Annotated in this window: 48 protein-coding genes, 2 pseudogenes and 1 riboswitch (2 of these 51 running past the window's edge); of the genes and pseudogenes, 26 read left to right on the plus strand and 24 right to left on the minus strand. The window is 72.3% G+C overall.

Features of this window, described 5'->3' with window-relative positions; translation table 11 throughout:
• Positions 1–87: the beginning of an HAD-IA family hydrolase gene (locus tag OHA89_RS25385; protein ID WP_266609850.1), read on the minus strand. The gene continues 597 nt to the left of window position 1, outside the view; only the first 87 of its 684 coding nucleotides appear in the window; the start codon lies at positions 85–87; its stop codon lies off the left edge, out of view.
• A 145-nt stretch (positions 88–232) separates the two neighbouring features.
• A complete protein-coding gene (locus OHA89_RS25390) occupies positions 233–1,039 on the minus strand; it encodes a peptidoglycan-binding protein (protein ID WP_266609852.1) in 807 nt (268 codons plus the stop codon).
• Positions 1,040–1,255: 216 nt separating this feature from the next.
• On the opposite strand from OHA89_RS25390, the gene OHA89_RS25395 reads away from it, so the two are divergent.
• Complete coding sequence (locus OHA89_RS25395) at positions 1,256–3,328, plus strand: MFS transporter (protein ID WP_266609854.1); 2,073 nt, start codon at positions 1,256–1,258, stop codon at positions 3,326–3,328.
• Between the two features lie 24 nt (positions 3,329–3,352).
• Here the strand turns inward: OHA89_RS25395 and OHA89_RS25400 are convergent, their stop codons facing one another.
• Positions 3,353–3,859: a GNAT family N-acetyltransferase gene (locus OHA89_RS25400; protein ID WP_406367185.1), complete on the minus strand. Its 507-nt coding sequence runs from the start codon at positions 3,857–3,859 to the stop codon at positions 3,353–3,355.
• A gap of 106 nt (positions 3,860–3,965) precedes the next feature.
• On the opposite strand from OHA89_RS25400, the gene OHA89_RS25405 reads away from it, so the two are divergent.
• Positions 3,966–4,361: a nuclear transport factor 2 family protein gene (locus tag OHA89_RS25405; RefSeq protein ID WP_266609858.1), complete on the plus strand. Its 396-nt coding sequence runs from the start codon at positions 3,966–3,968 to the stop codon at positions 4,359–4,361.
• Between the two features lie 67 nt (positions 4,362–4,428).
• On the opposite strand, the gene OHA89_RS25410 is transcribed toward OHA89_RS25405, so the two are convergent.
• Complete coding sequence (locus tag OHA89_RS25410) at positions 4,429–4,776, minus strand: antibiotic biosynthesis monooxygenase (RefSeq protein WP_215140951.1); 348 nt, start codon at positions 4,774–4,776, stop codon at positions 4,429–4,431.
• Positions 4,777–4,895: 119 nt separating this feature from the next.
• On the opposite strand from OHA89_RS25410, the gene OHA89_RS25415 reads away from it, so the two are divergent.
• Positions 4,896–6,935, plus strand: a complete 2,040-nt coding sequence (locus OHA89_RS25415) for a bifunctional glycosyltransferase 87/phosphatase PAP2 family protein (RefSeq protein WP_266609862.1) — start codon at positions 4,896–4,898, stop codon at positions 6,933–6,935.
• Here the strand turns inward: OHA89_RS25415 and OHA89_RS25420 are convergent.
• Positions 6,904–8,337, minus strand: coding sequence for an FAD-binding oxidoreductase (locus OHA89_RS25420; RefSeq protein WP_266609864.1), 1,434 nt, complete (start codon positions 8,335–8,337; stop codon positions 6,904–6,906). The two genes, OHA89_RS25415 and OHA89_RS25420, sit on opposite strands and share 32 nt — an antisense overlap.
• Before the next feature lie 123 nt (positions 8,338–8,460).
• Between OHA89_RS25420 and OHA89_RS25425 the strand changes: the two genes are divergently transcribed.
• Positions 8,461–9,210 (plus strand): hypothetical protein, encoded by a 750-nt coding sequence (locus OHA89_RS25425; RefSeq protein WP_266609866.1) that lies wholly within the window; start codon positions 8,461–8,463, stop codon positions 9,208–9,210.
• 211 nt (positions 9,211–9,421) lie between these two features.
• Here the strand turns inward: OHA89_RS25425 and OHA89_RS25430 are convergent, their stop codons facing one another.
• Positions 9,422–10,666: a cytochrome P450 gene (locus tag OHA89_RS25430; protein WP_257556530.1), complete on the minus strand. Its 1,245-nt coding sequence runs from the start codon at positions 10,664–10,666 to the stop codon at positions 9,422–9,424.
• Positions 10,667–10,908: 242 nt separating this feature from the next.
• Between OHA89_RS25430 and OHA89_RS25435 the strand changes: the two genes are divergently transcribed.
• The gene (locus tag OHA89_RS25435) at positions 10,909–12,078 is read left to right on the plus strand and encodes a steroid 3-ketoacyl-CoA thiolase (protein ID WP_257556531.1); all 1,170 of its coding nucleotides are present in this window, start codon (positions 10,909–10,911) and stop codon (positions 12,076–12,078) included.
• 118 nt (positions 12,079–12,196) lie between these two features.
• Here the strand turns inward: OHA89_RS25435 and OHA89_RS25440 are convergent, their stop codons facing one another.
• The 7 genes from OHA89_RS25440 to OHA89_RS25470 all read right to left on the minus strand — a co-directional run bounded on the left by OHA89_RS25440 (position 12,197) and on the right by OHA89_RS25470 (position 20,128).
• A complete protein-coding gene (locus OHA89_RS25440; protein ID WP_257552628.1) occupies positions 12,197–12,601 on the minus strand; it encodes a transglycosylase SLT domain-containing protein in 405 nt (134 codons plus the stop codon).
• Between the two features lie 272 nt (positions 12,602–12,873).
• The gene (locus OHA89_RS25445; protein WP_406367186.1) at positions 12,874–13,761 is read right to left on the minus strand and encodes an ECF transporter S component; all 888 of its coding nucleotides are present in this window, start codon (positions 13,759–13,761) and stop codon (positions 12,874–12,876) included.
• Complete coding sequence (locus OHA89_RS25450) at positions 13,758–15,551, minus strand: ABC transporter ATP-binding protein (protein ID WP_406367187.1); 1,794 nt, start codon at positions 15,549–15,551, stop codon at positions 13,758–13,760. Before OHA89_RS25450 ends, OHA89_RS25445 begins: the two co-directional genes overlap by 4 nt.
• Positions 15,548–16,813 (minus strand): energy-coupling factor transporter transmembrane component T, encoded by a 1,266-nt coding sequence (locus OHA89_RS25455; protein WP_266609879.1) that lies wholly within the window; start codon positions 16,811–16,813, stop codon positions 15,548–15,550. The genes OHA89_RS25450 and OHA89_RS25455 overlap by 4 nt, the downstream gene beginning before the upstream one ends.
• Positions 16,810–17,472: an SCO2322 family protein gene (locus OHA89_RS25460; protein ID WP_406367189.1), complete on the minus strand. Its 663-nt coding sequence runs from the start codon at positions 17,470–17,472 to the stop codon at positions 16,810–16,812. The genes OHA89_RS25455 and OHA89_RS25460 overlap by 4 nt, the downstream gene beginning before the upstream one ends.
• The gene (locus tag OHA89_RS25465) at positions 17,472–18,725 is read right to left on the minus strand and encodes a prenyltransferase/squalene oxidase repeat-containing protein (protein WP_406367191.1); all 1,254 of its coding nucleotides are present in this window, start codon (positions 18,723–18,725) and stop codon (positions 17,472–17,474) included. Before OHA89_RS25465 ends, OHA89_RS25460 begins: the two co-directional genes overlap by 1 nt.
• A 129-nt stretch (positions 18,726–18,854) precedes the next feature.
• Positions 18,855–18,937: riboswitch (cobalamin riboswitch) on the minus strand.
• 72 nt (positions 18,938–19,009) lie between these two features.
• Positions 19,010–20,128 (minus strand): MBL fold metallo-hydrolase, encoded by a 1,119-nt coding sequence (locus OHA89_RS25470; RefSeq protein WP_266609885.1) that lies wholly within the window; start codon positions 20,126–20,128, stop codon positions 19,010–19,012.
• Between the two features lie 191 nt (positions 20,129–20,319).
• Between OHA89_RS25470 and OHA89_RS25475 the strand changes: the two genes are divergently transcribed.
• A complete protein-coding gene (locus OHA89_RS25475; protein ID WP_266609887.1) occupies positions 20,320–21,783 on the plus strand; it encodes an aldehyde dehydrogenase in 1,464 nt (487 codons plus the stop codon).
• Complete coding sequence (locus OHA89_RS25480) at positions 21,783–22,016, plus strand: ferredoxin (RefSeq protein WP_266609888.1); 234 nt, start codon at positions 21,783–21,785, stop codon at positions 22,014–22,016. Before OHA89_RS25475 ends, OHA89_RS25480 begins: the two co-directional genes overlap by 1 nt.
• Positions 22,017–23,110: 1,094 nt before the next feature.
• On the opposite strand, the gene OHA89_RS25485 is transcribed toward OHA89_RS25480, so the two are convergent.
• On the minus strand, positions 23,111–23,746 hold the full coding sequence (locus OHA89_RS25485) for a TetR family transcriptional regulator (RefSeq protein ID WP_406367193.1): 636 nt from the start codon (positions 23,744–23,746) through the stop codon (positions 23,111–23,113).
• Between the two features lie 225 nt (positions 23,747–23,971).
• Between OHA89_RS25485 and OHA89_RS25490 the strand changes: the two genes are divergently transcribed.
• Genes OHA89_RS25490 through OHA89_RS25500 form a run of 3 tightly spaced genes read left to right on the plus strand, consistent with a single transcriptional unit; the run spans position 23,972 to position 27,169 of the window.
• Positions 23,972–25,285 carry a glycosyltransferase family 4 protein gene (locus OHA89_RS25490; RefSeq protein WP_406367194.1) on the plus strand — a complete coding sequence of 438 codons (1,314 nt, stop codon included), beginning with the start codon at positions 23,972–23,974 and terminating at the stop codon, positions 25,283–25,285.
• Positions 25,286–25,343: 58 nt separating this feature from the next.
• Positions 25,344–26,087, plus strand: coding sequence for a class I SAM-dependent methyltransferase (locus OHA89_RS25495; RefSeq protein ID WP_215140741.1), 744 nt, complete (start codon positions 25,344–25,346; stop codon positions 26,085–26,087).
• Entirely contained in the window at positions 26,084–27,169 is a 1,086-nt protein-coding gene (locus OHA89_RS25500; RefSeq protein WP_266609892.1) for a prenyltransferase, read from the plus strand. The genes OHA89_RS25495 and OHA89_RS25500 overlap by 4 nt, the downstream gene beginning before the upstream one ends.
• 7 nt (positions 27,170–27,176) lie before the next feature.
• On the opposite strand, the gene OHA89_RS25505 is transcribed toward OHA89_RS25500, so the two are convergent.
• The gene (locus tag OHA89_RS25505) at positions 27,177–27,485 is read right to left on the minus strand and encodes a hypothetical protein (RefSeq protein WP_266612417.1); all 309 of its coding nucleotides are present in this window, start codon (positions 27,483–27,485) and stop codon (positions 27,177–27,179) included.
• Positions 27,486–27,663: 178 nt separating this feature from the next.
• Here OHA89_RS25505 and OHA89_RS25510 point away from each other — a divergent pair, with 178 nt between their 5' ends.
• Positions 27,664–28,242 carry a hypothetical protein gene (locus OHA89_RS25510; protein WP_266612418.1) on the plus strand — a complete coding sequence of 193 codons (579 nt, stop codon included), beginning with the start codon at positions 27,664–27,666 and terminating at the stop codon, positions 28,240–28,242.
• Positions 28,243–28,294: 52 nt separating this feature from the next.
• On the plus strand, positions 28,295–28,696 hold the full coding sequence (locus OHA89_RS25515) for a hypothetical protein (protein ID WP_215140739.1): 402 nt from the start codon (positions 28,295–28,297) through the stop codon (positions 28,694–28,696).
• A 76-nt stretch (positions 28,697–28,772) separates the two neighbouring features.
• Here OHA89_RS25515 and OHA89_RS25520 read toward each other — a convergent pair whose 3' ends face one another.
• The 3 genes from OHA89_RS25520 to OHA89_RS25530 all read right to left on the minus strand — a co-directional run bounded on the left by OHA89_RS25520 (position 28,773) and on the right by OHA89_RS25530 (position 33,632).
• A complete protein-coding gene (locus tag OHA89_RS25520) occupies positions 28,773–31,508 on the minus strand; it encodes a PKD domain-containing protein (protein ID WP_406367195.1) in 2,736 nt (911 codons plus the stop codon).
• 175 nt (positions 31,509–31,683) lie between these two features.
• The gene (locus OHA89_RS25525) at positions 31,684–32,694 is read right to left on the minus strand and encodes an LLM class F420-dependent oxidoreductase (RefSeq protein WP_266609897.1); all 1,011 of its coding nucleotides are present in this window, start codon (positions 32,692–32,694) and stop codon (positions 31,684–31,686) included.
• A gap of 119 nt (positions 32,695–32,813) precedes the next feature.
• Entirely contained in the window at positions 32,814–33,632 is an 819-nt protein-coding gene (locus tag OHA89_RS25530) for a hypothetical protein (RefSeq protein WP_215140736.1), read from the minus strand.
• A gap of 680 nt (positions 33,633–34,312) precedes the next feature.
• Here OHA89_RS25530 and OHA89_RS25535 point away from each other — a divergent pair.
• Entirely contained in the window at positions 34,313–35,131 is an 819-nt protein-coding gene (locus tag OHA89_RS25535) for a transposase (RefSeq protein ID WP_266609900.1), read from the plus strand.
• Between the two features lie 33 nt (positions 35,132–35,164).
• Here the strand turns inward: OHA89_RS25535 and OHA89_RS25540 are convergent, their stop codons facing one another.
• The 3 genes from OHA89_RS25540 to OHA89_RS25550 form a co-directional block, all read right to left on the minus strand.
• Entirely contained in the window at positions 35,165–36,097 is a 933-nt protein-coding gene (locus OHA89_RS25540) for an N-acetylmuramoyl-L-alanine amidase (protein ID WP_406367196.1), read from the minus strand.
• Positions 36,098–36,208: 111 nt separating this feature from the next.
• Positions 36,209–36,850 carry a class I SAM-dependent methyltransferase gene (locus tag OHA89_RS25545; protein ID WP_266609903.1) on the minus strand — a complete coding sequence of 214 codons (642 nt, stop codon included), beginning with the start codon at positions 36,848–36,850 and terminating at the stop codon, positions 36,209–36,211.
• A 108-nt stretch (positions 36,851–36,958) separates the two neighbouring features.
• Positions 36,959–38,392, minus strand: a complete 1,434-nt coding sequence (locus OHA89_RS25550; protein ID WP_266609905.1) for an FG-GAP-like repeat-containing protein — start codon at positions 38,390–38,392, stop codon at positions 36,959–36,961.
• A 203-nt stretch (positions 38,393–38,595) separates the two neighbouring features.
• Here OHA89_RS25550 and OHA89_RS25555 point away from each other — a divergent pair, with 203 nt between their 5' ends.
• The 6 genes from OHA89_RS25555 (at position 38,596) to OHA89_RS25580 (ending at position 47,433) form a co-directional block, all read left to right on the plus strand.
• A complete protein-coding gene (locus OHA89_RS25555) occupies positions 38,596–41,346 on the plus strand; it encodes a P-loop NTPase fold protein (RefSeq protein WP_406367197.1) in 2,751 nt (916 codons plus the stop codon).
• A gap of 105 nt (positions 41,347–41,451) precedes the next feature.
• Positions 41,452–42,300, plus strand: a complete 849-nt coding sequence (locus OHA89_RS25560) for a helix-turn-helix transcriptional regulator (protein ID WP_406367198.1) — start codon at positions 41,452–41,454, stop codon at positions 42,298–42,300.
• Positions 42,260–42,526, plus strand: coding sequence for a DUF397 domain-containing protein (locus OHA89_RS25565; RefSeq protein ID WP_266609911.1), 267 nt, complete (start codon positions 42,260–42,262; stop codon positions 42,524–42,526). Before OHA89_RS25560 ends, OHA89_RS25565 begins: the two co-directional genes overlap by 41 nt.
• A complete protein-coding gene (locus OHA89_RS25570) occupies positions 42,523–44,031 on the plus strand; it encodes a serine/threonine-protein kinase (protein WP_406367200.1) in 1,509 nt (502 codons plus the stop codon). Before OHA89_RS25565 ends, OHA89_RS25570 begins: the two co-directional genes overlap by 4 nt.
• 69 nt (positions 44,032–44,100) lie before the next feature.
• Complete coding sequence (locus tag OHA89_RS25575) at positions 44,101–46,233, plus strand: acyl-CoA dehydrogenase (RefSeq protein ID WP_266609915.1); 2,133 nt, start codon at positions 44,101–44,103, stop codon at positions 46,231–46,233.
• 12 nt (positions 46,234–46,245) lie between these two features.
• Positions 46,246–47,433 carry a lipid-transfer protein gene (locus tag OHA89_RS25580; protein WP_266609917.1) on the plus strand — a complete coding sequence of 396 codons (1,188 nt, stop codon included), beginning with the start codon at positions 46,246–46,248 and terminating at the stop codon, positions 47,431–47,433.
• A gap of 262 nt (positions 47,434–47,695) precedes the next feature.
• Here OHA89_RS25580 and OHA89_RS25585 read toward each other — a convergent pair whose 3' ends face one another.
• Entirely contained in the window at positions 47,696–48,055 is a 360-nt protein-coding gene (locus OHA89_RS25585) for a DNA-binding response regulator (protein WP_266612419.1), read from the minus strand.
• 204 nt (positions 48,056–48,259) lie between these two features.
• On the opposite strand from OHA89_RS25585, the gene OHA89_RS25590 reads away from it, so the two are divergent.
• Genes OHA89_RS25590 through OHA89_RS25600 form a run of 3 tightly spaced genes read left to right on the plus strand, consistent with a single transcriptional unit; the run spans position 48,260 to position 51,185 of the window.
• Complete coding sequence (locus tag OHA89_RS25590) at positions 48,260–49,114, plus strand: MaoC/PaaZ C-terminal domain-containing protein (protein ID WP_266609919.1); 855 nt, start codon at positions 48,260–48,262, stop codon at positions 49,112–49,114.
• Positions 49,115–49,142: 28 nt separating this feature from the next.
• Entirely contained in the window at positions 49,143–50,219 is a 1,077-nt protein-coding gene (locus OHA89_RS25595) for a Zn-dependent alcohol dehydrogenase (protein WP_215140724.1), read from the plus strand.
• Between the two features lie 24 nt (positions 50,220–50,243).
• Positions 50,244–51,185 (plus strand): 3-oxoacyl-ACP reductase, encoded by a 942-nt coding sequence (locus tag OHA89_RS25600; RefSeq protein WP_257556559.1) that lies wholly within the window; start codon positions 50,244–50,246, stop codon positions 51,183–51,185.
• Here the strand turns inward: OHA89_RS25600 and OHA89_RS25605 are convergent.
• Entirely contained in the window at positions 51,172–52,257 is a 1,086-nt protein-coding gene (locus OHA89_RS25605; RefSeq protein WP_257556560.1) for a hypothetical protein, read from the minus strand. The two genes, OHA89_RS25600 and OHA89_RS25605, sit on opposite strands and share 14 nt — an antisense overlap.
• A 190-nt stretch (positions 52,258–52,447) precedes the next feature.
• Here OHA89_RS25605 and OHA89_RS25610 point away from each other — a divergent pair.
• The 4 genes and pseudogenes from OHA89_RS25610 to OHA89_RS25625 form a co-directional block, all read left to right on the plus strand.
• A pseudogene (locus OHA89_RS25610) lies at positions 52,448–52,804 on the plus strand (ABC transporter substrate-binding protein); the annotation flags it as partial.
• 99 nt (positions 52,805–52,903) lie between these two features.
• Positions 52,904–53,761 carry a Nif3-like dinuclear metal center hexameric protein gene (locus OHA89_RS25615; RefSeq protein WP_215140721.1) on the plus strand — a complete coding sequence of 286 codons (858 nt, stop codon included), beginning with the start codon at positions 52,904–52,906 and terminating at the stop codon, positions 53,759–53,761.
• Positions 53,758–54,501 carry a zinc ribbon domain-containing protein gene (locus tag OHA89_RS25620; protein ID WP_266612421.1) on the plus strand — a complete coding sequence of 248 codons (744 nt, stop codon included), beginning with the start codon at positions 53,758–53,760 and terminating at the stop codon, positions 54,499–54,501. The genes OHA89_RS25615 and OHA89_RS25620 overlap by 4 nt, the downstream gene beginning before the upstream one ends.
• Positions 54,501–55,912 (plus strand): annotated as a pseudogene (locus OHA89_RS25625) (bifunctional RNase H/acid phosphatase). Before OHA89_RS25620 ends, OHA89_RS25625 begins: the two are co-directional and overlap by 1 nt.
• Before the next feature lie 103 nt (positions 55,913–56,015).
• On the opposite strand, the gene OHA89_RS25630 reads toward OHA89_RS25625, so the two are convergent.
• Positions 56,016–56,098 carry the 3' end of a hypothetical protein gene (locus OHA89_RS25630; RefSeq protein ID WP_257556562.1) on the minus strand. 121 nt of this gene lie beyond the right edge of the window, so only the last 83 of its 204 coding nucleotides appear in the window; the start codon falls outside the window, past its right edge — the gene reads right to left on this strand; the stop codon is at positions 56,016–56,018.

The following is a 56,098-nucleotide window of genomic DNA, read 5'->3' on the forward strand; positions in this document are numbered from 1 at the left end:
GTCGGAGTTGACGATGGTGCCGTCCATGTCCAGGAGCAGGGCCTTGGCAGTGAGGACGACAGGTGCGGTGGTGGTGCTGGCCGACATATGCGGGGCTCCAGACGAGGCGGGAAAAGAGAACAAGTGGTTCCGTCCACCGGTCAGGGAGTGAGGACGGAACCACTTTGTTCCTCCACGATACAAAATGGTTTCGCTCCGCGCCACCGCAGGTGGTGTGACCCCCGTCCCGTCCCTACCCCTCCAGCGCCTTGCGGGTGAGCGGGCCGTAGACGCCCCACTCCTCGTCGATGCCGTTGTCGTACTGGAAGGTCGACACGGCGTTCTCCACCCGCCAGTCGAACTTGCCGTTGATCTTGTACGTGAACAGGCCCCTTGCCGCCAGCAGCCGCTGAAGCTTCTCCACCTCCGCGCCCGAGTCCCCGTACCGCAGGGTCGGTGCCGCTGCGGGCGGCGTAGGGCTGGGGGCGCGGCTCGTGCTCGGTGACGCGCTCGGGGAAGGGGGTGCCGACGAGCGGGACGCGCTCGGGGAGGGAGACGGCGACTTGGACGCGCTCGGCGACGCGGACGGCGAAGCCGAGGGAGAGGGGCTGGACGTCGCGGTGGTGGCCGGGGTGTGGGACGGGCCGGCCGGGGCCAGGCTCGTCACGGGCGCCGATGCCTTCGCGTCCATCAGGGCGGTGTCGTTCCCGGCGGAATCCGGGAGCACCCACAGCGCCGCCGCCGTCCCTCCGAGGGCCACCACCGTGGCGCCGGCGATCAGGAGCGGGAGCAGCCGGCGGAAAGCCGGGCCGGTCCGCTTCTCGGCGCCCTCTTCCGGGATCGCCCGGAGTTGCGCCGTCTCGGCCGGGTGCGCCGCATGCCCGCCCTGCCAGTCCTGGCCGCCCTCGGGCCAGGGCTGGTGGGCCGGGGTCACGGGTATCCCGTACGCCGGGGTGTCGTGCTGCGGTGGCGGCGTCACCACGCGCGGTACCGGCGGCGGCGGAGCGTCGTCGTCCGGCTCGCCCGGGTCGGGCAGCGATACGTACGGGCGGACGCGCAAGGGGTCGAAACCCGCACCCGGCACACACCGGCAGCGGGCACCGACGGCGCCGCAATCTGGACAGTGCTCACCGTTCACTGGAATCCCTCCCTGGACACTGCCAGGCATTATGCAGACCCGCCGGGCAGCTCCCAACCCTCGGCCATTCCCGCCGAGAGGCCATAACCGGACACACCACGCAGGATGGAGATGATGATCTGGCCTGAGGAGGAAGCGATGGCTCAGGATGCGACGAAGGATGCCGTGGACCCCGTTCCCGGCCCGCAGAACTCCGGACCCGCCGCCGAACGCGCTTCCCGCGAGGTTCTCGTCCCCATCGGCGCCCTGCTCCTGGGCCTGCTGATCGCCGCTCTCGACCAGACCATCGTCTCCACCGCCCTGCCGACCATCGTCAGCGATCTCGGCGGCATGGCGCACCTGTCCTGGGTCGTCACCGCCTACATGCTCGCCTCCACCGCCGCCACGCCCCTGTGGGGCAAACTCGGCGACCAGTACGGACGCAAGAAGCTCTTCCAGTACGCCATCGTCCTCTTCCTCATCGGCTCCGCCCTGTGCGGCCTCGCCCAGGACATGCCGCAGCTCATCGGCTTCCGCGCCCTCCAGGGCCTCGGTGGCGGCGGGCTGATCGTGCTGTCGATGGCGATCGTCGGCGACATCGTCCCGCCGCGCGAACGCGGCAAGTACCAGGGCCTCTTCGGCGGTGTCTTCGGTGCGACCAGCGTGCTGGGTCCGCTGCTGGGCGGCCTGTTCGTCGACCACCTGTCCTGGCGCTGGGTGTTCTACATCAACCTCCCCATCGGTCTCGTCGCACTCGCCGTCATCGCCGCCGCGCTGCACATCCCGGTGCGCTCCTCGAAGCACACGATCGACTACCTCGGCACCCTCCTCATCGCCTCCGTCGCCACCTGCCTCGTCCTGGTCGCCTCCCTCGGTGGCACCACCTGGGACTGGGGGTCGGCCCAGATCATCGGGCTCGCCGTCCTCGGCGCGGTGCTGCTCGTCGCCTTCCTCCTCGTGGAGCGCAAGGCCGCGGAACCCGTCCTGCCGCTGAAGCTGTTCCGCATCCGCACCTTCACCCTCTGCTCGGTGATCAGCTTCGTCGTCGGCTTCGCCATGTTCGGCGCGATGGTCTACCTGCCGACCTTCCTCCAGGTCGTCCAGGGCGTCTCGCCGACGATGTCCGGAGTCCACATGCTGCCGATGGTGCTCGGCATGCTGATCTCCTCCACCGCCTCCGGCCAGATCGTCAGCCGCACCGGCCGGTGGAAGGTCTTCCCCATCGCCGGAACCGGCGTCACCGCAGTCGGCCTGCTCCTCCTGCACCAGATGCACCGCACCAGCTCCACCTGGGAGATGAGCGTCTACTTCTTCGTCTTCGGCGTGGGACTCGGCCTGGTCATGCAGGTACTCGTACTGGTGGTGCAGAACTCCGTCAGCTACGCGGATCTCGGAGTGGCCACCTCCGGCGCGACCTTCTTCCGTTCCATCGGCGCCTCCTTCGGCGTCGCGATCTTCGGCACGATCTTCACCAACGGTCTCAACGAGAAGCTGGGCACCGCCCTCACCGGCGTCCCGCTGCCGCCCGGCGCGAGCGCCGCCCAGCTGGAGGCCGACCCGCGGGCCATCGGCGCACTCCCCGCCGAGCTGCGACCCCGCGTGCTCGACGCCTACGCCACCTCCATCACCGACGTCTTCCTCTACGCCGTGCCCGTCGTCCTCATCGCGTTCGTGGTCGCCTGGTTCCTCAAGGAGGACAAGCTCCGCGGCTCGGTCACCGCGCCCGACGTGACCGAGACCCTCGCCTCCAACCCAGTCGAGCGGTCCTCCCGCGACGAGGTCGCCCGCGCACTGTCGGTGCTCGGCACCAGGGAGGGCCGCCGGCACGTCTACGAGAAGATCACCGAGAAGGCCGGCTACGACCTGCTGCCCGCCGCGAGCTGGCTGCTGCTGCGGATCAACAAGTACGGGTCGGCGGAGCCGTCCGTGCTGGCCGAGCGCACCATCGTGCCCTTGAAGGCCATCACGGACGCCGCCCGCCAGGTCGAGGAGCGCCACCTCGCCGTACGGGACGGGCTGGCGCTGATCCTGACCGACAAGGGGCGCGAGGCGGCGGCCAAGCTCTCCGCCGCGCGCGAGGAGTCCCTCGCCGAGCTCCTCGGCGACTGGTGGGGCCCGGACCGCCCGACCGACCTGATCAAGCTGGTCCAGGAGATCAACGCGGAGCTCTGCGGTTCCGACGCCGAGGAGCCCTACGACGCCGCGCCGCGGCGGGACCACGCCGCGCCCTGAACCTCGCGCAGCCCGGATCAGCCCTCAGACCAGGTGCTTCTCGAACCAGTGCTCCGCATACTGCCCGTCGTTGTATGCCGGTATCTCCGCGTACCCGTGCCGCGCGTACAACGCGCGGGCCTCCACGAGATCCGACCTCGTGTCCAGCCGGACCCGCTCGGCGCCCAGCGCTCGGGCCTCCGCCTCCAGGACTTCGAGCAGCGCCGCCCCGCCGCCGGTACCGCGGGCGCGCCGGTCCACGTACACCCTCGTGAGCTCGGCGGTGACGGGGTCGATCAGGCGTATCCCGCCGCACGCCAGGGGCTCGCCGTCGCGCCGGCCGACGACGAACTGGCCCGTCGGTGGGACGAGGCCGTCGTCGGGGAAGTCCAGGAGCCCCTGATCGATCTCGGCCTCCGTGACGGTCCGTTCCCAGTAACGCCCCGCGACCTCGGCGTAGTACGCGCGGCGCAGGACCGTGGCGTCAGGCGTGGTGAACGGCTCGGGGGTCACGGTCCAGGAGTCCGTGCGGTGTTCGCTGTGAGTGGTCATGGCGTCATTGTGGAGTCCGCCGCGGATCTCTGGCGTGGAATATCCACAGGTACGGGCTGATGATAGGAAAACGACAAACCGCTCGTCCCTGGAGGGTGTGAACACCATGTCCGAGCATCCCGACTGTGCCCTGATCCGCCGCGGCTACGAGGCATTCGGCAAGGGCGACATGGAGACGCTGAGCACGCTGATGACGGCCGACGTCATCCACCACGTGCCCGGCAGCAACCCGCTGTCCGGGCACCACAAGGGGCGGGAGAACGTCATGGACTTCTACCGCCGGCTCGGCGAGGAGACCAAGGGCACCTTCCAGGTCCACCTGGAATCGGTCCTCGCCGACGGCCGCGGCCACGTCATGAGCTTCCACACGGCACGCGGTGACCGCGGTGACCGGGGCATCGAAATCCACCAAGGCCTCTTCTTCACCATCATCGGCAACAAGATCACCGACATCGACCAGTGCACGGCCGACATCGACGAGGAAGACACCTTCTGGGGCTGAGCGCACATGCAAGCGGCGGCCAGGGGCCCCGTGCCCCGGACCGCCCCCTCACGGCCTCACGCCTGCCTCACGGCTTCTTCGGCGCCGCCTGCTGCACGACCTCGAACGACCACACCGACGAGCCCGACGCCGCCGGCTTCGGGCGCTCGCCACCCGCGCCGCCGGCCCCGCCACCAGCCCCGCCGCCCTGGTGAGCGGCCTTCATCGGCCCCTCCATCCACGCCTGGAAGTCCTCCTCGGACCGCCACCGCGTGTACACCAGGTACTGGTCGGTGCCCTCCACCGGCCGCAACAGCTCGAACCACTCGAACCCGTCCGAGCCCTCCACCGCCCCCGCCCGCGAGGCGAAACGCTGCTCCAGCACCTCCCGCTGCTCAGCCGGCACGGTCAGCGCGTTGATCTTCACGATGCTCATGCGGGCCATCCTAGGTATCCAGCGCGGGATATCGTCGTCCAGGTAATGGAACGGGGCACGAAACGCGGCAGCCAGGCAAAGTCAGGGTTGCGGTCAACAGGGCGGGAGGCCGGCGAGGCGTGGCTAACGCGGCAGAGCACAGCGGTGCGAACGGACATGCCGGAGTCATAGGCGGTAGCGGCAGGCTCGGGGCGGCACGCCTCCTCCTGTGGGCGCTGGCAGGCGCACTCGCCGTCAGACAGGCAGCCGTCGTGCTGAGCGTCCCACCGGGCCAGTGGCTGAGCGGCTTCCACCTCCCCGGCAGCCTTCCCGGCTCGCTCTACGACGCCGGCCAGTTCACCGGTACGCCGTTCGCCGGGCTGGTCCTCAAACCCCTCGTCGGCCTCGCCGCGCCGTCGCTGGAGGTCGCCTGGATCTCCCTGACGCTGCTGTTCGTCGCCGCCATCGGACTCGTCGCCGCGCGCGGCCTGCCCGACCCCGTGCCGCGCCGCACCGCGCTGCTGGCCGCGCCCGTGCTGACCGCTCTGATGATGGTCTCGCTGCCCGTCCGCGAGGCCTCTTCACCCGGCCAGACCGCCGTCCTGCCGGTGCTGCTGGTGCTCCTCGCCGTCTTCCGCGTCCCCGGCGGGCGCCAGGCCGGCTTCCTCATCGGCCTCGCCGCGGCCCTCCAGCCCGCCCTGCTGCTCTTCGTCCCGCTCCTGTGGCTCACCGGCCGCCGCCCCACCGCCGGGGCCGCCGCCGTCTCCTTCGCCGGAGCCACCGCGCTGTCCTGGGCGGCCATGCCCCGCGACTCCTGGACGTACTGGATCCACCACCTGGCCGGCACCGGCCTCGGCGGGGCTCCCGACAGCCTCGCCAACCAGTCCGTGCACGGCGCCCTGCTGCGCCTCGGCCTGACCGGACCCGTCGAGATCCTGCTCTACGTGGCCCTCGCGGCCGGCATCGCCTTCATCGGCCTGCGCCGCGCCGTCCGCTACGCCCGCGACGGGCAGCTGCTGCTCGCCGTCGCCATCACCGGCTGCGTGGCCGTCGCCGTGTCCCCGACCGGGTGGCGCCACCAGCTGCTGTGGGTGCTGCTCGCCGTCGCGGGCAAGGTCGGCAGGCGCGCCGCCGACCGGCCCGTGTGGCCCGTCGCCGTCGTCCTCGCCATGACCCTGCCCAGCGCCGTGCTGCTGCCGAACCTGGCCGCGCTGGCCCCCGTACGCGACAACGTGCTGCTCCTCGCCGCACTGGCCGCCGCCTGCGCCGTACCGTTCCTGCCGCGCTCGTCGCCGTACTGGCGCGAACCCGTTCCGACGGCCTACGGGGAGCCCGCGGCCGCCCGGTGGCAGCGGGTGCCGCTGCTGCCGTTCTGGCGGCGCGTGCTGTCCCGCCCCAACCTGCTGCTGGAACTCCTGCTGATACGGGTCGGGTACTCGCTCTACTCGCACATCAGGGCCGCGGCCCCCACCAGCCGCGACCTCGCCGAGGGCAACGGGAACCAGATCCTCGGGATCGAGCGGGCGCTGGGCATCGACATCGAGCACGCCGTGAACCACGCCGTCGTCGACACGCCCTGGCTGGAGGCGTTCTTCAACTTCTACTACACCTCCTTCCACTTCGTGGTCCCGCTGACGATCCTGGCCGTCCTGTACTGGCGCCGCCCGGGCGACTACCGCTGGGCGCGCGCCTCCCTGGGGCTGGCGACCGTACTGGCGCTCATAGGCTTCTGGCTGTACCCGCTCGCGCCGCCGCGCCTGATGCCCGGCCTCGGCTACATCGACACCGTCCACGGCCCGCAGGACCTGGCCAACCCGTCGTACGGGGCCATGACCGCGATCTCCAACCAGTACGCGGCGATGCCCTCGCTGCACTTCGGCTGGTCACTGTGGTGCGGGATCGTGATCGTCGTGCTCGCGCCGAAGGGCTGGCAGAAGCTGCTCGGCGCGCTGCACCCGCTGATCACGGTGTGCGCGATCGTCGCCACCGCCAACCACTGGGTACTCGACGCGGTGGGCGGCGCGGTCGTCGTGAGCGCCGGATTCGGGCTCGTGTACGTGCTCTCCGGGCCGCGGCGGCTGCGGGCGCACCTGCCCGCGCAGCGCACGACGAACGGCGAGGAGCAGGAGCAGGGACAGGAGCAGGAGCTCAGGACTCCGGCCGGGGCTCGGACTTCTTAGCCGGCGTCGCTGACGGCTTAGCGGACGGCGTCGCGGGCGGGATGTTCGGGTTGAGATGGAAGAGGTTCCCGGGGTCGTAGCGGCGCTTCAGCTCCCGCAGGCGCCGGTACTTCTCCGTCCCGTAGGCCTGCTCGACCCGCTCCTCGCCCTCCTCCATCAGGAAGTTCGAGTAGACCCCGGTCTGGTGGGGCGCGAGCGCCGACCACAGGCCTCGCGCCCACGTCCGCTCCGCGTCGAAGCCCTCGAAGCCCTCCGTCGTCCCGTTGATGTTGAAGGTGTGCCCGGCGCCGCGCCCGCCGAAGGCCGTCTCGTCCTCCCCGACGCGCGCGATCGCCCCGCCGAGCTGGAAGATCGGGAACGCCGTGAACGGCGAGACGATCCGGGCCGCATGCTCGGCCGTACGGTCGATGACCTCGTCCGTGAGCCGGTCGACGTCGCAGGACTTGAAGTAGTACCAGCGGCCGTGCGGGAAGGACGGGTCGAACATCGCCTGGTGCTCGGTGAACGGCTTGGGCGCACACAGGTCGAGCACCGGCGCCGACCCCGAGCCCTCGCGCAGCGGCCGCAACACCTCCTGCCCCTCCTCTACCGGGCCCGCGTAGCAGCAGACCACCATCACGACCGGCTTCCCCTGCAGCTCGGGCGGTATGTACGGGGCCGTCGGCGCCTTGCGGTGGACGACCGCGGTGGTCAGCTCGTCCGGTACGTCGGTGATCCACTCGCGGTAGAAGCGCAGCAGCCGCGCCGATTCGGCCATCGGCCAGATCACCGGACCGGCCAGCACGATCGGCCCGAGCGGGTTGAGCCGGAACGTGAACTCCGTGACGATCCCGAAGTTCCCGCCCCCGCCGCGCACGCCCCAGAAGAGGTCCGGGTTCTCGTCCTCGCTCGCCTTCACGAAGGATCCGTCCGCGGTGACCAGGTCCACCGCGAGCAGCTGGTCGATGGTGAGCCCGTACTTCCGCATCAGCCAGCCGATCCCGCCGCCGAGCGTGAGCCCCGCCAGCCCGGTGTGCGTGACGATCCCGGCCGGTACGGCCAGCCCGAACGCCTGCGTCTCGTGGTCCAGCTCGCCCAGCAGCACCCCGGCCTGAGCCCTGACCGTCCGGGCATCCGGGTCCACCCGGATGCCGCGCAGGGGCGAGAGGTCGACGACGATCCCGCCGTCGCACACGGACTGCCCGGGGAAGCTGTGCCCGCCGCCCCGTACGGCGACCGGCAGCCCGGCCGCCGGCCCGGCCGCGAACCGCACGGCGTCGATGACGTCCGCGACGCCCGTGCAGTGGGCGATGAGGGCGGGTGACCGGTCGATGGAGCCGTTCCACACCCGCCGGTCCTCGTCGTACGTCGGGTCCCCGGGCTGCACCAGCCGCCCCCGGAAGGACTGACTGAGCGTAGCCATGCCTTCAGTCTGGCACCGGGCCATGAGGGATGCACTCGAGCCGGATCCCGGTGGGCCGGTGCCGCCTTCGCCGTGTTCGTCGAGTACGTCGCCTACGGACCGCTTGGCTCCAGAATGTGCGGCATGAGCGACAACGACGGGGTGGAACTGCTGCATCGCCGGTTGGACCGGATCGAGGCCCTGCTCGAACCCCCCGCCGAACGGGGCGAGGAGAGACCGGCTTGGCGGCAGCCCACCGACGGCGAGGAGCGCTGGGCGGTCACCGTGGCGATCCTGGTCGCCGTGTGCCTCCAGCTCGCCCTGCCGGACCGGCTGACCCTCGATCCGCACTGGCTGCTGCCGGCGCTGGAGCTCAGCCTGCTGCTGGCGCTGGCCGCCCTCAACCCGCACCGCCGTTTCGACCGGACCTCGTACCTGTTGCGCGGCCTCAGCCTGGCTCTGGCGGCCTCGGTCAGCCTGGCCAACGCGTGGTCGGCCGTGAAGCTCGTACGCGAACTGCTCCTCGGCATCGGGCCGGAAGGCGCGCTCGGGCTGCTCAGTACGGCCGGTGCCGTCTGGGTGACCAATGTGATCGCCTTCGCGCTCTGGTACTGGGAGTGGGACCGGGGCGGCCCGGTGGCCAGGGCCCAGGGCACCAAGGACTACCCCGACTTCCTCTTCCCGCAGATGGGGCAGGCGGGGATCTCCGCGCCCGAATGGAAGCCCTATTTCGGGGACTACCTGTACGTGGCGTTCACCAACGCCACCGCCTTCAGCCCGACCGACACCATGCCGCTGACGACGTGGGCCAAGCTGCTGATGATGATCCAGACTTCGGTGTCGCTGATCACCGTGCTGCTCGTGGTCGCGCGGGCCGTGGGGATCCTGCAGTGACGATGTCGCGCGGCGGGCGGGGCATGCCCGAGCAGGCCGAAGGGGCGCCGGGGCAGCTGTGCCCCGGCGCCCCTTCGGCTGGATCGCCGCTGTCAGTCAGGATCACCCCGTTCGGGCGGGGCCGCCACTCGAACGGGTGCGCGTGTGCTGCCAGCGGACGGCAGGGGCCGGGGCGTGGGAGGAAGGGGCCCCTGCCGTCCTGGGTCGCGGGTCAGCCGTGGCTGACCCGGAGCTCCTTGATGCCGTTGAGCCAGGCCGCGCGCAGGCGGCGCGGGTTCTCGCCCGTCAGGCGGAGGTCGGGCAGGGTGTCGGCCAGGGCGTTGAAGATCAGGTCGATCTCCATGACGGCCAGGGACTTGCCGAGGCAGAAGTGCGGGCCGCCGCCGCCGAAGCCCAGGTGGGGGTTGGGGTCGCGGGTGATGTCGAAGGCGTCCGGGTTCTCGAAGACCTCGGGGTCGTGGTTGGCGGAGGAGTAGAACATCCCCACCCGGTCGCCCGCCTTGATCTTCTGGCCGCCCAGTTCGGTGTCCTGGGTGGCGGTGCGCTGGAAGGACACCACCGGGGTGGCCCAGCGCACGATCTCCTCCGCCGCGGTGGACGGCCGGGTCGCCTTGTACAGCTCCCACTGGTCGGGGTGGGTGAGGAAGGCGTGCATGCCGTGGCTGATGGCGTTGCGCGTGGTCTCGTTGCCCGCGACCGCCAGGAGGAGGACGAACATGCCGAACTCGTCCGAGCCGAGGTTGCCCTGGCCCTCCGCCGCGACGAGTTGGGTGACGATGTCCTTGGCCGGGCACTCCTTGCGTTCGGCGGACAGGTTCATGGCGTAGCCGATGAGCTCCATCGCCGCCTCGGCGCCGACCTCCTCGGTGATCGCGTACTCCGGGTCGTCGTAGGCGATCATCTTGTTCGACCAGTCGAAGATCTTGGCGCGGTCCTTCTGCGGTACGCCGATCAGCTCCGCGATGGCCTGGAGCGGGAGCTCACAGGCCACCTGCGTGACGAAGTCGAAGCTGCCGTCGCCCGCCCCGGCCACCGCCTCCTCGACGATCTGCCGGGCCCGGTCGCGCAGGGCCTCCTCCAGTCCGCGGATCGCCCGCGGGGTGAATCCGCGCTGCACGATCTGGCGTACGCGCGTGTGCTCCGGCGGATCCATGTTCAGCATGATCAGGCGCTGGGCATCTATCTGGTCGCGCTGGATGTGCTCGTTGAACCGGATGATCGCCGTATTGGTGGTGGAGGAGAAGAGTTCCGGGTGCGTGGAGACGTACTTGACGTCCGCGTGCCGCGTCACCGCCCAGTAGCCCTCGTCGTCGAAGCCGGTGATCCCCCGCTGCTGCGGGCACCACCACACGGGTGCGGTCTGCCGCAGCTGGGCGAACTCGGGGTGCGGGACCCGGCTTTGGAGCAGGTCGGGGTCGGTGGCGTCGAAGCCTTCGGGCAGCGCGGGGCATGACATCGGGCGACTCCAAAGTCTGACGGCCCATCAGAAGTTGGCTTGAAGGTAGTAACGAGTTCTAGAAGTGACAAGGGTCCCGGCGCCAACTGTTGCGTGTGGAATCCGTGCAGGGCGCGTGCAAGACCCTTGCGTGCCGGGGCTTGAGGTCATAAGACTGCGGGGAGAACTAGAACGCGTACTAGTTCGGGGCGGGGCGCCGGGACGGCCCGCCGCGCTGTCGCAGTGCAGGAGAGGACGAGCTCATGGCCGCGGAACCCGTCATCGTCGAAGCCGTACGCACCCCCATCGGCAAGCGCGGGGGCGCGCTCGCCAACCTCCATCCCGCCTACCTGCTCGGCGAGACCTATCGGGAACTCCTCGCCCGTACCGGAATCCAGCCCGACTGCGTCGAGCAGATCGTCGGCGGCACCGTCACCCACGCCGGCGAGCAGTCGATGAACCCCGCCCGCAACGCCTGGCTCGCCATGGGGCTCCCGTACGAGACCGCCGCGACCACGGTGGACTGTCAGTGCGGCAGCTCCCAGCAGGCCAACCACATGGTCGCCAACATGATCTCCGGCGGGGTCATGGACATCGGCATCGCCTGCGGGGTCGAGGCCATGAGCCGCGTGCCGCTGGGCTCCGGATCCAAGCACGGCCCGGGCAAGCCCTTCCCGGACGAGTGGAACGTCGACCTCCCGAACCAGTTCGAGGCCGCCGAGCGGATCGCCCGCCACCGGGGTCTGACCCGCGAGGACGTCGACAAGCTGGGGCTGCTCTCGCAGGAGAGGGCCGCGGCCGCCTGGGCCGAGGAGCGGTTCAAGCGCGAGACCTTCGCCGTGCAGGTGCCGACGACGGAGGAGGAGCAGGCCGCCGGGCAGGGCATGTGGCGCCTGGTCGACCGGGACGAAGGCCTGCGCGACACGTCGATGGAGGCACTGGCCCGGCTCAAGCCGGTCATGCCGACCGCCGTGCACACCGCCGGGAACTCCTCGCAGATCTCCGACGGGGCCGCTGCCGTGATGTGGGCCTCGCGCAAGATGGCCCGCGCCCTCAAGCTGCGGCCGCGCGCCCGGATCGTCGCGCAGACGCTGGTCGGCGCCGACCCGCACTACCACCTGGACGGGCCGATCGACGCGACGCGGGCCGTGCTGGGCAAGGCCGGCATGTCCCTCAAGGACATCGACCTCGTCGAGATCAACGAGGCCTTCGCCTCCGTCGTCCTCAGCTGGGCCCAGGTCTTCGAGCAGGACCTGGAGAAGGTCAACGTCAACGGCGGGGGCATCGCGCTCGGCCACCCCGTCGGCGCCACCGGCGCCCGGCTGATCACCACCGCGCTGCACGAGCTGGAGCGCCGTGACAAGGAGTTCGCGCTGATCACCATGTGCGCGGGCGGCGCGCTGGCGACCGGCACGATCATCCAGCGCCTGTAGGCGCTGCACACAGACCCCGTGGGATGGGATGCAGAAGGCCCCGGTGGCCGGACCTGGGGAGGCCGGCCACCGGGGCTTTCGTATGTCTGCTGTGTGGGTCTGCTCTGCCGCTGGTGGCTTAGTACCAGTGGTTGGCGGACCAGAAGTTCCAGGCGTCGACGGGGCTGCCGTAGCGCTCGTTCATGTAGTCCAGGCCCCACTTGATCTGGGTGGCCGGGTTGGTCTTCCAGTCCGAGCCCGCCGAGGCCATCTTCGAGGCCGGCAGGGCCTGGACCAGGCCGTACGCACCGGAAGAGGAGTTCGTGGCGGTGTAGTCCCAGCCGCTCTCGTGCGAGATGATCTTGTCGAAGGCGGCGAACTGGGCCGGGTCCTTGATCATCTGCTGGGCGATCGCCTTGGCACTCGACGGGGCGGCCTGCGCGGGAACCGCGGCCAGCATGGAACCGGCGACGCCCAGGGCGAGGACGGTACCCGCGAGGGTCTTCTTAGAAGCGGCGATGCGGCGGATGACAGCGTTGGACACGGATTGACCTTCCGAAGGGAACAAGGACGGTCGCGGCACGCCGAAGCATGCGTGAGCCACTCACGCGGAGGAGAGGGATTCGTCGGCGGCGGGTGAACAACCCCTGCCGCCCTGCGACTCATCCAGTTCTACAGACCCCCCGGGGCCCTCGCAACGACCCCTCCTACTAGTGGTCCTCGGAGCCGGGCAGGGACGGCGGCCCTGGCGCGGCGTATGGGGCGTTTGAGGCCTACTATCCCGGTTCGTGTGTGACCTGGGTCCTATGGGGCGGGTCACCGCCGAGGGGTCGGAATCTCACTCTTTGTGGATACTTCGTCCCTTTTGTGGGTGTGGTCCGGGCCACTTCCCGCCCCCGAATCGAAGGTGACGGGGGCATCGAACGCTGCTTTGCGCGTCGCGCGGCGGAGCGCCTTGAGCAGCGTGGCGCCGAGCGTGAGCGTCAGTACGACGGTCAGCGCGGCCCGGCCCAGGTCCCAGCCCACCGACGTCGCCAGGCAGTACGCGACGAAGCGCGCCAGGTTCGCCGAGACCGGCTCGCCCGGGTGGAAGGAGATGCCCTGCCCCATGCCCTGCAGGATCACCCAGCCCTGGAGGTTCATGATCGTGCCGTACGCGAACGAGCCCGCGAAGCCGTACGCCGCCAGCATCAGCAGCTCCGCCCGGCCCCGGATCCTCTCCGGACCGGGCAGCAGCCCGGCACCCAGCGAGAACCAGCCCATGGCCAGCATCTGGAACGGCATCCACGGGCCGACCCCGCCTGTCAGCAGGGCGGACGCGAACATCGTCACCGAGCCGAGGACGAAGCCGAAGCCGGGACCGAGGACGCGGCCGCTGAGCACCATCAGGAAGAACATGGGCTCCAGGCCGGCCGTGCCCGCGCCCAGCGGTCTCAGCGCCGCCCCGACGGCGGCCAGCACCCCGAGCATCGCCACCGCCTTGGCGTCCATGCCGTTGTCCGCGATGGTCGCGACGACGACGGCGACGAGGAGGGGGAGCAGCGCGGCGAAGAGCCAGGGGGCGTCCTGGGAGTGGGCGAGGCCCGACTGACGGTCGGCGAGGAGCGGCCAGCCGAAGGCCGCGATCCCGATGAGGGTGACGAGCACCAGGGCCGCGGCGGCGCGGGGGCCGATGCGGACGGGGCGGGGCGCCGCGCGGCTCATCGCAGGGCCTCGGCGACCTGGCTCACCGTGAGCCAGTGGCCCGGGGCCAGGATCTTCGCCACCTGCGGCGCGAAGGCGGGGGAGGAGACGACGACCTCGGCGGTCGGGCCGTCCGCGACGATCTCCCCGCCGGCCAGGATCACCACGCGGTGGGCCAGCTCGGCGGCCAGCTCCACGTCGTGGGTGGCCAGGACGATGGCGTGGCCCTCGGCCGCGAGCGCCCGCAGGATCTCGATCAGCCGGACCTTGGCGGCGTAGTCCAGGCCGCGGGTGGGCTCGTCGAGGAGCAGCAGGGCCGGGCGGCCGGTGAGGACCAGCGCCAGGGCCAGGGCCAGGCGCTGGCCCTCGGAGAGGTCCCGGGGGTGGGTGTCGTCGGGGACGTCCGGGAGCAGGGCGGAGACCAGATCCCGGCAGGTGCCGGGGGGTGCGGAGGCGTCGGAGTCGGCGGCGGCGCACTCGGCGGCCACCGTGTCGGCGTAGAGGAGGTCGCGGGGTTCCTGGGGGACGAGGCCGACGCGGCGGACCATCTGGGCGGGGGCGGTCTTGTGCGGGGTGGCGCCGGCGACCGTGACGGAGCCGGTGGCGGGGGCGACCGTGCCGGTGAGGGCGGCGAGGAGGGTGGATTTGCCGGCGCCGTTGCGGCCCATCAGCGCGATGGTCTCGCCTTTCGCCACCGCGAGGTCGATGCCGCGGAGCACCTCGGTGCGGCCGCGGCGGACTCCGAGGTTCCGGGCCTCAGCCGGTCCCGTGCCCGTGCCTGTGCCCGTGCCGGGGGCGGGGTCGGGGCTCGGCTTGCTCCGGCGGAGCAGGCGCGTGAGCAGCCCGGGGGCTGCGCTGCTGGGGGCTCCGCCCCCAGACCCCCGCGCCTCAAACGCCGGCGGGGCTGAATGTGGCTGGTGCGGTCCGCCGGGCACATCCAGCCCCGCCGGCGTTTGAGGCGCGGGGTCCGGGGCGGAGCCCCGGGAAGCGGCGGTAGCCGAGAGGCGGGAGCGGAGCGGCGCAGCCTGGCGGCGGGCGTCGCGGATGGAGAGGGGGAGGGGGGACCAGCCCGCCAGGCGGCCGAGGGCCACCACCGGGGGGTGGACCGGGGAGACGGACATGATCTCCGCCGGGGTGCCGAGGACCGGCGCCGCGCCCGGGGAGGGCAGGAGCAGCACCTGGTCGGCGTACTGGACCACCCGCTCCAGCCGGTGCTCCGCCATCAGCACGGTCGTGCCGAGGTCGTGGACCAGCCGCTGGAGCACCGCCAGGACCTCCTCCGCCGCCGCCGGGTCGAGGGCCGAGGTGGGCTCGTCCAGGACGAGGACCCTCGGGTGCGGGGTCAGGACCGAGCCGATCGCGACCCGCTGCTGCTGGCCTCCGGACAGCGTGGCGATGGGGCGGTCCCGCAGTTCGTTCAGGCCGAGGAGGTCGAGGGTCTCCTCGACCCGGCGGCGCATCACCGCGGGAGCCAGCCCGAGGGACTCCATGCCGTACGCCAGCTCGTCCTCGACCACGTCCGTCACGAAGTGCGCGAGCGGATCCTGGCCGACCGTACCCACCACGTCCGCGAGCTCCCGCGGCTTGTGCGTACGCGTGTCACGGCCCGCGACCGTGACCCGGCCCCGGAGCGTGCCCCCGGTGAAGTGCGGGACCAGGCCGGAGACGGCCCCGAGCAGGGTCGACTTGCCGGCCCCCGACGGGCCCACGAGCAGCGTCAGCTCACCCTCCGGAATCACCAGGTCGACGCCCTGGAGCGAGGGACCGGCCGCGCCCTCGTAAGTGACCGAGACCTGTTCGAACCGGATCACGGGGACGCCTCCTTGGGCGGTACGGGTGCCACGAAGGCGGGCAGCAGGCCGATCAGGATCGCGGCCGCCGGCCAGAGCGGGAGCGTGGGCGCGACCAGCGGGACCACGCCCGGGTGCAGGGCCTCGGGGGCGACGGTGCCCGCGTGGAGGAGAAACGCGGCGACGGCCGCACCCGATCCGGCGACCAGCCAGGCGCGCGGCCCCCACCGGTCGGGCCGGTAGCGGGTGCGGACCGACCGGCGCCCGCCGAGGCGCAGCCCCGCCAGGGCCAGGACCAGGCCGATGAAGAGGACGGGCAGGCCGTACACCGCCCCCTCGGCGGCGAGCAGCCCGTACGTGCCCGCGCACATGCCGAGCAGGCCGCCGAGGGTGAGGACGTTGGTGGTGTGCCGGACGGCGGGCGGGACCTGCGCGGTACGGCCGTACCCGCGCGCGTCCATCGACGCGGCGGTGGCGACGGAGCGCTCGAGGGCGCCCTCCAGGACCGGCAGGCCGATCTGGAGGATGGCCTTGATGCCACCGGTGGGGCGGCCGCGCAGGCGGCGGGCGGTCCGCAGACGGACCACGTCGGCGACCATGTTCGGCGCGAAGGTCATGGCGACGACGACGGCGACCCCGGCCTCGTACAGGGCGGCCGGGAGGGATTTCAGGAGCCGGGCCGGGTTGGCGAGGGCGTTCGCGGCGCCCACGCAGCCGAGGAGGGCGGCCAGCTTGGCGCCGTCGTAGCAGGCGAAGACCAGCTGCTCGGCGGTCACCTTGCCACCGAAGCGGATGCCCTGGGCCCAGGCGGGGAGGGGAATCTCCGGCAGGGTGAAGAGGGTGTGCGAGCCGGGGATGGGGGAGCCGAGCAGCATGGAGAAGAGGAGGCGCAGGCCGATGACGACGAGGCCGAGCTTGAGGAAGGCCCCGTAGGAACGGGCCCAGGGCGCGCTGGTGCGGCGGGCCGCGACGACGTAACCGGCCACGCCGATGATCAGGCCCAGGAGGAGCGGGTTGGTGGTCCGCGAGGCGGCGGTGGCCAGGCCGAGGGCCCAGAGCCACCACGCTCCCGCGTGCAGGGCCGTGGCCCGGCCGTCCTGCGGGGGCTTCCAGCGGTCGTACGGGGACCCGGGCTCGGGATCCGGCGCCGCGAGCCGGCTCCGCCGGAGCCCGGTCGCGTCGCCGGGTGCGGCTCCGGTGGGGGTGCGCCCGGCCTGCGGCCGGACGGGGGCCCCGGTGGTGGGCCGAGCGCCGTCGGCGGCCGCCACACCGTCGTTCGTCATCGGGCGGGGCGGCGGCGGGACTGCCAGATGGCCGCCGTGGACAGGGCGGCCACCGCCGCGATGCCCGCCAGCAGGCCCGCCGACGGGCCGCCGCCGTCGTCCGACTTCGGCGGGGCGGCCGCCGGGGAGTCCTCGGCCTCCGGGGCGTCCGGCAGCGGCTCGCCGCAGCCCTGCTTCGGGTAGCCCGAGATCGCGCACAGCAGCGCCGCGCTGTTGTAGCGCAGCGGCTTGGCGACCGACGCCAGCGCCTCGGCCGTCGTGGCCTCCGGGGCCACCTGGGCGCAGGCCGTGCGCGGCTCCGGCTGCGGCGGGGCCTCGCCTGCAGCGGCGTCCGCCGGGAGGCCGAAGTCGATGACCAGCGCCACCCGCTTCCTGCCCTCGGCCGCCGGGGTCGCCCCGCAGACCGCCGTGAAGTCCGCCGCCGCCCGCGGCCGGGCCGACTCGGCCGCCGCGTCCCTGCTCACCGAGAAGCGCAGGCCCTGCACGGAGCCGTCCGCCGGGCGGGCCATCGAGGGCCCGACGGTGGCGTACGCCCACTTACCGCCCGCGCCGTCCCAGAACGACCAGTAGCGGTAGCTCGACGCCAGGGCCGGACCGGCGGCCAGCACGGCCAGGACGATGCCGAAGGCCAGGGCGAGGGCGGGCAGGCGGCGGCGCATCAGAGCTGGTTCTTCTTGCGGCGGCCGCTCAGCAGGATGCCGATGCCCACGCCGGCCGCGGCGCCCGCGCCGATGATCCACCACACGCTCTGGCCGCCGGAGGGCTTGTCCTTCTCGCCGTCCACCGTGGTCGCGGAGGTGTCCGCGCCCTGCGGTGCCGGGCCCGTCGCGTTCAGCGCCGCGACGAGGTCGGTGCCGCCGAAGGCCTTCGGGTCGGTGCCGGTCGCGTGGGCGGCCAGGATCAGCGTGCCGAGGCCCGCCGGGCTGCCCTTCGACCACTCCGCCGAGTTGGCCTTGAGCCACTCCAGCGCGCCCGCCGCCGACTGCTTGTGCCCGGCCGCGGCCAGGGCGATCACCGCGTCGGCGGTGTTGCCGGTGTCCGGGGTCGGCTGGTCCGCGCCCGGGGTCACGGCCGTGAGGTGGCCGTCCTTCTTGAGGACCTCGGCCAGGTACCCGGCCGCGCCCTGGGCGGCGGCCACCGGGTCGGCGGCGCCGGCCGCCGGGCAGGCCAGCGCGGCCGCCGGGGTGTCCGTGGTGGACGGCACGACGGCCGTGCCCTTGCCGAGGCCGGCCAGGGTCGCGGCGGCCGTGGCGTCGGCGTTGGCGAGCAGCTTGCCGTCGACCGGCTGGTAGGCGAACGCGCCCCGGTCGGCGGCCGGCTCGGCGGAGCAGCCCAGCTGGAAGGGGAGCAGCCCCTCGTACGCCGACTTGCCCGCCTTCGACTTGACCTCGGCCGGCTTCTCACCGGCCACCGCGAGGGCGCTGATCACCAGGGCGGTGGAGTTGGCCTCGCTGGGGGAGCCGGGCACGTACGCCCAGCCGCCGTCCTCGTTCTGGACGGACTTGAGCCACTCCACGCTCTGCCTGACGGCCGCGTCCTGGCCGCCGAGGGCCTGCAGTGCCTGTACGGCCGCCGCGGTGGCGTTCGTGTCGTACATCGTGTTCGCGTCGCACGTCACGCCGGGGTTCGGGCGGAAGGAGGGGAAGCCGCCGGTCTGGCACTGCTGGCCGAGCAGCCAGATCACGGCCTGCCGGGAGGGCTTGATGCCGACCGTGTGCTGGGCGAGCAGCGCGAAGGACTGCCGCCACACGCCGTCGTACGTCGGGTCGTTCTTGCCGTAGAGCCCGGAGGGGATGACGGGCGGCGCGGAGGGGGAGGCGGGCGGCGCGGTGTCGGCGAGGGCTGCGGGGGCGGCGCCCACGCAGAGCACGGCGGAGGCGGCGAGCGCGGCGGCGCTGCGGCGGACGTTCATGGGGGCGGGTGCCTCTCGTGCTGGGGAGCTGGAGGCAGGCACGCTGAGGCACCGGGCTCCGGCTCCGTATACCTCGACGGTGCCGGCCGCCGGAAGACCCGGCGGCGCGAGCCGCGCACCTCCGGTACGGGGCGTTCCGACTCCCCGCCGCCCGGTGGTGCCGGGGGTGGGTCACGGTTGCGGGTCAGTGCCGGAATCGCACCGGCTTTCCCCCGTACGGAAGTGTGGACGACGGATTCACTCTACCGGCCCGTAGGGTGCCGGCCCCGGTGACCGGAGCGGTCCTATAGCGCCCGGTACGTGACCGGGTCGCTGCCCGGTACCGCCTCCGCGCGGCCCTGTTTCACCAACCGCCGCAGGTGGGCCTCGGCTTCGGAGACGGCGATATTGCGGGAGCCGTACGGGATCTGCTCCCAGGGCCGGTTCCATTCCATCCGCTCCGCCAGCTCCCACGGCGTCAGCGGCACGGCGAGCAGCTCCCGCAGGCCGGTCAGCCGTTCCTCGTGGTGCTCGAGGAGTTCCCGTACGCGGGCGGGGGCGTCGGTGAAGGCGTGCTGGTGGGCCGGGAGCACCTCGGCCGGCTCGAGGCGTCCGATGCGTTCGAGGGAGTCGAGGTAGTCGCCGAGGGGGTCGGTGACGCGGGTGACACCGTTCTCGTCCGGCGCTTCGTACAGTCCGATGTGCGGGGAGATCCCCGGCAGCAGGTGGTCGCCGGAGAAGAGGCGGCCGTTGCCGGGGAGGTTCGCCGGATGGGTCTCCTCCAGGTGCAGGCAGACGTGGCCGGGGGTGTGGCCCGGGGTCCAGATCGCGCGCAGCCGGCGTCCGGCGAGGGGGAGCAGCTCGGCGGGGACGATCTCCCGGTCGGGGACGGCGGCGCGCAGGCCGGGCAGGGTGCGCAGGCGGCCGCTCGCGCGGGCGGCGCGCAGCGGGGCGATGTGTTCCTCGGGGGCTCCGGCGGCCGCGAGCTTCTCGCTCATGTAGTCGAACCAGACGCCGGGCTCGGCGGCCCTGGTCCGTACGACGACCTCGGTGTCGGCGGCGTGCATGGCGATCCAGGCGCCGGAGGCCTCGCGCACCCGGCCGGACAGGCCGTGGTGGTCGGGGTGGTGGTGGGTGATGACGACGCCGTGGACGTCGGCGACGGGGATGCCGAGCGCGGCGAGGCCGGCGACGAGGGTGTCCCAGGAGGCGGGGTCGTCCCAGCCGGTGTCGACGAGGACCGGGCCGCGGTCGGTGTCGAGGACGTGGACGAGGGTGTGCCCGAGAGGGTTGTCGGGGATGGGCACCTTGATCCCCCATACCCCGCCGCCGTGATCGGTGACCGGTGGCGCGTCCGCCGGCGCGTCCAGTGGCGCGTCCGCCGCCGTGCCCGGTGACCTGTCCGGTGACGTGTCCTGCGACATGAGATCCCCTGCCTGCCCGCTCGCCAACAAGAACCTGTTCCAGTAGTAGCCCAAGTCGACCACTTCCGGCTGCTCCTGACTAGCCGTTGGATCTTCCAGACCTCCCGGCGGGCTGTTCGGTCCTGGCCGTGGACTCCTCTAACTAGAACTGGTATCAGTTCTGCAACGCCAAGCCGCAGGAGGCCTCAGCCATGACCGAGCTCGTGGAACACGGACAACTGTTCATCGGCGGGGAGTGGACGGATCCGCTGGGCACCGACACGATCCGGATCGTCTCCCCCCACACCGAGCAGGTCATCGGCTCCGTCCCGCACGCCTCGAAGGCGGACGTGGACCGGGCCGTCGAGGTGGCGCGCAAGGCCTTCGACGAGGGGCCGTGGCCCCGGATGAGCCTGGAGGAGCGCATCGCCGTCGTCTCCCGGATCAAGGACGCCATAGCCGTCCGGCACGAGGAGATCGCCCGCTCGATCAGCTCCCAGAACGGATCCCCGTACTCCTGGAGCGTCCTCGCGCAGGCGCTCGGCCCGATGATGGTCTACGACGCCGCGATCACCGTCGCGCGCGCCTACCCGTACGAGGAGCACCGCCAGGGCGTCCTCGGCCCGATCCTGGTGCGCCGCGAACCGGTCGGGGTCGTCGCGGCCGTCATCCCGTGGAACGTGCCGCAGTTCGTGGCGGCGGCCAAGCTCGCCCCCGCGCTGCTCAGCGGCTCCACCGTCATCCTGAAGCCCTCCCCGGAAGCCCCCCTCGACTCCTACATCCTCGCCGACATCGCGCGCGAGGCCGGGGTGCCGGAGGGGGTGCTGTCGATCCTGCCCGCCGACCGGGAGGTCAGCGAGTACCTGGTCGGCCACCCCGGCATCGACAAGGTCGCCTTCACGGGCTCGGTCGCCGCGGGCAAGCGCGTGATGGAGGTCGCCGCACGCAACCTCACCCGGGTCACCCTGGAACTCGGCGGCAAGTCGGCCGCGGTGATCCTGCCGGACGCCGACCTGGAGACCACGGTAGCCGGGATCGTCCCCGCGGCCTGGATGAACAACGGCCAGGCCTGCGTGGCACAGACCCGGATCCTCGTCCCGCGCAGCCGGTACGAGGAGGTGGCCGAGGCCCTCGCGGCGGCGGCCGGCGCCCTGGTCGTCGGCGACCCGCTGGACCCGGCGACGCAGCTCGGCCCCCTCGTCGCCCAGCGGCAGCAGCAGCGGTCCCTGGACTACATCCGGATCGGCCAGGAGGAGGGCGCGAAGGTCCTGTCGGGCGGCGGCCGCCCGGCGGGCCTGGACCGCGGCTGGTACGTGGAACCCACGCTCTTCGGGGACGTGGACAACTCCATGCGGATCGCGCGCGAGGAGATCTTCGGCCCGGTCGTCTGCCTGATCCCGTACGGGGACGAGGCGGAGGCGGTAAGGGTGGCCAACGACTCGGAGTTCGGCCTGAGCGGCAGCGTCTGGACGGCCGACGTCGAGCACGGCATCGACTTCGCCCGGCAGATCCGCACCGGCACCTTCAACGTGAACACCTTCAGCCTGGACATGCTGGGCCCGTTCGGCGGCTACAAGAACAGCGGCCTGGGCCGGGAGTTCGGCCCGGAGGGCCTGAGCGAGTACCTGGAGCACAAGATGATCCACCTGCCGGCCGGCTATGAGGCGGGTGCCTGATGGGAGACCGCTGGCAGGTCGAGGTGGACCGGGGCGTCTGCATCGGCTCGGGCATGTGCGTCAACCACGCCCCGGACGGCTTCGCGCTCGACTCCGCCCGCCAGTCCCACCCCCGCACCCCCCAGACCGACGCGAACGAACCCCTCCTGGCGGCGGCGGAGGGCTGCCCGGTCGAAGCCATCCTGATCACCCTGGCGGCAACGGGCGAACCGGTCTTTCCGCCGGAGGAGTAGGGGCGGGGTTTGGTGCTCGGGGGCGTAGGGGCGGGCGGGCGGGGGCTTCGGGGATCGGGGTGTCAGCGGGGCGGGATCAGGGAGGGTTTGGGGGTTTCCCGTCAGTCCCACTGTCTCCCCGGGTCGGGCCGGCCTGTAAAGGGCGCTCCCTTCGGTCGCGTCGCTTCGCGATGGCCTTCGGCCACCCTTGACCGACCGTCCCGCCCCGGAAAGACAGGACTGTCGGGAAGCCCCCAAAAGAACGGTCCACCGGTTCCATGGACGGGCAGGAGCCATCAGGGACCGGCTCCCTGGTTCCCAGGGGGCGGGGTTTGCGCCCGGGCCCGTAGGGAGCGGGTGCGGGGTCGGTGGGCGCGTCAGATCGCTACACACTTCTCGCCCATGGCGCCCTGCGGCCGTCTGGGGCTGGACATAAGCCGCCCACGATCACCGCAGGCCTCGCCGTCACGCGACAGCGGGTCGTTTGTCCCTATTTGACAGCGAGTTGAGAGCCAATCGATCTCTTCTCGGAGCGAGAGACCCAAAAGTCCGGCACCAGACTCCGTCAGGGCGTTTTCTCTGCCCCAACCGCCCGCAGACGCCCTCCAAGAGCGTCAACTGACGGTCTGGGGCGGCTTATGTCCAGCCCATGTCGGGCTGATCGCCGCCAGATCACCTCAGGCGGGCAGCGACCAGCGGGCGGCCTATTCCCAGCCCCAGACGGCCCGCAGCCGCCAAGCAATGAGCAAGTGTGTAGCGATCTGACGCGCCCACCGACCCCGCGCCCGCTCCTGATGGGCTCGGGCTCAGACCCTGCCCCTGGCCACCAAGGATTCGGTCCCTGATTGCCCCTGCTCGTTCATGGAACCAGTGGACCGTTCTTTTGGGGGCTTCCCGACAGTCCTGTCTTTCCGGGGCGGGACGGTCGGTCAAGAGTGGAGCGCAGCGACATCGCGAAGCGACGCGACGAAGGAGCGCTCTTGAGGGACCGGCCCGACCCGGGGAGGCAGTGGGACTGACGGGAACCCCCAAACCCTCCCTGATCCCGAGCAACCGGCACCCCGACCCCCGAAGCCCCCGCCCCGCCCACCCATCACCCCCGCACGGGGGCGGGTTCAGGCCTTTTCCGGGGCCTTTTCCGGGGCCGTCAGGTCGATCAGGCGGCAGACCGTTTCGATGTCGATCTTGACCTGGGCGATCGAGGCGCGGCCCGAGAGCCAGGTGATCAGGGCCGAGTGCCAGGTGTGCTCGATGACGCGGACCGCCGAGAGCTGTTCCGCCGTCGGCGGGGCGTCCAGGCCCATCGCGTCCAGGATGATCGCCGTGGTCAGCCGGGACACCGTGTCCACCTCGGGGCTCACGCTGCGGTCCGCGAAGGTCAGCGCCCGCACCATCGCGTCCGCGAGGTGCGGTTCCCGCTGGAGGGCCCGGAAGGCCCGCATCAGCGTCTCCGCGACCCGCGCCGCCGGGTCGTCCCCGGCCGGCGGGCGCTTGCGCAGCGTCGTGTGCATGTGCTGGAGCTGGTCCTGCATGGTGGCGACCAGCAGGTGCACCTTGGACGGGAAGTAGCGGTACAGGGTGCCCAGAGCCACGCCGGCCGCCTCGGCGACCTCGCGCATCTGGACCGCGTCGAAGCCGCCCCGGCTGGCCAGCTGGGCGCTGGCGTGCAGGATCCGGCGGCGGCGCGCCTCCTGGCGCTCCGTCAGGGGAGGCGACGCCGGTGTGGTGACGGCCTTCACTTCCGCTGTCATGTGTCCCGTTGTCCCGTTCCGTGTCGTTGCGCGAGCTGATTCCGGGCCGATCGGGAGTCAGCATGGCAGGCGCCCAGTCGTGGCGCGAATCACCTGCTCCGCCTCTTACGGTGTAGTTTCCGGCCGGTAGATTCAATGGTCTTCAACGGATCAAGTCTGAAACTTGTTCTACATTATCCGAGCGGTTACGCTCCGGCGAAAGTTGCAGGGAGAAGGGGGCCGAGAGTGACCGCTGAGGCCATGGTGACGAGCCCTTTCGCGGGTTCCGCCACCGACGGCGACCGCCCGCTGCGCATCGCACTCCTCACCTATAAGGGGAACCCGTTCTGCGGCGGCCAGGGCGTCTACGTCCGCCACCTCTCGCGCGAGCTCGTACGCCTGGGACACTCCGTCGAGGTCGTCGGAGCGCAGCCCTACCCGGTGCTCGACACGGGCGCCACCCTCACCGAGCTCCCGAGCCTCGACCTCTACCGGCAGCCCGACCCCTTCCGGACCCCCAAGCGCGGCGAGTACCGGGACTGGATCGACGCCCTCGAGGTCGCCACCATGTGGACCGGCGGATTCCCCGAGCCGCTGACCTTCTCCCTGCGGGCCCGGCGCCATCTCGCCGCCCGCGCCGGTGAGTTCGACGTCATCCACGACAACCAGACCCTGGGCTACGGACTCCTCGGCGACCTCGGCGCCCCGCTGGTCACCACGATCCACCACCCCATCACCGTCGACCGGCAGCTCGACCTCGACGCCGCGAAGGACCGCAAGAAGCGGGCCTCCGTACGCCGCTGGTACGCCTTCACCCGCATGCAGGGCCGCGTCGCCCGCCGGCTGCCCTCCGTACTCACCGTCTCCGGCTCCTCCAAGCAGGAGATCGCCCAGCACCTGGGCGTCCAGGACGGCCGCATCCACGTGGTGCACATCGGCGCCGACACCGACCTGTGGTCCCCGGACGCCTCCGTCGCCGAGGTCCCGGGCCGCATCGTCACCACCTCCAGCGCCGACGTGCCGCTCAAGGGGCTCGTCCACCTCGTCGAGGCGCTCGCGAAGCTGCGTACCGAGCAGCCCGACGCCCACCTCGTCGTCGTCGGCAAGCGCGCCGAGAAGGGGCCGGTCGCCCGCGCCATCGAGACGTACGGGCTCCAGGACGCGGTCCGCTTCGTCAAGGGCGTCACCGACGCCGAACTCGTCGACCTCGTCCGCAGCGCCCAGGTCGCCTGCGTGCCCTCCCTCTACGAGGGCTTCTCGCTCCCGGCCGCCGAGGCCATGGCCACCGGCACCCCGCTCGTCGCCACCACCGGCGGGGCGATCCCCGAGGTCGCCGGCCCCGACGGCGAGACCTGCCTCGCGGTGCCCCCCGGCGACGCGGGAGCGCTGGCCGCCGCGCTCGGCCGGATGCTGGGGGACCCGCAGCTGCGCGCCCGCCTCGGCGCCGCCGGACGCGACCGGGTCCTGGCACGCTTCACCTGGGCCAAGGCCGCCGAGGGCACCGCCGCGCACTACCGCGCCGCCATCGCGCAGGCCGCCCGTACCCGCCGCCCGCGGTGACGGCCCACCAGACTCTGCTTCCCCCTCACCACCCCCGCGACCGCGAAGGCAGGACCCCGTGCTGACCGTCGATTTCTCCCGGTTCCCGCTCGCCGCAGGCGACCGCGTACTCGATCTGGGCTGCGGCGCAGGCCGGCACGCCTTCGAGTGCTACCGGAGAGGCGCCCAGGTGGTCGCGGTCGACCGCAACGGCGAGGAGATCCGCGAGGTCGCCAAGTGGTTCGCCGCGATGAAGGAGGCCGGCGAGGCCCCGGCCGGTGCCACCGCCACGGCCATGGAGGGCGACGCGCTCGCGCTGCCCTTCCCCGACGAGTCCTTCGACGTCGTCATCATCTCCGAGGTGATGGAGCACATCCCCGACGACAAGGGCGTGCTCGCCGAGATGGTCCGCGTCCTCAAGCCCGGCGGCCGCATCGCCATCACCGTGCCGCGCTACGGCCCCGAGAAGATCTGCTGGGCGCTCTCCGACGCCTACCACGAGGTCGAGGGCGGCCACATCCGCATCTACAAGGCGGACGAGCTGCTCGGCAAGATGGAGGCCGCCGGCCTCAAGCCGTACGGCACGCACCACGCGCACGGGCTGCACTCCCCGTACTGGTGGCTCAAGTGCGCCTTCGGCGTCGACAACGACAAGGCGCTGCCCGTCAAGGCGTACCACAAGCTCCTGGTCTGGGACATCATGAAGAAGCCCGCGCTCACGCGCCTCGCGGAGCAGGCCCTCAACCCGGTCATAGGCAAGAGCTTCGTGGCGTACGCGACCAAGCCGCACCTCCCGGTCCTCCCCGACGGCGACACGAAGTGAGCTCGCCGGGGCGCACCGAACACCTCGTCCTGGACGGGGTGCTGACCGCGGACCAGGCCGCCGAGACGGTGGCGGGGATCCTCGCCGCACAGCGCGCGGACGGGGCCATCCCGTGGTTCCGCGGCCACCACCTCGACCCGTGGGACCACACCGAGGCCGCGATGGCCCTGGACGCGGCCGGCGAACACGAGGCCGCCGAGCGGGCGTACGCATGGCTGGCCCGGCACCAGAACCAGGACGGCTCCTGGTACGCGGCCTACGCCGACCGGGCGGAGGGCGTGGACACCGCCGAGCCGCAGGACGCGAGCCGGGAGAGCAACTTCACGGCATACATAGCCGTCGGCGTCTGGCACCACTACCTGTCCACCGGCGACGACGCCTTCCTGGACCGGATGTGGCCCGCCGTGTACGCGGCCGTGGAGTGCGTGCTCACCCTCCAGCAGCCCGGCGGCGAGATCGGCTGGAAGCGGGAGGCCGACGGCACGCCCGTCACGGACGCCCTGCTGACCGGCTCCTCCTCCATCCACCAGGCCCTGCGCTGCGCGCTGGCCATCGCCGAGCACCGCGAGGAGCCGCAGCCCGACTGGGAACTCGCGGCGGGCGCGCTGCGGCACGCGATCCGCCGCCACCCCGAGCGGTTCCTCGACAAGAACCACTACTCGATGGACTGGTACTACCCGGTCCTCGGCGGGGCCCTGACCGGGCCCGAGGCCAAGGCGCGCATCGAGGAGCGCTGGGACGAGTTCGTCGTGGCGGACCTGGGAGTGCGCTGCGTCCTGCCGAACCCGTGGGTGACGGGCGGCGAGTCCTGCGAGCTGGCGCTCGCGCTGTGGGCGACGGGGGAGTCGGACCGGGCGCTGGAGATCCTGCGCTCGATCACGCACCTGCGCGCCGACAACGGCATGTACTGGACGGGGTACGTGTTCCAGGACAAGGCGGTGTGGCCGGTCGAGCAGACCACCTGGACCGCCGGGTCCCTGCTGCTCGCCGTCGCGGCGCTGGGCGGCGACGAGGCCACCACCGAGGTGTTCGGCGGGACCTCGCTCCCGGCCGGGCTGGAGCCGGACTGCTGCGGCTCCTAGGGCTTTCCTAGCGGCGGTAGAGCCAGCCGGCGACGGCGTGGCCGACGAGGAGGTACGCCACGGCCGCCAGGCCGTAGCCGAACACGACCTGGACCCACTCGCGGCTGAAGGTGAACAGGTCGTAGGACCAGCCGGCCAGCCAGGTGGCGGTGTCGTGGACGAACTCCACCAGCTCGTTGCCCCGGTTGGCGTCGAGCAGGTACAGCAGGATCCACAGGGCGATCACGAAGGCGAGCACGTCCGCCACCAGTGCGACGGCCCGGCCTGCCTGATTGCTTCCTCGGGCGTGTACTCGGGTGTGCGTGTGTGAGGGCATGTTGCGCGTCTTGCCGCCCGGGCGCGCCGCAAACCCGAACGGGTCGCCCAAGTGGCGCAGCTGCGGGGCCGGGGCGAGGCTGCGGGGGACACCCCACTCCCCGGAGGACACCGTGTCCGTACCCACGACCGTTCGATTCCGCCGCGCTCTGACGGCGGTGGTCCTGTCCACCGCGCTGATGGCCGGCGCCACCGCCTGCGGCAGCGACGGCGGTGGCGGCGCGGGGCAGCGCGAGGAGGTCTCCTCGGCCTCGGTGGCGGAACTGGCGGCCCTGGCGGCCGCCGAGCCGGCCGCCGTCGAAGCCGATGAGCTGGCTGCCCCGACGCCCTCGCCCAGCACGTCCGCCGAGAAGCAGAAGTTCGCCAAGACGCGCTTCGTCGCCAACGCCGGGCTCGCGGCCGGGGCGACGTACCAGTGGATCATCAAGCCGTACCGCGCGGGCAAGTTCAAGAAGGGCGCGAAGGGCCGTACGTTCGCCCTCATCAAGGCAGGTCTCGCGGGTGCCTTCGCGTACAACCGGCTGAAGGCGGCCTCCGAAAACGCCAAGGGCGACCCGCTGCTGTCGAAGGCGATGGTCCCGCTGACGGCGGGCATCGAGTCGCTCAAGGGCCTGGGCAGCAAGCTCCGCAAGGGCCAGGCGGGTGACGCCGACATCAGCTCCTTCGACAACGTCATCAACGGCGTCAAGGAAGCGGGCAAGAGCGCGGGCGCCGAGGTGACCGACAAGGTCCCGAGCGTCTCCCAGCTGGGCGGATAGCGCAGCGCGGCGGCAGCGCGGCCCGGGCCCGGCGGCCTGTTTCAATGGTCGCGTGATCGAGATGGTGGTGGTCGTCCTCGCCGCCGCGGGAGCCGGGTGGCTCCTGCGGCGCAAGCACCTCGCGCGGACGGCCACCGGCCCCGTCCCCGGGATCCCGGGGATGGCGCGCCGGCCCGCCGGCGAGGGGCGCTGGCGGGCGGGGCGGGTGTACGCCGACGAGGGCGCGGCCCGCTGGGTCCCGCAGCGCGGTGAGCCCGTACCGCTGCCCGGCGGGCGCGCCACCGGGGTGCGGGTCCCCTCCGTGAAGGAGGGCATCTCCATCAACCCCGGCTCGCGGATCGTCACCTGCACCTACGAGGGCGGCGGGAGCATCGAGATCGCCGTCATGCCACTGGACCTGCGCGAGCTGCTGGAGGCCGTCGGGCAGACGGACACGGACACCCCCTCGCCCTGACGCGCCGGGAGCCCCGGTCACCGCGGTGTGCGCGGTGACCGGGGCTCCGGTGTGCTGCGGTGTTCCCCGATAGGGGCTAGCCCTGGGTGAAATAGCCGAACAGGTCGGTGATCACGTGGGTGCTGCCGCCGTAGCTGTTCCAGATGCCGACGCGGCCGTCCGCCACCGGCGTGGTCACGTGGTTGGGGACGGTGATGCCGGGGATCGTCTGGAGGCTGCTGGCCTCGGGCCGCGTGCCGCCGTGGCCGTAGACGGTGAGGAAGCCGGGCCCGGTGGTGTCCGTGGCGGTCACGTTCAGGGCCGCGCCGAGCGCGTTCCCCGGGATCCCGGCGACGGTGGTGCTGGCGCCGGGGGCGAGCTTGCCGGTGGTGCGGGTGTCGGCCAGACGCTGCGGGACGACGGGGGTGAAGAGGGCCTTGCCGTCCTTGGCGTAGTAGCCCACCGCGTCCAGGATCAGGTGGGTGGAACCGGTGTTGGTGTAGAGGGTGATGGTGCCGTTCGGGCCGACCGGGACGATGGCCTGGTTGGACTTGTCCTTGCCGGGCTCCACGTTCAGGTTCGAGGTGGTGGGCCGCTTGGCCGGGTCCGGGTAGGCGATGACGTGGCCGTTCTCCGTCGAGCCCGTGCCGGTCAGGTTCAGCGCGACGGCCGTGGCGTCGGCCGGGATGCCGTTGACGCCGGCGACCTTGACGGTGCGGGTCTGCCCGCCGCCCAGCGCGCCGCCGGTGGTGCGGGTGTCGACGACGCGGGTCGGGGCGAGCGGCGAGAAGCGCTGGCCGGTGTTGGGCTGGTAGTAGCCGACGAAGTCGACGATCAGCGCGGCCTTGCCGGAGTTGAGCTGGGCGGAGACCTTGCCGTCGGCGCCGATGGGCACGGTGACGGTGTTGGAGGAGGTGCCGCCCGCCTTGATGTTGACGTTCGAGGTGACGGGGCGGGGCTGGCCGGAGGGCCAGACGCTGAGGTGGGTGTCCTCGGTGGACCCGGTGACCGTCACGTTCAGGACCGCCGCGGAGGCGCCGGCCGTGTGGCTCTGGCCCCAGCTGTACTGGGCGATCGGCAGGGTGATCGGGGTGGCGGTGCCGCCCTGGACGGGCGCGTCGGTGGTGCGGGTGTCCAGTACGCGGGAAGGGGCGAGGGGGACGTAACCGGCCGGGGTGTAGCCGACCTGCACGGTCCGCTCGGCCGTGGAGGTGGCGCCCTTGGCGTCCTGGAGGGTCACCGTCACCTTGTACGTGCCGGGCATCTTGTAGGCGTGGCGGGTGATGATCAGCGGGTCGCTGACCTCCTTGGCACCGTCCCCGTAGTCCACGTCCATCCGCACGATCGGCCACGGCGTGGTGGAGCTCCGCGGGTCGACCTCGATGGCCAGCGGAGCCACGAACACGCTCTGGTCGTCCGCGTTCGGCAGGTACGGCTTGGTGGTGAAGGCCGTGGTCAGCGAGCCGGCGGCGGTCACGTTGGCCGTCTGCTGGCCCTGGGCCTTCTGACCGGCGACGTTGACCGCCGTCACCGTGACGACGCATGCGCACGGCGCGCTGTACACGTGCTCGGCGGTGGTGGCCTTGGTGACCACCGGGGCGGTGCCGTCACCGAAGTCGTACTGGTAGGTGAGCGCGGCGGCCCAGCTGCTGTCCGAAGTGGCCTTCGCCTTCACCGTGGAGCCGACCGGGGCCCAGCCCTGTTCGAGCTCCACCCGGACGTTCCGCAGGTCGTCCTGTGTTTCTTTCTCACCGCGGTCGATGTACCCCCCGTCCTTACCGGTGTTGGGCACGCGAGGGTCGTCTGCGACAGGTCGCCCGTAGAAGTCGACGGGCAGCACGCCCGGTGCCGTCGGGTCGCCGGAGTCGACGATGAGGGATCCGCTCCCCGTCCGTTCCGGGGTCAGGATGTCGTAGGAGCCCTGGCCGGTCGCGGCGTGGAAGGCGGCCTGCTCCTGGTAGGGGGTGCCGGCCCACTTGTAGGCCACTCGGGCGTCGCTGAAGGGGCCGGTGATCAGGTTGGAGTCGGCGCGGGTGCCGGCGGCCGCGCTCTGCGCGACCGTGATGCCGTACCGCGGACCGGGCGCCGGGCACCCGGCGTCGGACTCCGTGTGGATCAGATTGTTGAACAGGGCCGAGGCCGTGGAGGCACCACCGAGGGAGACGGCTGCCTCGCACTCGAGGTAGATCGTGTTGTTGGTGACAACGGTGCCGGGCGCATCGAACGTGGTGACCGCCGCATCGACGTATCCGTGCAGCCGGTTGCGGCTCAGTACGGTGCCCTGGGCCCCCTCGATCCGGACGGAGGTCGCCAGCTGGCTGCGGATGAGGCGTACGTTCGAGCTTCCCGCGCCGATCGTGAGGCTGTCGGGGTCGTTGCCACCGATGTGGAACTGTTCCAGCTCCACATCGGTGGAGCCGGTGATTTTGAGACCGGTCGTGGCGTACATCCCTCGGACCGCTACGTGGGAAGCGCCGGTAACGGTCAGGCCCTTGCCGGCCGCCAGCGAGAACTGGCCCACGTTCGGTGACGTGCCGCCGATGAAGGTGATCGGCTTGCCCGGCTGGCCGGAACGGCTGATGGTGACGGCTTCGTCGTACGGCTTGCCCGACGCGATGCGCACGGTCTGACCCGGCTGCACGACCTTGACCGCGGCCGAGATCGTGCAGAAGGGGTTGGCGTACGTGCCGGGGCCGGTGTCCGAGCATTCGGAGACCGCGGCATTGTTCACGTAGAGGTTGGCCGGGATGTCGGCGGCGGCCGCGGTGGCCGGCAGGCCGAGGAGGGAGACGAGACCCGCGGTCAGCAGGACCGTCGCACGAGTGGGACGCACCAGAAGTGTTCCTTCGAGCAGAGGATGGCGTGGGTCGCCACGGGTGCGGCGCTTCGCGACCTGTATGCGGCCAGTTCCCCCCGGCGGCAGTCGGGCGCACGCGAAACCCGTAGCGGCAACGATCATCATCCACTTTCGGACAGCCGCTGTCATCTCACATGGTCATATCGGAGCCCTAGTTGTTGAGCTCCGCCAGCACCCGCAGGGTGTGCGGGTCCGGGGCCGTCACGAGCAGGTCCGTGACCGGGCCCTTGCGCCACAGCTCCAGCCGCTCGGCGATCCGCTCGCGCGGTCCCACCAGTGAGATCTCGTCGGCGAAGGCGTCCGGGACGGCGAGGACGGCCTCCTCCTTGCGGCCGGCGAGGAACAGCTCCTGGATGCGGCGGGCCTCCTCCCCGTACCCCATCCGTGCCATCAGATCGGCGTGGAAGTTGCGGGCCGCGTGGCCCATGCCGCCGATGTAGAAGCCGAGCATCGCCTTGACCGGAAGCAGTCCCTCGGCGACGTCGTCGCAGACCTTGGCCCGGGTCATCGGGGCGATCATGAACCCGTCGGGGAGGTCGGTCAGCGAGGCCTGGTACACGTCCGTGCGGGTCGGCGACCAGTACAGCGGGAGCCAGCCGTCCGCGATCCGGGTGGTCTGGGCGATGTTCTTCGGCCCCTCGGCGCCCAGCAGGACCGGCAGGTCCGCGCGGAGCGGGTGGGTGATGGGCTTCAGCGGTTTGCCGATGCCGGTGCCGTCGTCCCCGCGGTACGGGTGCTGGTGGAAGCGGCCGTCCAGCGCGACCGGGCCCTCGCGGCGCAGCACCTGCCGGATGACGTCGACGTACTCGCGGGTCGCGGTGAGCGGGCTCGAGGGGAAGGGACGCCCGTACCAGCCCTCGACGACCTGCGGGCCGGACAGGCCCAGGCCCAGCATCATCCGGCCGCCGGAGAGGTGGTCCAGGGTGAGGGCGTGCATGGCGGTGGCGGTGGGGGAGCGCGCGGCCATCTGCGCGATGGCGGTGCCGAGCCGGATCCGCGAGGTGTGCGCGGCGATCCAGGTGAGCGGGGTGAAGGCGTCCGAGCCCCAGGCCTCGGCGGTCCACACCGAGTCGTAGCCGAGGTTCTCGGCCTCGGTGGCGAGGTCGAGGTGGTGCGGGCCGGGGCCGCGGCCCCAGTAGCCGAGTGCGAGTCCGAGGCGCATGAACGGTCCCCTCCGCGATGCCGACAGCTGCGGGCCATTTCTGACGGTGCGTCAGGTGACTGTAGGGCAACGGCCCCCCGCCCGGAAGGGCGGGGGGCCGTGCTCGCAAGGTCCGGGGATCAGCCGCGCTGGATGCCCGAGGTGTCGCTCAGGACGCCGCGGCGGCCGTCCTGGGTCTGGGCGACCAGGGTGGCCGCGTCACGCTGCTCGACCGCCAGGTACCAGGTGCCCGGGGCGAGTTCGGCGATCGGGTTGGGGGAGCCGTCCTCGGCGAAGAGGGGGCGGGCCACCGGAACGGCGAACCAGTACGGGGTGAAGTCGGCCGCGGGAGCCGGGGAGGCCTCCTGCGGAGCCGGGGTCGGCGTCGGGGCCGGGGTGGGGGTGCCGCCGTACGGCGGGACCGGCTGCGGGGTGGAGCCGTAGGGCTGCGGCTGCTGCTGCCCGCCCGGGTAGCCGTACCCGGCACCCGGCTGGGGCTGGCCCGCGTACGGCGGGACGGCGGCGGGCTTCGGGTCCGGCACCAGCTGGCCGGCCAGCGCCGGGACCTTGGCGCTGAACAGGGCCACGCCGGCCAGGGCCAGGGTGGCGAGGAAGGACAGGATGGCGCCGGCGCCGAGGTCGACCGCGCTCGGGCAGGTGATCAGCGCCCACAGCGCGGACCAGGCGGCCGACACGGCGAGCACGGTGCCCCAGGCGGCCAGCGGCAGCCCGAGCACCTTGCGGGTCTCGGGCTGGAAGCGGCCGGCGATCAGCAGGCCGGCGGCGATGAACCCGATCAGGAAGACGCTGGGGAGCACGAGTCGGTAGGAGTCGGTGTCCCACGCGCTCGGCAGGTCGCCACCGGTGGTGGAGTAGAAATCGAGGAACGAGGCGATGAACAGCAGCACCGCTGCTCCGATCACCACGCCGTCGCCTCGAGTGAGGGAGCGGATGTTCACGTCTTAGGTGTCCTTCTCGGTCTCGGTCGTCTCGTGGTGCCGCGGTCGCAGAACGTGCCTGGAGCGGGGCGGGCGGCACCATGGTACGGAGTCTCCCGCGGCCGAGAAGATCGGGGCTGCGGGGGAGCCCCGGGAGAGTACCGGAACTGATCACAGTGCATCTGGTCTTTCCGGATCTGAACCATGTAGGCGGTAACCCACGGGCACAGTAGGGGCGTGAAGGCAGATGCGGGGCGCAAGTACCGTGCGTACCCCACCGCTGAGCAGGACCAAGTGCTCATCAGGTGGGGTCACACGGCGCGTGCTCTGTGGAATGTGGCTCTTGAACAGCGCGTGTACCTGTGGGACCAGCGCCGCTACACCCTGCGGTCGGCTGAGCAGTGCCAGTACCTGACGGCCGCTCGTACGGATCTCAACTGGATCGGTGATCTGCCCGCGCAGGCGGGGCAGCAGATTCTGCGTCAGCTGGACCGGGCGTACGACAACTTCTGGAACCCCCGGCATTCGGCCCGGTTTCCGGCGCGGAAGAAGCGTGGTCACCATCTGTCGGTCCCGTTTCCCGGGCAGGCGGTGGAGGCCCGCAAGCTGAACCGGCATTGGGCTGAGGTGCGTCTGCCGAAACTTGGCTGGCTGCGGTTTCGGCTCTCCCGCAGCCTCGGGGCACGATCCGCAATGCCACCGTGTCCCGGGACGGCAACGGATGGCACATTTCCTTCGGTGTCCACACCGGCCGCAAGCCGGACGGGCCGAACGGAAAGCCCGCGTGCGGGGTGGACTTCGGCGTCTCCGCGTCCGCTTTCGTCTCCACCGAGAGCGCACCCCGGCTCATGACGCCGACGCTGACCGCCAACGAACGCAAGCGGCTCAAGGCGCTGGAGCAGCGCAAGGCCCGCCAAATCACCTACGCGAAGAAACACAACGGAGGTGCGTACAGCCGCCGCCTGCGCACGACGATCGCCCAGATCGCAAAGCTCACCACCCGGCGGGCCAACCGGCGGCGCGACTTCACGCACAAGCTCACCACCGACCTCGCCAAAAACCACGGCCTGATCGGTATCGAGGACCTGCGTGTGAAGAGTATGAGCAAGTCTGCGAAGGGAACCGCAGAGAAGCCGGGGAAGAACGTCCGGGCGAAGGCCGGGCTGAACCGGTCAGTCCTCGACAACGCCCCGGGCGAGCGGAGGCGCCAGCTCGAGTACAAGTGCCGCATGTACGGGTCCGTGCTCGTGGCGGTGCCGCCGTTCCACACCTCTCAGACCTGCGCAGCCTGCGGACTGGTCGATCCCGGATCCCGTAAGGGATGCGGTCGGCTGTTCGCCTGTACCCGGTGCGGGCATGAGGACGATGCCGACCACAATGCCTCGGTCGAGATCGAGGCCCGAGCCCGCCGGACGGGTGGCTCGGACATCAACAGCACGCGCAGCACTCCCAAGGTGCGAGTCCCGGCCAGCGGCCGGAGGCGGATGCGTGAAGCCCCGACGCCCGCCCACGCGAGCTGAAGGGAATCGCCTCCAGCCATGGAGGCGAGATCGTCAACCGCCGAGGAAGCCTACGACTCCGTCCGCGATGCCCTGGGCCGCCTTCTGGCGCCACTCCGGACTCGTCAGCTGCGCCGCGTCCTTGGCGTCACGCATGTTGCCGCATTCGATGAACACCTTGGGCTGAGTTGACAGGTTCAGTCCCCCGAGGTCGTCGCGGACGACCAAGCCGGTCCCGCTGCCGAGGTAGTTGGCGGGGGCCGATCTGGTGGTCCGGGCGAAGTTGCCGGCGATCCGCTCGCCGAGCCGGCGGGAGGGTTCGACGATCGCCGCGGTGTCGGCGGCGCCGCCCTTGACCTTGGCGGGGAGGATGACGTGGTAGCCGCGGCTGCCCGCCGAGACGCCGTCGGCGTGGACGGAGACGACGGCGTCGGCCTTCGCCTCGTTGCCGATGCGGGCGCGCTCGTTGATGCAGGGGCCCCAGGGGCGGTCGGCCTCGTGGGTGAGGACCACCTTCGCGCCCTGCGCCTCCAGGACGGTCCGCAGGCGCAGGGAGACGTCGAGGGTGAACTCGGCTTCCATGTAGCCGGAGTTGGTGGTGGTGCCGGTGGTGTCGCACTCCTTGCGGGCCGTGCCGATGTCCACCTGCTGGTCGATCTCGTCGGTGTGCTGGAAGTTGCCGGTGTTGTGGCCGGGGTCGATGACGACGGTCCGGCCGGTCAGCGGGCCCTTGGCGGCGGCGGCGGGGGCGGCGGGCGCGGAGGGGGAGGCGGCCGGGTTCCCGCCCGTCGAGACGGGCGGCTTCGCGTCGTGCCCCTCCGCCCGCCCGGCCCCGGTCAGGACCTGGGTCAGCACCCAGCCCGCCAGGCAGGCCGGGGCGAGCGCCGCGACCGCGACGACCAGCGTGGAGCGGCGGGTGAACCAGGGCCGGTCGGAGGGGACCGGCGAGGCGGACTCGGGGGGCGGGGGGCTGTCGTGGTAGCGCACGCGGCGATGCTAGACCGGGGTCCCCCGGCCCGTACGGACCATGGGCCATCCGAGGGCGCGGTGCGATTGTCGGGTAAGCGGCATTCGGGTGGACAGGCCCCCGGACAAGCCCTAGATGCCCTGGCCGGTGCGGCGCAGTACGCGCAGGGAGTCGGTCACCGAGACCTCCTCGAAGGCACCGGAGGCCAGCGCGCGCAGGTAGATCCGGTACGGGGCCTGGCCGCCGTCGGCCGGGTCCGGGAACACGTCGTGGATGACGAGCGTCCCGCCCTCGGCCAGGTGCGGGGCCCAGCCCTCGTAGTCGCCGGTGGCGTGCTCGTCGGTGTGGCCGCCGTCGACGAAGACGAAGCCGAGCGGGCCGCCCCAGGTGGCGGCGACCTGCGGGGAGCGGCCGACGATCGCGATCACGTGGTCCTCCAGCCCGGCCTTGTGGAGGGTGCGGCGGAAGGTGGGCAGGGTGTCCATCAGGCCGACCTCCGGGTCCACGACCGTCGGGTCGTGGTACTCCCAGCCGGGCTGCTGCTCCTCGCTGCCGCGGTGGTGGTCGACGGTGATCGCGGCCACCCCGGCCTCGCGGGCGGCGTCGGCCAGCAGGATCGTCGAGCGCCCGCAGTACGTCCCGACCTCCAGCAGCGGCAGCCCGAGCGCCCCGGCCGCGACGGCGGCCTCGTACAGGGCGAGCCCCTCCCGTACGGGCATGAACCCCTTGGCTGCCTCGAAGGCGGCGAGGGTCTCCGGCTTGGGGGTGGCCATGGTTCCTCCGACGGTGAGCGTGTGTGGCGGCCCATGGTGCCCTACCGCCGAGTAGCGGTCCATGCCGGGGCCGCCGGGACCGCGGCAGGGATCCGGCGCCCGGGCGGATCAGTCGGCGAAGCGGGAGCCGAAGCCGAGTCCGGCGGTCGCCGCCAGGCCGGCCTCGCCGGGGAGGACCAGCCGGGAGCCGGGCGCGGCGACCTTCGCGCCGTTGGACGGCAGGTAGGTGACCGAGCCGCTGTTGCCGCCGTCCGCGTCGCCGGATCCGACGATCAGGTCCGCCTTGCCGTCCTTGTTCGCGTCCGTCAGCGTGACCGCGATGCCGAACTGCTCGGCCCGCCGGGCGTCGCCGGGGACCCCGGGAGAGGTGCGGTTCACCGCCTGCACGCCGGCGCCCGTGACGAGGCCGGACGCCGACCCCCGGAACACGTGCACCCCTCCGGCGAGCGAGACCGGGTCGAGGGACTCTCCGTACGATCCGACCGCAAGGTCCTGGTATCCGTCGCCGTCGATGTCACCGAGTGCGAGGGAGACGCCGAATTCGTCGCCCTGCTCGCTCGCGCCGGGCACTCCGGGCGTGTTCTGGTCGATGACGGCCGGGGTCGCGGACGGTCCGGCGGCCGAGCCGTACGCGACGAGGATCTGGCCGCCCTTGCCCGCCGACCTGTTGCCGATGACGACGTCCCCGTACCCGTCGCCGTTGATGTCCCCGACGGCCTGCTCGTCGCCCGCCCCGAGGTCCTTCGCGGCACCGGGGAGGAGACCGGTGGGGCTGCCGGGCACGTAGTGGTTCAGGCCGGATACGGCGCCGGCCAGCACCAGGTCGTCGCGGCCGTCGCCGTCGACGTCCCCGCTCGCGAGGCCTTCGAGGTCGTGGGTGAGGCGGAAGCCGAGCGGGGTCTTCACGGGTGCGGCCTGCCGGCCGGACCTGGCGATGTTCCTGAAGGTGTAAAGCGTGCTGTTCGCGGTCGCGTTGGTGGACGCGGCCACGACGAGCTCGTCCTTGCCGTCCCCGTCGAAGTCGCCGACCGCGAGCTTCCCGCCCCAGGTGCGCCGGTTCTGGATGCCGGGACTGGCGAGCTTGTCGGGGTCCTCGAGCGTGACGCCGTCGGTCAGACCGCCCTTGGATCCCCATACGACGGTGAGCAGGCCGGCGCCCTCGTTCTCGTGGTGCGCCGTCACGGCCAGGTCGCAGAAGCCGTCGCCGTCGAAGTCGCCGGCCGCCGAGACGCCGCCGAAGCCCTCGTAGGCCTCCGCGGTGTCGGGTATGCCGGGCGACTCCTGGCTGAGCAGCTGCCGCTTGGACGCCGTGACCCCGCCGGCGGACCCGTAGAGCACGACCACCTGGCCCGCGGCCTTCACCTCGCCGACCTTCGCGTTCGGCGCGCCCACGACGACGTCGGCGAAGCCGTCGCCGTTGAAGTCGCCCTTCGGGGCGGGCGCGTCCGCGGCCGCCGCAGTCCCCGCCGGCAGGAGCAGGCCGCCACCGGCGACGGCGGCCACGGTGAGGGCGGCGAGGGCGGTGCGGAGGTTCGGTCTCATGCGGGTCCTTCGGCACAGTGGGAAGATCGCCGAGTAGACCGGCCGCGTCGCCCGATGGTTGTACGTGGCACGAGGGCGTTTCGCGTCACACTCGAACCACGCCGTCCTGAATGTGGGCGCTCTGCCGCCGGCTTCGGCTCCCGCGACTCAACTTCCCTGGGAATCACCTCCCTTGGCGCACGACGCGGATCTAGCATCGCCGGATGAGCGGGTATCAGTACCTGTACCGCGGCGAGCTCTGGATGTGGGACACGGGGCGCGAGCAGGCCGTGTACGAACAGGCCGTGAACGACTGCCTGCGGGACTCGCGGGTGGGCCGACGCCTCGGCCGTCGGCCCGGCGTGACCGAGGAGGCGGTGCGGCAGGCCATGTGGCGGGCCGCCAACGTCCACCGCGCCCTGGAGCCGTGCGAGGCGACGCACCTCGAGTTACGAGAGGCGATGCTGCGGCTGTCGGAAGCACGCCACGGGCCGTTCGCGGCGCTGACCGCATGGCGGCCCTTCTCGTTCTGGCGTCTCTGGGCGATGTTCTTCTCCCTGACCTTCCTGGTGGGTGCCCTGACCGGCGACCGCGCCCTCCTCGCGCTCGCCATCGCGGCGGTCTTCGGGCTGCTGGCCGTGGTGCCGGTGCCCGGGGCGTTCTCCGGGGGCCGCACCGCCGAGCCGGAGCTGTGGGCCGGTCCCCTGCTCCGGCCGGTGCTGGTCGCGACCGCCAGGCGGGCGGAGCGCGCATGGGCGCGGGATCTGGTGGAGGCGGGTGTCGGGCCGCTGACGCTGCGGGTGGTCGACGCGCTGCTCGGCGAGGACCCGGACGGCCTGCTGCTGACGGAGAGCCACGCCGGTCTGAGGGCCTCCTACGACCCGGGGTTCCTGGTCCCGGGCCGGGCCGCCGAGCAGCTCCGGCACCGGATGGACCAGTTCGACGGCGGGACGATAGCGGTCTGCGGACCACGGGGCGTGGGCAAGACCACGCTCCTGAGGGACGCGGCGGACACGGCCGAGTTCTCCGTGATGGTGTCCGCGCCGGCGACGTACGCACCGCACGACTTCCTGCTGTCCCTGTTCACCGAGCTGTGCCGGCGCCACCTGGCCGCTGAGGGGCATCCGGCCCCCGACTTCGTCCGGCTCTCCGCCACCCGCCGACTGCTGCGCCGGGTCGGCCCGTACGTACGGCGCCTGCTGCGGCTGCTCGCCGTCGGGATCCCCGCCGCCGCGCTGGTGGTCCTGGGCATGGCCGCGACGGTGCATTCGCTGGCCGAGCGGCCGGCGCCGCTGCTGCGGGGCACGTACGACACGGCCGTGGAGCTGGCCGGGAGCTGGATCCCACGGATCTGGCGGGGAGAGGAGCTCGGCGCGGCCCTGGTGGTGACCTGCGCCGGGCTCCTTGTGTGGCGGCTGCGCCGCGAGGCGTGGGCGGCGACGCTCCTGCGGACGTGCGGTGCGGGTCTGCTGGCGCTGACGGTCCTCGCCCTCAAGGTCGGCCCGTTCGTCTCCCTCGCCCTGGACGCGCAGGTGCAGGGCCACCTTGTCGCCGCTCTCGGCTTCAGTCCCCTCACCGCTTTCCTCGTGCTCCTCCTCCTCGCGAGCTGCGCCGCCGCCCTGGGTGCCTTCGAGCCGACCGTCCACCTCGGCACGCTCCAGCCCTCCCGCCGGGAGGTCGTCTGGGCGGCGGTGTACCCGGCAGTGCAGTCGCTCCTGCTGGCGGGACTGGCAGCGGCCCTGCTCACGTCGGACGAGGTGCGGGCCGCACTGACCGACCCCGGGAACCCCGCCCGGCTGGCGGCCCTGCTGGCCGGTGTGCTGCTCGGCCGGCTGATCCGCTGGCGTCCGGCCCCGACCGAACCGAAACTGGTGCGGGACTGCCGGGACCAGCTGTACCGGCTGCAGACCGTGCAGACCTCCTCCTCCGGCCTCACCTCCGGCGCCACGCAGCTGCTGACGCTCGGCGGCACCCACACGACCGCCCTGTCCACCGTCCCGCCCAAGTTCCCCGAACTGGTCGCCGACTTCCGCGAGCTGCTCGTCGACATCGCGCAGGAACGGCACGACCGCGAACAGCGGGTGGTCATCGCCATCGACGAGGTGGACCGGCTCGGGTCGGACGCGAAGGCGCGGGAGTTCCTCGCCGAGATCAAGGCGATCCTGGGTGTCCCGCACGTGCACTACCTGATCTCGGTGGCCGAGGACGTCGGGGCCGCCTTCGTCCGGCGCGGACTGCCCCACCGCGACGTGACGGACAGCTCGATCGACGACATCGTCCACATCCAGCCCTGCACGCTCGACGAGTCGAGGGAGATCCTGCGCAAGCGGGCACCGGGCATATCCGATCCGTACGTCCTGCTGGCGCACGCGCTCTCCGGCGGACTTCCGCGGGACCTGATCCGCTACGGCCGCCGGATCATCCAGGCGGAGAGCGCCGCGGGATCCGTGGAACTGCACGACATTTCCAGGGAGATGATTCTGGAGGAGCTGTCCGAGACGCTCGCCGGCTTCCGCACCCTGCTGAGCAAGCAGCAGTGGACCCCGCAGACCGGGGTGGTGCTGACCTCCTTCCGCACCCTGACGGGCCGGCTGCGCTCGGTCGGCGCGACCCCCCGGCAGCCGGGCGACCTGGTGTCGGCCCTGGCGGACTTCGCGCTGCGGGCGCCGCAAGAGCCATTGGGCTTGGCGGACTTCGCGCTGCGGGCGCCGCACGAGGCACTGGGCCTCGCGGAGGACGCGCGGCAGCTCATCGACGAGGCCTCGGCCTACGCGTACTTCTCCCTGACCCTGCTGGACATCTTCGCCGAGGAGGGGTACGGCCGCCGCCGGGAGAGGGCGGAGGCCCAGGGCGCCGACGGCGATCCGGAACTGCTGGCCGAGGCCCGCCGGGAGCTCGCGGTGTCCCCGTACAGCACCCGGCCGCTGCTCTCGGCGATCCGTACGGCATGGGGCCTGTCCACCGGAACCGCCTGAAGCGGCCCCCGGAGGTGGTCAGTTACGTGATTCACGTCACCAGTGCGCGGTCGCGTGGTTACGCTCGGCTACGGAGACCGAAACGAGCTTGAGGGGTGGCTGCCCATGGTCGGCGTCCGCGATCTCGACCCCAGCGCTTCGCCGCTGGACTACTACGGCTACGAACTGCGCCGGCTGAGAGAGGCCGCAGGCCTGAAGCAGCAGCAGTTGGGCGACATCATCTACTGCACCGGCTCGCTGATCGGCCAGGTGGAGAACACCAAGCGGGTGCTGACCCGGGACTTCTCGGAACGGGTGGACGCGGCGCTGGGCACGGACGGGACGTTCTCCCGACTGGTGGGGCTGGTCCTGCGGAGCGTGCTGCCGACGTGGTTCCAGGCGTACGCGGAGATGGAGGCGCGGGCCTCCTATATCTCCACCTTCCAGGCGCAGTTGGTCTACGGGCTGTTGCAGACCCCGGACTACGCGCGCGCTGTGCTGGGCGTGCGGAACGAGAAGGGGCTCGACGCGAGGGTGGCCGCCCGGATGGAGCGCCAGCGCGTCCTGGACCGCGAGAACCCGCCATTGATGTGGGTCGTGCTGAGCGAGGCGGTGCTGCATCAGGAGATCGGTGGTCGCGAAGTCATGCGGAACCAACTTGCCCACTTGTTGGACCTGCGGAGGCGGGAGTGGGTGCGGGTGCAGATCCTGCCCTTCGAGGCGGGCGCCCATACCGGACTGATGGGCTCGTTCAACCTCCTGCGCTTCGACGACGACCCGGACATCGTCTACACCGAGGACTTCGTCCAGGGCCATATGACGGCCAATCCGCAGGCTCTCAGGGAAGGTTCGCTCCGATACGATCATTTGCAGGCCGCCGCGCTCTCCCTGGATGAATCGGCGGTGCTGATCGCCCGCGTATTGGAGGAGCGCTATGGACATCAACCAGCACCTGACGGGCGCGAAGTGGCGTAAGTCCTCGTACAGCTCCGACACCGGCGGCGAGTGCGTCGAGTGCGCCCCCCTCGGCGGCGCCGCCTGGCAGAAGTCCTCGTACAGCGGTGACACCGGCGGCGATTGCGTAGAAGTCGCCGCCCAGCCCTGCCTCGTTGCCGTGCGGGACTCCAAGAACCCCGAGGGTCCCGCTTTCACCGTCAGCCCCGCCGCATTCGCCGCCTTCGTCGGGGCCCTGTCTGCATGAAGGCCTTGGAACCGTCCGGCCCGACCTACATGGGGCCCTTCCGGGTGCTCGGTGTGCTCGGGCAGGGCGGGATGGGGCGGGTGCTGCTGGGGGCCGGGCCCGACGGGCGGCTGGTTGCCGTCAAGCAGGTGCTCGCGCACTTCGCCGACGACGAGGGGTTCCGGGCCCGGTTCCGCCGTGAGGTCACCGCCTCGCGCAAGGTTGCCGGGGCCTATACGGCGGCCGTGATCGACGCCGATCCGGACGCCCCGACGCCCTGGCTGGCCTCGGTGTTCGTGGCCGGGCCGTCGCTCGGCGCCGTCGTGAAGGCGGCCGGTGTGCTGCCGGAGGACGTCGTACGCCGCCTCGCGGCGGGGCTGGCGTCGGCCCTGGCGGAGATCCACCGGGCCGGGCTGGTCCACCGGGACCTCAAGCCCGACAACGTGCTGCTCGCCGAGGACGGCGTACGCGTCATCGATCTCGGCATCGCGCGGGAGACGGAGGGCGAGGCCGAGGGGGACGCCGGGCTGACGCGGACCGGGCTGGTCGTCGGCTCGCCCGCGTACATGTCGCCCGAGCAGGCCGAGGGCAAGCCGCTCACACCCGCGAGCGACGTCTTCTCTCTCGGCTCCGTCCTGGCCATGGCGGCGACGGGCCGCAGTCCCTTCGCCGGGCCCTCCACCTTCCAGACGCTCTACGACGTGGTGCACACGGAGCCCGACCTGAGCGGTGTCCCGGCGGGGCTGCGGGAGGTCGTCGCCGGGTGCCTGGCCAAGGACCCGGCGGCCCGGCCGTCCCCGGCGCGGTTGCGGGAGCTGATCGGCCCGGTGGCTCCGGCGGGCCGCCAGTGGCCCGACGCCGTGTACGGGATGCTCGCCGCGCAACGGGCGGAGATCGACGGGCTGCTCGGTGGCCACCCGGCCGGCGACCCGGAGCCGCACGCGCCAGAGCCCGTACCCGTACCCGTACCTGAACCGCAGGACGCGCCGCCGCCCCAGAGCCCGCGGCGCGGGCGGCGCCGGATCACGGCCCTGGCGGCGGCCGGGGTCCTGCTGGTGGCCGGCACCGGAGTGGTGGCGTACGTACGGGACCGGATGAACGCCCCCGTCGCCTATACGGCCGTCCCCACCTGCCGGGAGGCCGCCCGCGCCTTGCCGTTGTCGGCTCCGGTGAACTCGTCCGACGCCCGCTCGGGCTGTACCTGGGAGGGGTCCGGCCTGGCCGAGGCGCCCCGCGCCCTGGTCCGGTGGGACCTCAGCCTCGGAGGGGACGCGGCCGCCGACGCGGCCACGCAGAAGCGGCGTTTCCAGGGGGAGGCGGCCGGTCAGCGCGAGGCGGCCCGCCTCGGGTTCGGCACCGAGGCCTACTGGGGCTCTCCCGGTGCCGACTGGACCTGTGTCCTCGCCGTCCGCGAGGGCAATCTCTCCGTCTGGACGGGCCTGCGGGCGAAGCCGTACACCAAGGCCGCATGCGAGACGAAGGCGAAGGAGGTCGCCCGCGCCGCGCTGAAGGCCGCCACCCGCTGATCCGGCGCCGCAGAAGAACACAGTTATCTGACCTTCCGTCAGATTGGAACGTGTTCTAGTCTGCCGCGCATGGGCATCGGAATCACGCAGGAGCAGCGGGAGTTGGCCGAGGCGGTGCGCGGCTGGGTGGCGCGGGCCGTGCCTCCCGAGGAGGTGCGAAAGCTGCTCGACACCCCACCGCAGACCGGGGCGCGGCCCGCCTACTGGGACGCGATGACCGCACAAGGGCTGCTGGAGCCGCACCTGGAGGGCGGGACCCTGCTCGACCTGGCCGTCGTCGTCGAGGAGGCCGCCCGGGCGGCGCTGCCCGGGGCGTACCTGCCGAGCGCGCTGGCCTCCGTACTGCTGGACCGGGCCGGGGCGCAGCCGCTCGACGGCCGGGTCGGGGCGGTCGCCCTCGGTCCCGGGAGCCTGACCGCCGTCGCCGTCGAGGGCGGCGGGTACCTGCTCGACGGCACCGCGCCCCCGGTGCTCGGCGCCGGTGAGGCCGACCTCGTGCTGCTCGCCGCCGAGGCCGCGCACGGCACCCGCTGGTTCGCCGTGGACGCGGCCGCGCTGGACATCCGTACGCACGAGAGCGCCGACCCGACCCGGCCCACCGCCGAGGTGCACGCGCGCGGGGTCACCGCCGGGCCCGGCCGGGTGCTGGAGCTGGACGCGGCCCTGGTGCGGGACCTGGCCTGCACGCTCTTCGCCGCCGACGCCTGCGGCACCGCCGCCTGGGCGCTGCACACGGCCGCCGAGTACGCCAAGGTGCGCGTTCAGTTCGGCCGGCCCATCGGACAGTTCCAGGGCATCAAGCACCTGTGCGCCGACATGCTGGTCCGGCTGGAGCAGGCCAGGGCGCTGGCCTGGGACGCGGCGCAGGCGATGGACGAGCCGGCGGAGGTGCGTTCGCTGGTCGCCGCCCTCGCCGCCGGGACCGCGCTGGACGCCGCGTACTCCTGCGCCAAGGACTGCATCCAGGTGCTCGGCGGGATCGGCTTCACCTGGGAGCACGACGCCCACGTCTACCTGCGGCGGGCCCTGGTCGCCCGCCAGCTCCTCGGCCCGGGCGACGGGCATCGCGTACGGGCCGTACGGCTCGCGGCGGCGGGAGCCCGGCGGGAGCTGCGGCTGGAGCTCCCGGCGGAGGCCGAGTCGTACCGGGCGAAGGCGCGGACCGCCATCGAGGACGCACGCGGACTCGACCCGGCGGCCGCCCGGCGGATCCTGGCCCCCACCGGCTACGCCGCCCCGTTCCTCCCGCCCCCCTACGGCCTCGGCGCCGGACCCGTCGAGCAGCTCGTCGTCCAGCAGGAGCTGCGCGCGGCCGGGGTCAGGATCGCCGACCTCGGCATCGCCACCTGGGTCGTGCCCTCGCTGCTCGCCTACGGGACGGACGCGCAGCGGGAGGCGTACGCCCTGCCGACGCTGCGCGGGGACGTGACCTGGTGCCAGCTCTTCTCCGAGCCGGGGGCAGGCTCGGACCTGGCCTCGCTGCGGACGAAGGCCGAGCGCGCCGAGGACGGCTCCTGGAGGGTCAACGGACAGAAGGTGTGGACGAGTTCCGCGCACAGCGCGGACTTCGGGATCCTGCTGGCCCGGACGGATCCGGACGCGCCCAAACACAAGGGGCTCGGCTATTTCGTCGTCGACATGAAGAACACCCCCGGCATCGACATCCGGCCGCTGAAGGAGATCACGGGGGAGGCCCTCTTCAACGAGGTGTACTTCGACGACGTGGAGCTCCCGGCGGACGCGCTGGTCGGGGCGGCCGACGGCGGGTGGAAGGTCGCCCGCAACACCCTCGGCAACGAACGGGTCCACATGGCCGACCAGATGACCTTCGACACCGGCCTGGGAACGCTCCTCGCCCGCTCGGCCGAGCTCGACGGGGCGTACCGGGCGCGGATCGGGGCGCTCGCCGCCGAGGCACACGCGCTGGCCTGCATCGGTCTGCGGACCACGCTCCAGCAGGTGTCGGGGCTGGAGCCGGGCGCGGGTGCCTCCGTACGCAAACTCGTCCAGACCCCGCACCAGCAGCGGACCGCCGAGCTCGCGCTCGAACTGCTGGGGCCGGCGGGCGCGGTGCGGGAGGGGGCGGGGGAGCGGGCGGTGCACGGGATGCTCATGTCCCGCTGCCTGACCATCGCGGGGGGCACCACGCAGGTCCAGCTCAATGTCGTCGCCGAGCGGATTCTCGGCCTCCCGAGGGACTAGGAGTTGTCGGACATGAAGTCGTACATCGTGGGCGTCGGCATGACGAAGTTCGAGAAGCCGGAGTCGCGGGACTGGCAGTACTGGGACATGGCCAAGGAGGCCGGGTCAGCGGCGCTCGCGGACGCGGGGGTGGACTACGGGCTGGTGGAGCAGGTGCCGGTGGGGTACTGCTTCCAGGCCTCCACGGCCGGTCAGCGAGCGGCGTACGAGCTGGGGCTGAGCGGGGTCCCGGTCTACAACGTGAACAACAACTGCGCGACGGGCTCGACGGCGCTGATGATGGCGCGGCAGTTCGTGGAGGGCGGACTGAACGACTGCGTGCTCGCGCTCGGCTTCGAGAAGATGAAGCGCGGTGCGCTGGGCGGCGGGGCGGACGGGGGCGACTTCAAGACGTCGCCGGTGGCTCGGCACTACGGGATCATGGCGGCCGGCCACGGCTTCGAGATGTCCCCGCCGACCGCGCAGATCTTCGGGAACGCGGCGCGGGAGCACATGGAGCGGTACGGGACAACGGCCGCGCAGCTGGCGGCGGTCGGCGCGAAGAACCACCGGCACTCGGCGAACAATCCGAACGCGCAGTTCCAGGACGTGTACTCGGTGGAGGAGATCCTGGCGGCGAAGGAGATCCACACGCCGCTGACGAAGCTGCAGTGCTCGCCGACCTCGGACGGGGCGGCGGCGGCCCTCGTCGTCTCCGAGCGGTTCGTGGTGCGGCACGGGCTGCACGACAAGGCCGTGGAGATCGTGGCGCAGGCGATGACGACGGACACGGACGAGTCCTTCTCGTCGGGCTCGTGCATCGACGTGGTCGGCAAGCCGATGTCGGCCGCGGCGGGACGGCAGGTCTTCTCGGCCTCGGGCCTGGGCATCGAGGACGTGGACGTGATCGAGCTGCACGACTGCTTCTCGATCAACGAGCTGCTGACGTACGAGGCGCTGGGCATGTGCGAGGACGGCGCCGCGGGCAAGCTGGTGGAGAGCGGGGCGACCACGTACGGGGGCCGCTGGGTGGTCAACCCGTCCGGGGGGCTCATCTCGAAGGGGCACCCGCTGGGCGCGACGGGGCTGGCGCAGGCGGCGGAGCTGGTCTGGCAGCTGCGCGCCGAGGCGGGCCCGCGCCAGGTCCCCGGAGCCCGGGTCGGCCTGGCCCACAACATAGGCCTGGGCGGCGCGGCGGTGGTGACGCTGCTCCGAAAGTAGCGGGCGGATGCCGCTGCTGGGGGCTCCGCCCCCAGACCCCCGCGCCTCAAACTCCCCCAGCTACCGCTGGGAGGTGCCCCCAGGCGGGGCTGGATTTTGGCTGAGCTGGGCTCCAAGGTGCCGCCCGGCGGGCTGGATTGCCGCGCAGCGGCAATTTCAGCCCCGCCGGCGTTTGAGTGGGGGTCCCCCCGGACGGAGTCTGGGGGAGGGTCCGGGCAGAGCCCGGGAGGCCCCGCGCAGCGGCCAGGCACGGCACCGGCGGCTACGGGGTGCCCAGTGCCGGGTCGACCACCGTTTCACCCATCGAGGCGCGCCGGATCGCGTCCGCCAGTTCCTCGATCGGGCCGTCGCGCAGGACCAGCCCTGCCGCGCCCGCGGCCAGGACCGCGGCCGCCAGGCCCGGGTGGGCGGAACCCGTCAGGACCAGCACCCGGCACTCCGGATCCTCCGCCAGCAGCGCCGAGACGGAACCGGCGTCCTCCACCAGTGCCACCGCCGGGCGGGCCATGGAATCCCGTACGACCTCCAGATCCGGCTGGAGCTCGAGCCGGAGCGCCAGGGCCGGGTTCGGCGGGTGCAGCAGGACGCGCAGGGATCGGGCAGGTCGGTGCGCAACGGGCATTTCGTCCACCGGAGAAGCCTATCTGACGCGAAGTCAGCAGTCTTCCCAACTGCTGGGGCGTGCGTTATACATTCCTCACCGGCCGGGGCTAGAACGCGTTCTAGAACCGGTCCCGCATACGACCTCGGTGCGGCCGACGGTGCGGACGGCCGCACCGAGGTCTTCCAAGGCAGTGACCTTTCAGAAACAGGGAGCAGCATCCTCATGCCGATCGATGCCGCCAAGGCCCTCGCCGCAGACCCCCGCCAGGGGGAGATCGCCTGGGACCACAAGGACATCCAGCTCTACCACCTCGGCCTCGGCGCCGGCCTCCCGGCCACCGATCCCGACGAGCTGCGCTACACCCTCGAGTCCAAGCTCCACGTCCTGCCCAGCTTCGCGACCGTCGCCGGCGCCGGCATGGCCATGATGGGCGGGCTCGCCGCCCCCGGGATCGAGATCAACCTCGCCAACGTCCTGCACGGCGGCCAGTCCATCGAGCTGCACCGGCCCATCCCGGTCAAGGGCAGCGCCACCTCCACCGCCAAGGTCGCCGCCCTCTACGACAAGGGCAAGGCCGCCGTGGTCGTGCTGCGCACCGAGGTCGCGGACGCCGACGGGCCGCTGTGGACCAGCGATGCGCAGATCTTCGTACGCGGCGAGGGCGGGTTCGGCGGCGAGCGCGGGCCCTCCGTCCGCGAGGAGCTGCCCGAACGGGCGCCGGACCGCGTCGAGGAACGGACGATCCGGGAGGAGCAGGCGCTCCTCTACCGGCTCTCCGGCGACTGGAACCCCCTGCACGCAGACCCCGAGTTCGCCAAGCTGGCCGGCTTCGACAGGCCGATCCTGCACGGCCTGTGCTCGTACGGGATGACCCTCAAGGCCGTCGTCGACACGGCCCTGAGCGGGGACGTGTCCCGGGTCCGCGCCTACCGCACGCGCTTCGCCGGGATCGTCTTCCCCGGCGAGACGCTGCGCATCCGGATGTGGCAGGAACCCGGCCGCGTCCTGGTGGCGGTGACCGCCGCCGACCGGGACGACGCGCCGGTCCTCGCCGACACCGTCGTCGAACACGCGTAATCCAAGACCGGACTGAAGGAGCCGCACCGTGCGCGCAGCACTGCAGAGCGAGATCGGACAGGACAAGCTCGAGGTCGTCGACGACATGGAAGCCGTGGGCCTCGGTCCCGGCAAGGTCAAGATCCGCATCAAGGCCACCGGCCTGTGCCACTCCGACCTCTCCGCGATGAGCGGCATCCTGCCGCAGCCCGCCCCCTTCATCCCCGGTCACGAGGGCTCCGGAGTCGTCTCCGACGTCGGCGACGGCGTCACCAGCCACAAGATCGGCGACCGGGTCCTCGTCTGCTGGCTGCCGCCGTGCGGCCACTGTCCGTCCTGCAAGCGCGGCCAGGGCCACCTGTGCCTGGAGAGCCTGGTCAACGCGGGCATCCCCAACTTCCGCCGGGCGGGCGGCGACATCTTCGGATTCGCCGCCACCGGCACCTTCGCCGAGGAGCTCGTGGTCGACGCCAAGTGCGCCGTCCCGATCCCCGACGACGTGCCCTTCGACATCGCCGCGCTCATCGGCTGCGGCGTCACCACCGGCCTCGGCGCGGCCATCAACACCGCCAAGGTGGAGGCCGGCTCCTCCGTTGCCGTCATCGGCTGCGGCGGCGTCGGCATATCCGTCATCCAGGGCGCCAAGGTCCAGGGCGCGGCGCAGATCATCGCCATCGACCCGGTGGAGTCGCGGCGCGCGGCGGCCCTGAAGTTCGGGGCCACCGAGGCGGTCGCGCCGGACGCCTTCGACGACGCCAAGAACCGGATCACCGGCGGCGAGGGCTTCGACTACGTCTTCGAGGTCGTCGGCAAGTCCGCCACCGCGCAGACCGCGTACAAGATGACCCGGCGCGGCGGCAGCGTCGTCATCGTCGGCGCGGGCGCCATGGACGACAACTTCCAGATCGACATGTTCTCGCTCTTCTTCGACGAGAAGAAGATCCTCCCGTCGATGTACGGCGGCGGCGACGTGCTCCGGTCGTACGAGCGCACCATCGCGCTGTGGCGGGCCGGCCGGGTGGACCTGGCGAGCCTGATCACCCACCGGGTACAGCTCGCCGAGATCAACGACGCCCTCGACCAGATGCGTACGGGCGTGGCCCTGCGCACCTGCATCGAACTCTGACCCGTTCTGAGAGGAATCCGGTAGATGTCACTGCCACTTGAGGGGCTCTCCGCCATCGTCACCGGCGCGGGCCGCGGGCTCGGCCGCGCCGAGGCGATCGAACTCGCGCGGCTCGGCGCGAGCGTGGTCGTCAACGACTTCGGGCAGCCCGGCCGGGACGGCTCGGGAGAGGCCTCGGCCGCCCCGGCGGAGGAGGTCGCCGCGGAGATCCGGGCCGCGGGCGGACAGGCCGTCGCGCACCTGGGCGACGTGGCCGACTTCGAGCAGGCGCGCGAGCTGGTCGAGCTGGCGGTCGGCAGCTTCGGGAAGCTCGACATCCTGGTCAACAACGCGGGCATCCTGCGCGACCGGATGGTCTTCTCGATGTCGGAGGCGGAGTGGGACTCGGTGATCCGCGTCCACCTCAAGGGCCACTTCAACACCACGCACTTCGCGTCCGTGCACTGGCGGGAGCGGTCGAAGGCGGCGGGCGGCCCGGTCTACGGCCGGATCGTCAACACCTCGTCCGAGGCCTTCCTCGGCGGCTCGGCCGGCCAGCCCAACTATGCGGCGGCCAAGGGCGGCATCGTGGGGCTGACCACCTCCACCGCCCTGGCCCTGGCGAAGTACGGGGTGACGGCCAACGCCATCTGCCCGCGGGCCCGCACCCGGATGACCGAGGACGTCTTCGCCGGCTTCCAGGTCCCGGAGGACGGCAAGCTGGACGCCCTCGCCCCCGAGCACGTCTCGCCGCTCGTCGGCTACCTGGCCTCACCCGCCTCGGCCAAGGCCAACGGACAGCTGTTCGTCGTGCACGGCGGGATCGTGGTCGTCATGGAACGCCCCAAGGTGGCCGCGAAGTTCGACACGACCAAGGAGGCCTTCTCCTACGAGGAGCTCGACGAGGTCCTGACCCCGCACTACGACTCCCGCCCGGCGAACGAGACCTTCGCCGCGACGGAGGTGCTCGGCCTCAAGCACGACTGAGCGGCGCCTGCTGGAGGGGGACCGGGCGGGGCGCGGGCGGCGGTACGGGGTCCAGGCGGACCGGCGGGGGAGGGGAGACCGGGAGGGTCAGCCCGACGATCCCGCAGGGCACGTCGGGGGTCGCGTACGGGAGGCGCAGGCGCCCCTCCGGGCTCCACAGGCCCGTACCGCCCAGCCAGCCCACGGGCGGCCCGATCCGGAAGACGTGCCGGTCCGCGGGGCGCCACAGGCCGATCCCGCCCTCCCCCGCCGGGCCCAGCCGCAGCGCCACCCCGCAAGTCTCCGGCATCAGCGCCTGGCCCGGCTGGACCGCGAACGGGGCCGCGTCCACGTGCCGCAGGCACTCCGGGAAGCGGACCGGAAGGGAACTGCCCAGCACCCCCCAGCCGAGGCGCGGTTCGCCCGGCGCGTCGGAGCGGATCAGCAGCAGCCCGCTGTCCGGGTCGGCGAGCAGCAGCCGGTCGTCGCTGTCCTCCGTGATCTGGAGCAGCGGGGACACCTCGCCGCCGCGCTCCAGGTCCACGGCCACGGCCTTGGTGGCGCCGTCCAGCTCGCGGTCCAGGGCCAGCAGCCGGCCCGTCCGGTCCAGCCAGACGCCGCCGGAGCAACGCCCCGGGACCTCGGCCACCCGCCGCGGCCCGAAGGCGTCCCCGGCCACCCGCCAGACCGTGCTCCCGGTGTCGCCCGCGGCCAGCGCGAAGGCGCCGCGCCCGTCCGGGGACGGCGGCAGCAGGCGCACCCGTACGCCGTCCTCCTGCTCCACCCCGCCCAGCTGGAGCTCCCCGGTGCGCGGCCCGGCCGCGGCGCCCGTCGGGTACAGCAGCGCGAAGGCGTGCCGCTCCGCCACCCGCCGGTGGATCAGCACCCGCCCGTCGGCCAGCGGCAGCACCTCGCTGTCGGCCTCCTCGGGCTGCGCGAGCGGCAGCGGCACCGCGTACGGCTCGGGCCCGGCCAGGGTCCAGCGCTCCGCGTAGAGCGCCTCGCCGTTCCCCGCGAGCCGGGCGGCGTACGCGCCGTCGGCGGCGATCGTGAACGGGGTCGTGCTCGTCGTCTCGATGGCACAGACAGTCATCCGCGCCTCACCTCCGGTGAGGAAACTAGGTTTCGCGCTTCCTGCCGAACAACATCAGCAAGCCCGCTTCACACATACGGGTGGCCGGGCGGCGATTCCCCTGAGGTCGCGGAGGCGATTGTGCTGTGCGATATCGGGGCGTTTGGGGTGGGGAGCCAGTCAGATATGCCTAACTTGCCCCACGGTCGTCCTCAAGCCCGACTTGATCCTCGGCAGCCAGCTGCGCGCCGCGGACAAGTACGACGCGCTCTCGAAAATCGCCCCGACCGTGCGCCGACCTCGGCGAGAAGAGGCCCACCGTCACGATGCCGTCGAGATCGGCCCGGAGCGGATGGACGAGGCCGCCGCCGACTGGATCTTCACCGGCGTCTACGGGGCCAAGGACAAGACCAAGCGCGACTCGGCCGAGGCCAACCCGCTGTGGAAGGGCCTGGAGGCCGTGAAGCAGGGCCGGGCCAAGGACGTCCCGGACGAGACCTGGTACCCGGGCCTCGGCGTGACGGCCGCCGACAAGGTCCTCGACGACCTGCGCGGGCTCCTCGTCAAGCAACGACGACCCCCGACGCCCGCCGCGACGCCCGCCCCATGGCCCGGTCGGCGAGCGGTCGGGCCATGGGGCGGGCGCCACGGACGGTAGCCTTGCACCGTGCCCCGTCTCTCTGAAGTCATCGCCGCGCTGGACGCTCTCTGGCCCCCCTCGCGGGCCGAGCAGTGGGATGCCGTCGGCACCGTCTGCGGCGACCCCGATGCCGAGGTCTCCCGGGTCCTGTTCGCCGTGGACCCCGTACAGGAGATCGCCGACGAAGCCGTGAAGCTGGGTGCCGACCTGATCGTCACCCACCATCCGCTCTACCTCCGCGGCACCACCACCGTCGAGGCCGGCACCTTCAAGGGCCGCGTCGTGCACACGCTGATCAAGAACGACATCGCGCTGCACGTCGCCCACACCAACGCCGACACCGCCGACCCCGGAGTCTCCGACGCCCTCGCGGGCGCCCTGGACCTGCGGATCACCGGCCCGCTGGTGCCCGACGCCACCGACCCCGAGGGCCGCCGCGGCCTGGGCCGGATCTGCGAACTGGACCGCCCCGAGACGCTGCGCGAGTTCGCCGCGCGCGCCGCGGCCTGGCTGCCGCAGACCGCCCAGGGCATCCGGGTCGCCGGCGACCCGGACGCGCTGATCCGCCGCGTCGCCGTCAGCGGCGGCTCCGGCGACAGCCTCTTCGAGCAGGTCCGCGCCGCCGGCGTGGACGTCTTCCTGACCGCCGACCTGCGCCACCACCCGGTCTCCGAGGCCCGCGAGCAGAGCCCGCTCGCCCTCGTCGACGCCGCCCACTGGGCCACCGAATGGCCCTGGTGCGAGCAGGCCGCGGCCCAGCTCGACGCGATCTCCGAGCGCCACGGCTGGGGTCTGCGTACCCACGTCTCGCGCACGGTCACCGACCCGTGGACGGCGCACGCGCCGTCCGTCACACACCCTTCTATCTCTGGAGCCCCCAACTGAACGCCGAGCCCGCCGACCAGATCCGACTTCTCGACGTCCAGGCCCTGGACGTGCGGCTGTCTCAGCTCGTCCACAAGCGCAAGTCGCTGCCCGAGCACGCCGAGGTCGACTCGCTGACCAAGGACCTCACCCAGCAGCGCGACCTGCTCGTCGCCGCGCAGACGCAGGCCAGCGACGCCGCCCGCGAGCAGACCAAGGCGGAGCAGGACGTGGACCAGGTGCGCCAGCGCGCCGCCCGCGACCAGCAGCGCCTGGACTCCGGCGTGGGCATCTCGGCCCGGGACCTGGCCAACCTGCAGAGCGAGGTCGTCTCCCTGGCCAAGCGGCAGGGTGACCTGGAGGACGTGGTCCTGGAGGTCATGGAGCGTCTGGAGGCCGCGCAGGAGCGGGTCACCGAACTCACCGCGAGCGTCTCCGCCCTGGAGGGCAAGCTGACCGACGCCACCGCGCGCCGCGACGCCGCCACCGGCGAGCTCGACGCCGAGGCCGCCAAGATCGCCAAGGACCGCGAGGTCATCGTCGGGTCCATGCCGACCGACCTGATGGCCCTGTACGAGAAGATCCGCGTCAAGCAGGGCGGGGTCGGCGCCGCGCGCCTGTACCAGCGCCGCTGTGAGGGCTGCCGCCTCGAGCTCGACATGGCCGAGGTCAACGAGATCAAGGCCGCGGCCCGCGACCAGGTCGTGCGCCACGAGAACTGCGGCCGCATCCTGGTCCGTACGGCCGACTCGGGGATCTGATGCCGCAGTTTGTCGTGGAGGCGGACGGCGGTTCACGGGGCAACCCGGGGCCCGCCGGCTACGGCTCGGTCGTCCTCGACCCGGCGACGGGCGAGACGCTGGCCGAGCGCGCGGAGTACATCGGCGTCGCGACGAACAACGTGGCGGAGTACAAGGGCCTGATCGCCGGACTCAAGGCGGCCCGCGAGCTGGCGCCGGACGCGCAGGTCCTGGTCCGGATGGACTCCAAGCTGGTCGTCGAGCAGATGTCCGGCCGCTGGAAGATCAAGCACCCGGACATGAAGCCGCTCGCCGCCGAGGCCGCGAAGATCCTGCCGCGCGCCCAGGTGACGTACCAGTGGATCCCGCGCGAGAAGAACAAGCACGCGGACCGGCTCGCCAACGAAGCGATGGACGCGGGCAAGCGCGGCAAGCAGTGGGAGCCGTCGGCCTCCTCGGCCGCCCTCGACCACGGTGCGGCCCGCGCCGTGGCCTCCGGCGGCGTTCCGGGGGATGCGGCGAAGGGCGCTGCGGCCGTGCGCGCCGCCCTCGCCTCCGGCGGTGGTACGGGGACCGGCGCGGCCGAGGCTGCGGACACGCGCGCCGCGCGAAGCACCGGCTCCGCCGAAGCGGGCGGCACCGGCACCCTGTTCGGCGAAGCCGGGGCGCTCGCGCCCGGCCGGGCCCCGCCTTGGCGGGGCGCGTCCCGGCCCCCGCGGCCGGATCGGGCTCGGCCGTCGAAGACGCCGCGCCGGAGGCAGGCCGTACCCGCACCACCGCCGGAGGCCAGGGCTGGGGTCCCGACATGGGCACCCCCGCCACCTTCGTGCTGCTGCGCCACGGCGAGACGGCCCTCACCCCGCAGAAGCGCTTCTCCGGCAGCGGGGGCAGCGACCCCGAGCTGTCCCCGGCCGGGCGGCGCCAGGCGTCGGCCGTGGCCGAGGCGCTGGCCGCCCGCGGCACCGTGCAGACGGTCATCAGCTCCCCGCTGCGCCGCTGCCGCGAGACCGCCCAGGCCGTCGCCGACCGCCTCGGCCTGACGGTGACGGTCGAAGAGGGCCTGCGCGAGGTGGACTTCGGGGCCTGGGAGGGTCTGACCTTCGCCGAGGTGCGGGAGCGGTTCCCCGACGACCTCCAGGCGTGGCTGGACTCCCCGCGGGCGGCCCCCACGGGCGGCGGCGAGAGCTTCACGACCGCCACCCGCCGGATCTCGGCGACCCGCGACCGGCTGCTCGCCGAGCACGCGGGCCGCACGGTCCTGCTGGTCTCGCACGTGACCCCGGTCAAGATCCTGGTCCGTCTCGCCCTGGGCGCCCCGCCGGAGTCGCTGTTCCGCATGGAACTGTCGGCGGCTTCCCTGTCGGCGGTGGCGTACTACGCGGACGGCAACGCCTCGGTGCGGCTGCTGAACGACACGTCCCACCTGCGGTAGCCGGCCCCGGCCGGCGAAGCAGCGGCGAGCCCCCCGTGCACGGCACGGGGGGCTCGCCGCGTCCGCGCCGCAGGCCGATGCCCAACGGCCGCCCGGCCAGGACCTATTCGTCGCCGTCGCCGCTGTTGCCGCCGCCCCTGTTCAAGCCCCGGCGCCGGCTCTTCCCGGCGCCGCCAACCATCGCGC

Origin of the sequence: Streptomyces sp. NBC_01546, assembly GCF_045208355.1 — a bacterium.
In the GTDB taxonomy this organism is placed as follows: domain Bacteria; phylum Actinomycetota; class Actinomycetes; order Streptomycetales; family Streptomycetaceae; genus Streptomyces.

Bases quoted from the DNA above. Each gene is read 5' to 3' on its own strand.
- OHA89_RS25430 (WP_257556530.1), bottom strand. From the start codon at position 10,666: ATGTCATGCCCCGCGCTGCCCGAAGGCTTCGACGCCACCGACCCCGAC.
- OHA89_RS25400 (WP_406367185.1), bottom strand. From the start codon at position 3,859: ATGACCACTCACAGCGAACACCGCACGGACTCCTGGACCGTGACCCCC.
- OHA89_RS25480 (WP_266609888.1), top strand. From the start codon at position 21,783: ATGGGAGACCGCTGGCAGGTCGAGGTGGACCGGGGCGTCTGCATCGGC.
- OHA89_RS25605 (WP_257556560.1), bottom strand. From the start codon at position 52,257: ATGACTGTCTGTGCCATCGAGACGACGAGCACGACCCCGTTCACGATC.
- OHA89_RS25510 (WP_266612418.1), top strand. From the start codon at position 27,664: ATGGCCGGCGCCACCGCCTGCGGCAGCGACGGCGGTGGCGGCGCGGGG.
- OHA89_RS25570 (WP_406367200.1), top strand. From the start codon at position 42,523: ATGAAGGCCTTGGAACCGTCCGGCCCGACCTACATGGGGCCCTTCCGG.
- OHA89_RS25590 (WP_266609919.1), top strand. From the start codon at position 48,260: ATGCCGATCGATGCCGCCAAGGCCCTCGCCGCAGACCCCCGCCAGGGG.
- OHA89_RS25405 (WP_266609858.1), top strand. From the start codon at position 3,966: ATGTCCGAGCATCCCGACTGTGCCCTGATCCGCCGCGGCTACGAGGCA.
- OHA89_RS25460 (WP_406367189.1), bottom strand. From the start codon at position 17,472: ATGCGCCGCCGCCTGCCCGCCCTCGCCCTGGCCTTCGGCATCGTCCTG.
- OHA89_RS25395 (WP_266609854.1), top strand. From the start codon at position 1,256: ATGGCTCAGGATGCGACGAAGGATGCCGTGGACCCCGTTCCCGGCCCG.
- OHA89_RS25550 (WP_266609905.1), bottom strand. From the start codon at position 38,392: ATGAGACCGAACCTCCGCACCGCCCTCGCCGCCCTCACCGTGGCCGCC.
- OHA89_RS25445 (WP_406367186.1), bottom strand. From the start codon at position 13,761: ATGAGCCGCGCGGCGCCCCGCCCCGTCCGCATCGGCCCCCGCGCCGCC.
- OHA89_RS25555 (WP_406367197.1), top strand. From the start codon at position 38,596: ATGAGCGGGTATCAGTACCTGTACCGCGGCGAGCTCTGGATGTGGGAC.
- OHA89_RS25475 (WP_266609887.1), top strand. From the start codon at position 20,320: ATGACCGAGCTCGTGGAACACGGACAACTGTTCATCGGCGGGGAGTGG.
- OHA89_RS25580 (WP_266609917.1), top strand. From the start codon at position 46,246: ATGAAGTCGTACATCGTGGGCGTCGGCATGACGAAGTTCGAGAAGCCG.
- OHA89_RS25420 (WP_266609864.1), bottom strand. From the start codon at position 8,337: ATGGCTACGCTCAGTCAGTCCTTCCGGGGGCGGCTGGTGCAGCCCGGG.
- OHA89_RS25485 (WP_406367193.1), bottom strand. From the start codon at position 23,746: ATGACAGCGGAAGTGAAGGCCGTCACCACACCGGCGTCGCCTCCCCTG.
- OHA89_RS25435 (WP_257556531.1), top strand. From the start codon at position 10,909: ATGGCCGCGGAACCCGTCATCGTCGAAGCCGTACGCACCCCCATCGGC.
- OHA89_RS25585 (WP_266612419.1), bottom strand. From the start codon at position 48,055: ATGCCCGTTGCGCACCGACCTGCCCGATCCCTGCGCGTCCTGCTGCAC.
- OHA89_RS25545 (WP_266609903.1), bottom strand. From the start codon at position 36,850: ATGGCCACCCCCAAGCCGGAGACCCTCGCCGCCTTCGAGGCAGCCAAG.
- OHA89_RS25470 (WP_266609885.1), bottom strand. From the start codon at position 20,128: ATGTCGCAGGACACGTCACCGGACAGGTCACCGGGCACGGCGGCGGAC.
- OHA89_RS25575 (WP_266609915.1), top strand. From the start codon at position 44,101: ATGGGCATCGGAATCACGCAGGAGCAGCGGGAGTTGGCCGAGGCGGTG.
- OHA89_RS25560 (WP_406367198.1), top strand. From the start codon at position 41,452: ATGGTCGGCGTCCGCGATCTCGACCCCAGCGCTTCGCCGCTGGACTAC.
- OHA89_RS25465 (WP_406367191.1), bottom strand. From the start codon at position 18,725: ATGAACGTCCGCCGCAGCGCCGCCGCGCTCGCCGCCTCCGCCGTGCTC.
- OHA89_RS25600 (WP_257556559.1), top strand. From the start codon at position 50,244: ATGTCACTGCCACTTGAGGGGCTCTCCGCCATCGTCACCGGCGCGGGC.
- OHA89_RS25455 (WP_266609879.1), bottom strand. From the start codon at position 16,813: ATGACGAACGACGGTGTGGCGGCCGCCGACGGCGCTCGGCCCACCACC.
- OHA89_RS25565 (WP_266609911.1), top strand. From the start codon at position 42,260: ATGGACATCAACCAGCACCTGACGGGCGCGAAGTGGCGTAAGTCCTCG.
- OHA89_RS25425 (WP_266609866.1), top strand. From the start codon at position 8,461: ATGAGCGACAACGACGGGGTGGAACTGCTGCATCGCCGGTTGGACCGG.
- OHA89_RS25525 (WP_266609897.1), bottom strand. From the start codon at position 32,694: ATGCGCCTCGGACTCGCACTCGGCTACTGGGGCCGCGGCCCCGGCCCG.
- OHA89_RS25410 (WP_215140951.1), bottom strand. From the start codon at position 4,776: ATGAGCATCGTGAAGATCAACGCGCTGACCGTGCCGGCTGAGCAGCGG.
- OHA89_RS25505 (WP_266612417.1), bottom strand. From the start codon at position 27,485: ATGCCCTCACACACGCACACCCGAGTACACGCCCGAGGAAGCAATCAG.